The sequence below is a fragment of the Streptomyces sp. NPDC007346 genome (genome assembly GCF_040703535.1).
GTDB lineage: Bacteria > Actinomycetota > Actinomycetes > Streptomycetales > Streptomycetaceae > Streptomyces.
In genome coordinates this window covers 1-42,393 of sequence record NZ_JBEYKR010000055.1, presented here as the reverse complement: position 1 = coordinate 42,393, position 42,393 = coordinate 1, and the positions used below count along the sequence as shown (strand labels likewise).

Annotated in this window: 35 protein-coding genes; 28 read left to right on the top strand and 7 right to left on the bottom strand. The window is 72.1% G+C overall.

Translation table 11 applies throughout. The annotated features are described in order from the left end of the window. Nucleotides 1-474 precede the first annotated feature (474 nt). The 5 genes from leuS (at nt 475) to AB0917_RS16880 (ending at nt 9,388) form a co-directional block, all read left to right on the top strand. Nucleotides 475-3,348: a leucine--tRNA ligase gene (leuS, locus tag AB0917_RS16900; RefSeq protein WP_366820310.1), complete on the top strand. Its 2,874-nt coding sequence runs from the start codon at nt 475-477 to the stop codon at nt 3,346-3,348. 136 nt (nt 3,349-3,484) lie between these two features. Then, a complete protein-coding gene (locus tag AB0917_RS16895) occupies nt 3,485-4,225 on the top strand; it encodes a hypothetical protein (RefSeq protein WP_366820309.1) in 741 nt (246 codons plus the stop codon). Nucleotides 4,226-4,405: 180 nt separating this feature from the next. Further along, on the top strand, nt 4,406-5,251 hold the full coding sequence (locus tag AB0917_RS16890; protein WP_366820308.1) for a DegV family protein: 846 nt from the start codon (nt 4,406-4,408) through the stop codon (nt 5,249-5,251). Between the two features lie 703 nt (nt 5,252-5,954). Continuing rightward, nucleotides 5,955-6,818 carry a ComEA family DNA-binding protein gene (locus tag AB0917_RS16885; protein WP_366820307.1) on the top strand — a complete coding sequence of 288 codons (864 nt, stop codon included), beginning with the start codon at nt 5,955-5,957 and terminating at the stop codon, nt 6,816-6,818. A gap of 17 nt (nt 6,819-6,835) precedes the next feature. Further along, nucleotides 6,836-9,388 (top strand): ComEC/Rec2 family competence protein, encoded by a 2,553-nt coding sequence (locus tag AB0917_RS16880; RefSeq protein WP_366820306.1) that lies wholly within the window; start codon nt 6,836-6,838, stop codon nt 9,386-9,388. Nucleotides 9,389-9,527: 139 nt separating this feature from the next. On the opposite strand, the gene AB0917_RS16875 is transcribed toward AB0917_RS16880, so the two are convergent. Next, complete coding sequence (locus AB0917_RS16875; RefSeq protein WP_239475925.1) at nt 9,528-9,773, bottom strand: hypothetical protein; 246 nt, start codon at nt 9,771-9,773, stop codon at nt 9,528-9,530. Between the two features lie 126 nt (nt 9,774-9,899). On the opposite strand from AB0917_RS16875, the gene holA reads away from it, so the two are divergent. After that, the gene (holA, locus tag AB0917_RS16870) at nt 9,900-10,886 is read left to right on the top strand and encodes a DNA polymerase III subunit delta (RefSeq protein ID WP_366820305.1); all 987 of its coding nucleotides are present in this window, start codon (nt 9,900-9,902) and stop codon (nt 10,884-10,886) included. A 441-nt stretch (nt 10,887-11,327) separates the two neighbouring features. Here holA and rpsT read toward each other — a convergent pair whose 3' ends face one another. Then, the gene (gene rpsT, locus AB0917_RS16865; RefSeq protein ID WP_103533584.1) at nt 11,328-11,594 is read right to left on the bottom strand and encodes a 30S ribosomal protein S20; all 267 of its coding nucleotides are present in this window, start codon (nt 11,592-11,594) and stop codon (nt 11,328-11,330) included. Nucleotides 11,595-11,821: 227 nt separating this feature from the next. On the opposite strand from rpsT, the gene lepA reads away from it, so the two are divergent. The 4 genes from lepA to hemW all read left to right on the top strand — a co-directional run bounded on the left by lepA (nt 11,822) and on the right by hemW (nt 19,532). Then, complete coding sequence (lepA, locus tag AB0917_RS16860; protein WP_366820304.1) at nt 11,822-13,696, top strand: translation elongation factor 4; 1,875 nt, start codon at nt 11,822-11,824, stop codon at nt 13,694-13,696. 284 nt (nt 13,697-13,980) lie between these two features. Continuing rightward, nucleotides 13,981-15,870, top strand: coding sequence for a long-chain fatty acid--CoA ligase (locus AB0917_RS16855; RefSeq protein WP_366820303.1), 1,890 nt, complete (start codon nt 13,981-13,983; stop codon nt 15,868-15,870). A 321-nt stretch (nt 15,871-16,191) separates the two neighbouring features. Further along, nucleotides 16,192-18,237 carry an ATP-binding SpoIIE family protein phosphatase gene (locus AB0917_RS16850; RefSeq protein WP_366820302.1) on the top strand — a complete coding sequence of 682 codons (2,046 nt, stop codon included), beginning with the start codon at nt 16,192-16,194 and terminating at the stop codon, nt 18,235-18,237. A 53-nt stretch (nt 18,238-18,290) separates the two neighbouring features. Continuing rightward, nucleotides 18,291-19,532 carry a radical SAM family heme chaperone HemW gene (hemW, locus tag AB0917_RS16845; protein ID WP_366820301.1) on the top strand — a complete coding sequence of 414 codons (1,242 nt, stop codon included), beginning with the start codon at nt 18,291-18,293 and terminating at the stop codon, nt 19,530-19,532. Nucleotides 19,533-19,593: 61 nt separating this feature from the next. On the opposite strand, the gene AB0917_RS16840 is transcribed toward hemW, so the two are convergent. Beyond that, the gene (locus AB0917_RS16840) at nt 19,594-20,412 is read right to left on the bottom strand and encodes a DUF3097 domain-containing protein (protein WP_366820300.1); all 819 of its coding nucleotides are present in this window, start codon (nt 20,410-20,412) and stop codon (nt 19,594-19,596) included. Nucleotides 20,413-20,609: 197 nt separating this feature from the next. Then, nucleotides 20,610-21,341, bottom strand: coding sequence for an MBL fold metallo-hydrolase (locus tag AB0917_RS16835; RefSeq protein ID WP_366820299.1), 732 nt, complete (start codon nt 21,339-21,341; stop codon nt 20,610-20,612). Nucleotides 21,342-21,585: 244 nt separating this feature from the next. Between AB0917_RS16835 and hrcA the strand changes: the two genes are divergently transcribed. From hrcA to AB0917_RS16800, 7 genes are all read left to right on the top strand, one after another. Further along, entirely contained in the window at nt 21,586-22,602 is a 1,017-nt protein-coding gene (hrcA, locus tag AB0917_RS16830; protein ID WP_366820298.1) for a heat-inducible transcriptional repressor HrcA, read from the top strand. Continuing rightward, nucleotides 22,603-23,742 (top strand): molecular chaperone DnaJ, encoded by a 1,140-nt coding sequence (gene dnaJ, locus AB0917_RS16825; RefSeq protein ID WP_366820297.1) that lies wholly within the window; start codon nt 22,603-22,605, stop codon nt 23,740-23,742. It begins immediately after the preceding gene. Nucleotides 23,743-23,874: 132 nt separating this feature from the next. Beyond that, nucleotides 23,875-24,945, top strand: coding sequence for a nitronate monooxygenase (locus AB0917_RS16820; RefSeq protein WP_366820296.1), 1,071 nt, complete (start codon nt 23,875-23,877; stop codon nt 24,943-24,945). Next, complete coding sequence (locus tag AB0917_RS16815) at nt 24,942-25,688, top strand: 16S rRNA (uracil(1498)-N(3))-methyltransferase (RefSeq protein WP_366820295.1); 747 nt, start codon at nt 24,942-24,944, stop codon at nt 25,686-25,688. Before AB0917_RS16820 ends, AB0917_RS16815 begins: the two co-directional genes overlap by 4 nt. A gap of 77 nt (nt 25,689-25,765) precedes the next feature. Beyond that, nucleotides 25,766-26,125: a histidine triad nucleotide-binding protein gene (locus AB0917_RS16810; protein ID WP_366820294.1), complete on the top strand. Its 360-nt coding sequence runs from the start codon at nt 25,766-25,768 to the stop codon at nt 26,123-26,125. A 30-nt stretch (nt 26,126-26,155) separates the two neighbouring features. After that, the gene (locus AB0917_RS16805; protein ID WP_366820293.1) at nt 26,156-27,070 is read left to right on the top strand and encodes a ribonuclease Z; all 915 of its coding nucleotides are present in this window, start codon (nt 26,156-26,158) and stop codon (nt 27,068-27,070) included. A 68-nt stretch (nt 27,071-27,138) separates the two neighbouring features. After that, complete coding sequence (locus AB0917_RS16800) at nt 27,139-28,131, top strand: adenosine deaminase (protein WP_366820292.1); 993 nt, start codon at nt 27,139-27,141, stop codon at nt 28,129-28,131. On the opposite strand, the gene AB0917_RS16795 is transcribed toward AB0917_RS16800, so the two are convergent. Next, nucleotides 28,095-29,453 carry an MFS transporter gene (locus AB0917_RS16795; protein ID WP_366820291.1) on the bottom strand — a complete coding sequence of 453 codons (1,359 nt, stop codon included), beginning with the start codon at nt 29,451-29,453 and terminating at the stop codon, nt 28,095-28,097. The genes AB0917_RS16800 and AB0917_RS16795 overlap by 37 nt on opposite strands. 442 nt (nt 29,454-29,895) lie before the next feature. Between AB0917_RS16795 and AB0917_RS16790 the strand changes: the two genes are divergently transcribed. The 7 genes from AB0917_RS16790 to era all read left to right on the top strand — a co-directional run bounded on the left by AB0917_RS16790 (nt 29,896) and on the right by era (nt 36,025). Then, the gene (locus tag AB0917_RS16790; protein WP_366820290.1) at nt 29,896-31,086 is read left to right on the top strand and encodes a PfkB family carbohydrate kinase; all 1,191 of its coding nucleotides are present in this window, start codon (nt 29,896-29,898) and stop codon (nt 31,084-31,086) included. Between the two features lie 142 nt (nt 31,087-31,228). After that, nucleotides 31,229-32,293, top strand: coding sequence for a PhoH family protein (locus AB0917_RS16785; protein ID WP_366820289.1), 1,065 nt, complete (start codon nt 31,229-31,231; stop codon nt 32,291-32,293). A 12-nt stretch (nt 32,294-32,305) separates the two neighbouring features. Beyond that, the gene (gene ybeY, locus AB0917_RS16780; protein ID WP_366820288.1) at nt 32,306-32,803 is read left to right on the top strand and encodes an rRNA maturation RNase YbeY; all 498 of its coding nucleotides are present in this window, start codon (nt 32,306-32,308) and stop codon (nt 32,801-32,803) included. Continuing rightward, on the top strand, nt 32,800-34,101 hold the full coding sequence (locus tag AB0917_RS16775) for a hemolysin family protein (protein ID WP_366820287.1): 1,302 nt from the start codon (nt 32,800-32,802) through the stop codon (nt 34,099-34,101). The genes ybeY and AB0917_RS16775 overlap by 4 nt, the downstream gene beginning before the upstream one ends. Next, the gene (locus AB0917_RS16770) at nt 34,098-34,454 is read left to right on the top strand and encodes an MmcQ/YjbR family DNA-binding protein (protein WP_366820286.1); all 357 of its coding nucleotides are present in this window, start codon (nt 34,098-34,100) and stop codon (nt 34,452-34,454) included. The genes AB0917_RS16775 and AB0917_RS16770 overlap by 4 nt, the downstream gene beginning before the upstream one ends. A gap of 168 nt (nt 34,455-34,622) precedes the next feature. Then, nucleotides 34,623-34,976: a cytidine deaminase gene (locus AB0917_RS16765; RefSeq protein WP_366820285.1), complete on the top strand. Its 354-nt coding sequence runs from the start codon at nt 34,623-34,625 to the stop codon at nt 34,974-34,976. An 83-nt stretch (nt 34,977-35,059) separates the two neighbouring features. Continuing rightward, nucleotides 35,060-36,025, top strand: a complete 966-nt coding sequence (gene era / locus AB0917_RS16760; RefSeq protein ID WP_366820284.1) for a GTPase Era — start codon at nt 35,060-35,062, stop codon at nt 36,023-36,025. A 64-nt stretch (nt 36,026-36,089) separates the two neighbouring features. Here the strand turns inward: era and AB0917_RS16755 are convergent, their stop codons facing one another. Then, the gene (locus AB0917_RS16755; protein ID WP_366820283.1) at nt 36,090-36,356 is read right to left on the bottom strand and encodes a protealysin inhibitor emfourin; all 267 of its coding nucleotides are present in this window, start codon (nt 36,354-36,356) and stop codon (nt 36,090-36,092) included. 75 nt (nt 36,357-36,431) lie between these two features. Further along, on the bottom strand, nt 36,432-37,511 hold the full coding sequence (locus AB0917_RS16750; RefSeq protein ID WP_366820282.1) for a M4 family metallopeptidase: 1,080 nt from the start codon (nt 37,509-37,511) through the stop codon (nt 36,432-36,434). 292 nt (nt 37,512-37,803) lie between these two features. Here AB0917_RS16750 and leuA point away from each other — a divergent pair, with 292 nt between their 5' ends. The 4 genes from leuA to AB0917_RS16730 all read left to right on the top strand — a co-directional run bounded on the left by leuA (nt 37,804) and on the right by AB0917_RS16730 (nt 42,238). Beyond that, nucleotides 37,804-39,597: a 2-isopropylmalate synthase gene (gene leuA, locus AB0917_RS16745; RefSeq protein WP_366820281.1), complete on the top strand. Its 1,794-nt coding sequence runs from the start codon at nt 37,804-37,806 to the stop codon at nt 39,595-39,597. Between the two features lie 215 nt (nt 39,598-39,812). Continuing rightward, nucleotides 39,813-40,517, top strand: a complete 705-nt coding sequence (locus AB0917_RS16740; RefSeq protein ID WP_366820280.1) for a TerB family tellurite resistance protein — start codon at nt 39,813-39,815, stop codon at nt 40,515-40,517. Nucleotides 40,518-40,564: 47 nt separating this feature from the next. Next, nucleotides 40,565-41,311, top strand: coding sequence for a DNA repair protein RecO (gene recO, locus AB0917_RS16735; RefSeq protein WP_015608421.1), 747 nt, complete (start codon nt 40,565-40,567; stop codon nt 41,309-41,311). Nucleotides 41,312-41,410: 99 nt separating this feature from the next. After that, on the top strand, nt 41,411-42,238 hold the full coding sequence (locus AB0917_RS16730; protein ID WP_366820279.1) for an isoprenyl transferase: 828 nt from the start codon (nt 41,411-41,413) through the stop codon (nt 42,236-42,238). Nucleotides 42,239-42,393 lie beyond the last annotated feature (155 nt).

Here is a 42,393-nt window from a genome sequence, read left to right as displayed (position 1 = left end):
TTCTTCCATTTCTCCTGCTTTGCATTGCTGGTGTTTTGTACATACATCCCCTTCCCCCCCCCCGGCCCCCCGGGCCCCCCCGGTGGGGGGCCCCCCGCTTCTTTTACGTTGCCCGCCGGATCCGCCGCGTCCGCTGCCCTGGGGCTCACGGGGCTCGCGGAAAGCCCACCGGAACGGCCCCGAACGCACACCGTGTGCCCAGGAGGAGCATCACGCGTCACCTACTGAGGGCGACGCGTGAGCAGGTGGGAAGCGGCGCGCGCACGCGGTGTCCGCCCACCGGTTACTTCCCGCTCCCCTCCGGGCCCGTGCGGTACCCTGGCGCCATGCGTGCCGTACGCCTTCTGCTTAGCGAGCCGCGCTGAACAGTTCCGACCGGTGAGAACGCCTGGTCGGAGTCAGCGCGGCGTCCCCTCCTGTGCGAGGGGATTTTTCGTTTCCCGGCAGATGACGATCGATGGAGCTTTGAGGATCATGAGCGAGACGAATTCCGCAGCCGAGACGGCCGCGCCGCACCGCTACACGGCGGCCATGGCCGCCGACATCGAGGCACGCTGGCAGGACTTCTGGGACGCCGAGGGGACGTACGAGGCACCGAACCCCACCGGAGACCTGGCGGGCGACCCGGAGCTGGCCGCCAAGCCCAAGAAGTTCGTGATGGACATGTTCCCCTACCCCTCGGGTGCGGGGCTGCACGTCGGACACCCGCTGGGCTACATCGCCACCGATGTCTACGCCCGCCACCAGCGGATGACCGGCCACAACGTGCTGCACACCCTGGGCTTCGACGCGTTCGGCCTGCCCGCCGAGCAGTACGCGGTCCAGACGGGCACCCACCCGCGGATCTCCACCGAGGCCAACATGGAGAACATGAAGGCCCAGCTGCGCCGGCTGGGCCTGGGCCACGACAACCGCCGCTCGTTCGCGACGATCGAGGCCGACTACTACAAGTGGACGCAGTGGATCTTCCTGCAGATCTTCAACTCCTGGTACGACACCGAGGCCGACCGGGCCCGCCCGATCGCCGAGCTGGTCGAGCAGTTCGAGAACGGCACGCGGGCGACCCCCGACGGCCGTGAGTGGAGCGCGCTGAACGCCGCCGAGCGCGCGGACCTGCTGGGCGAGTACCGCCTGGCGTACGCCTCGGACGCTCCCGTCAACTGGTCGCCGGGGCTGGGCACCGTACTGGCCAACGAGGAGGTCACCGCCGACGGCCGCTCCGAACGCGGCAACTTCCCCGTCTTCAAGGCCAAGCTGCGCCAGTGGAACATGCGCATCACCGCCTACGCCGACCGGCTGCTGAACGACCTGGACGGGCTGGACTGGCCCGAGGCCATCAAGCTGCAGCAGCGCAACTGGATCGGCCGCTCCGAGGGCGCCCGGGTCGAGTTCCCGGTCGACACCGCGGGCGGCATCACCGTCTTCACCACCCGCCAGGACACCCTGTTCGGCGCCACCTACATGGTGCTGGCGCCCGAGCACGACATGGTCGAGCGGATCATCCCGGCCGCCTGGCCCGAGGGCACCCACCCGGTGTGGACCGGCGGCCACGCGAGCCCGGCCGAGGCCGTCACCGCGTACCGCAAGCAGGCCGCCGCCAAGTCCGACGTCGAGCGGCAGGCCGAGGCCAAGGACAAGACCGGTGTCTTCACCGGCGCGTACGCGACCAACCCGGTCAGCGGCGAGAAGGTCCCCGTCTTCATCGCGGACTACGTCCTGATGGGGTACGGCACCGGCGCGATCATGGCCGTACCGGCGCACGACGCACGTGACTTCGCCTTCGCGCGCGCCTTCGAGCTGCCGATGCGCTGTGTCGTCCAGCCGTCCGACGACCGCGGGACCGACCCCTCCACATGGGACGACGCCTTCAGCTCGTACGACGCCAAGCTGGTCAACTCCGCCAACGAGGAGATCTCGCTGGACGGCCTGGGCGTCGTCGAGGCCAAGGCGCGGATCACCGAGTGGCTGCGGGAGCACGGCGTCGGTGAGGGCACCGTCAACTTCCGGCTGCGCGACTGGCTGTTCAGCCGTCAGCGCTACTGGGGCGAGCCCTTCCCGATCGTGTACGACGAGGAGGGCATCGCCCACCCGCTGCCCGAGTCGATGCTGCCGCTGGAGCTGCCGGAGGTCGAGGACTACTCGCCGCGCACCTTCGACCCGGAGGACGCGACCGCCCAGCCCGAGACCCCACTGTCGCGCAACGCGGACTGGGTCGACGTGACGCTGGACCTGGGCGACGGCGCCGGCCCGCGGAAGTACCGCCGCGAGACCAACACCATGCCCAACTGGGCCGGTTCCTGCTGGTACGAGCTGCGCTACCTGGACCCGACCAACGACCGGCAGCTGGTCGACCCGGCGATCGAGCAGTACTGGATGGGCCCGCGCGAGGGGCAGCCCACCGGCGGTGTCGACCTGTACGTCGGCGGCGCCGAGCACGCCGTGCTGCACCTGCTGTACGCGCGCTTCTGGTCCAAGGTGCTGTTCGACCTGGGCCACATCTCGTCGGCCGAGCCGTTCCACAAGCTGTACAACCAGGGCATGATCCAGGCCTTCGTCTACCGCGACAGCCGGGGCATCGCCGTCCCCGCCGCCGAGGTGGAGGAGCGCGACGGCGCCTTCTACTACGAGGGCGAGAAGGTCAGCCGCGTCCTGGGCAAGATGGGCAAGTCCCTGAAGAACGCGGTCACGCCGGACGAGATCTGCGCCGAGTACGGGGCGGACACCCTGCGCCTGTACGAGATGGCGATGGGACCCCTGGACGTGTCCCGCCCCTGGGACACGCGTGCCGTGGTCGGCCAGTACCGGCTGCTGCAGCGGCTGTGGCGCAACGTGGTCGACGAGGAGACCGGCGAGGTCACCGTCGTCGACACGGAGCCCGGTGAGGACACCCTGCGCGCCCTGCACAAGGCCATCGACGGGGTCGGCCAGGACCTGGCGGGGATGCGGTTCAACACCGCAATCGCCAAGATCACCGAGCTGAACAACCACCTGACGAAGGCGGGCGGCCCGCTGCCGCGGTCCGTGGCCGAGCGGCTGGTCCTGCTGATCGCCCCGCTGGCCCCGCACATCGCGGAGGAGCTGTGGCGCCGGCTGGGCCACCCCGAGTCCGTCGTCCACCAGGACTTCCCGGTGGCCGACCCGGCGTACGTCGTGGACGAGACCGTCACCTGCGTCGTCCAGATCAAGGGCAAGGTCCGGGCCCGCCTGGAGATCTCGCCCTCCATCACGGACGGGGAGCTGGAGGCGCTGGCCCTGGCGGACGCGGCGGTCGTCGCGGCGCTGGGCGGGGCCGGGATCCGCAAGGTGATCGTTCGGGCACCGAAACTGGTGAACATCGTCCCCGCGTGACCGCTCCCTTACGCGGTCAGGGCCATCCCCTACGGGCAGGTTGGGGGTTCCGAAGGAACCCTCGGCCTGCCCGTTCCGTTTACCGTGGAGGGGGCGACCGGTACCGGCAGCCGTATCGAGACACCGAGGGGCATCCATGACAGCCGCGATCACGATCCTGGCGCTGCTCTTCGTCGCATTCATCGCGTTGGGCGTCTACGCGACCGTGAAGGCTGTCGGCGCGGCCAAGCGAGGGGTGGACCGCACGATCACGCAGGCCCGGCGCACCGTGGAGGACACCACGCTCCGGGCCAAGAGCCTCGGCCAGACGGGTGTCGCGGGTGAGCTGGCCCAGCTCCGGCTCGCCCTGCGCACCTCGATGCGCGCCACCCAGGACGCCTTGCACGCCGGAGTGGCGGAGGACTCCTCGCTCGCGGAGTCCGTGGGCCTCTTCCGGCGGCTGAGCGCCCACGGTCTTGAGCTGGACGACGAGCTCAAGCGCCTGGAGCGCGAGCCGGACCGGGCGACGGTCGCCGGTCTGCTGCCGCAACTGAGGGAGCGCACGCAGCGGATCACGCACTCGGCGGACTCGCTGCGCTGGGCGGCCCGGGACCGCGCGCGCCAGTTCGCCGACGACGACCTGGACGCGCTGAACGCGCAGATCGACATCGAGGCGGGGGCCCTGCGGCACTGGACGGTGGAGGAGGGCCCGGGAGCCACCTCGCCCTCACAGCCGGGCGCCGGGACCGGGGCCGGGGCCGGTCGCGGCAGCACGGCGGGCGAGCCCTGGGGCGGACCGGCCCGCGAGGAGACCCCGCAGGCGATCACCCCGCCGGACCCGCGCCTGCGGACGAGGTACCCGTGGCAGAAGTCGGCCAGGCCGGAGACGACCAACTGACGGCAGGGCCCTGCGGCTGACAGCATGGCCTGCGGGCCCTGCGGCCCGAGCAACCGGTGTATCGGTGGCCGAGGGGATCGTTGGCCGAGGGTGACGGGACGCGCTCCGAAGTGACCACGAATGATCGCAGGGCCGGGGTCGGGCTCCCGCACTCCCACCTCGGCAGGTAACCTCCCGCTCATGTCCCGCCATGTCGCTATCGTCACTGATTCCACGGCCTACCTGCCGCGCCGGGCGATGGAACGGCACGGCATCACCGCGGTGCCGCTGACCGTCGTCCTGGGCGATCAGGCGTTGGAGGAGGGCACGGAGATCTCGGCCCGCTCGCTCGCCCTGGCCTTGCAGAAACGCCACTCCGTGACCACCTCCCGCCCCAGCCCCGAGGTCTTCGCCGAGACCTACCGGGCGGCGGCCGAGGGCGGGGCCGACGCGGTGGTCTCCTTGCACCTGTCGGCGGAGTTCTCGGGCACGTACGACGCCGCGCTGGTCGCGGCGGAGGGCGCTTCGATCCCGGTGCGCGTGGTGGACACGGGCATGGTCGCCATGGCCCTGGGTTTCTGCGCGCTCGCGGCGGCGGAGACCGCGGAGGCGGGCGGCAGCCCGGACGAGATCGTGGCGGCGGCGCAGAAGCGGGCCGCCGGGACGTCCGCTTATTTCTATGTCGACACTCTGGACTACCTTCGCCGGGGCGGCCGTATCGGCACGGCTCAGGCGCTGCTGGGGTCCGCGCTCGCGGTGAAGCCGATCCTCCAGCTCGACGGCGGCCGGATCGAGATGCTGGAGAAGGTGCGGACGGCGTCCAAGGCCATCGCCCGCCTGGAGGAGATCGTCGCCGATCGGGCCGGGGAGGCGACGGTGGACATCGCCGTCCATCACCTCGCCGCGCCGGACCGCGCGGAGCGCCTGGCCGAGCGGCTGCGGGAACGTGTGCCGGGGCTGGCCGACCTCCATGTCAGCGAGGTGGGCGCGGTGATCGGGGCACACACGGGGCCGGGGCTGCTCGGCGCGGTGGTCTCGCCGCGGTGACGGGGGCCGGCGGGCGGTGATGGCGTCCGGCGGGCGGTGACGGGGTGTCTACGGCGGCATTGACGGGGCGTTTGCTGTGACGTCGCAGCCCTCGGACGAGTGAGTGAGATATCCACAACTGGCCGGTTTTCCACAGGAATCGAGGCTGCTCAGCGGGTTCGGGCTGTTGTGCCTAACGTCGTGAGGCATGGCCCTTCGAACTTCTCGGGTGTCGATCCCTGACCCCTCGTCCGCCGCGTCCGCCGCCACTCTGCCCCCGACCTCTTCGCCCGCGCCTTCTCCGCCTCCGCCTTCGCCTTTCGCGCCCCTGCCTCCCGCTTCGGCTTCCGGTGGCGCCTCCACGGGAGCGGCGGCGGCTGCCGAGCGTGCCCCGGCGGCCGAGCCTCGGATGCGGCGCGGCCCCGGCAGCCGTCCGAGTGGCCGGGCGGGGCTTCGTCCCGGTGCGCGGCCCGGCGCCCGCCACGGCAGGCAGGGGTCCGCGCGCGGCCGTGCCGCCCTCGCTGCGGCGTCCGCGCGGCGCCGGGCGGACGCGCTGATGGCGGGTGGTCCGGGCTCGGGTGCGGTCGTTGAGCCAGGCCCGGATCAGCTTGTTGGTCCGGTCCCGCATGTGGTTGTGGAGCCGAGTCTGGGTGGGGTTGCTGGCCCGGACTCGCATGTGGTTGTCGAGCCGAATCCGGCTGGGGTTGTTGGTCCGGTCCCGCATGTGGCTGTGGAGCCGAGTCCGGGCGGGGTTGTTGGGCCCAGCCCGAACACGCGCCCCCTGCCCGACGACCGCGCGGGGGAGGGCGTACAGGCCTGGAAGGAGGAGCAGGCGGGTGGGTCCCTGCGGGGCGGAGGAGTCGTGGCGGGGCTCTGGGACCGGGTCCCCTTGTGGGTGCGGCTCAGGTGGGGGCTGGCACCACGGACGCTCGCGGCGCTGGCCCTGGTGCTGGTGGTGGCCGTCGCTCTCGCCGCCGTCCACTTCTGGTCCGCGCGCCCGCAAGGGGTGCGCGCCCCCGAGACGGTGGAGGCGGGGGCCTCCGCGGTGGCCGAGGACCCGTTACGGGCCACAGGCGCGGACCCGGTGCCGCGGCCGGCTGCCGGAGCACCGCCTTCCCCACCCCCGGAAGCGGCGGCCGGGCACATCGTCGTGGATGTCAGCGGCAAGGTGCACCGGCCGGGCGTCCAGCGCCTGCCGGCCGGTTCGAGGGTGGCGGACGCACTCCGGGCGGCGGGCGGCGTGCGCGCCGGGACCGATGTCACGGGCCTCAACCGGGCGCGCGTGCTCATGGACGGTGAGCAGGTCGCGGTGGGGGTGCCCCAGGCCCAGGCCGTCCTCGGAGCGATCGGCACGACCGGCGGGGCGGCGGGCGCACCGGTGACGGCCGGCCCGGCGGCGCCGATGAGCCTGAGCACGGCGACCAAGGAGCAGCTCGAAACCCTGCCGGGGGTCGGGCCCGTGCTGGCGCAGCACATCATCGACCACCGCACGGAGAGAGGCGGATTCCGGTCCGTCGACGAGCTCCGGCAGGTGAGCGGCATCGGTGACCGCCGGTTCGCCGACCTTCGACCGCTCGTGCAGCCGTGAGCAGCCCCGGGACGGGCGTGGCTGACCGGGATACGACCACCACCGCCACGCGTGGTGTGCCGGGAGCGGCCCGCGCACGGGAGGAGGGACCGGCGGATCTGCGACTCGTCCCGCCGGCACTGGCGGTCTGGGGGGCCGCGGCTCTCGCGCTGGGGCTGCCGGGACACTGGGTGGCAGCAGGGGTGGCGGTCTGTGCCGTTGCGGCGCTGGCTTTCCTGACAGCCGCGTCCACTGAGGGAAGGCGAGCAGCCGCGTCCGCCGGGCGCCGGCGGGCAGCCGCGTCCGCCGGAACCAGGTGGGCCGCCGCAGCGGCCGGAGGCAGGCCGACCGCTGCGGCGGCCGTGCTGCTCTGCGTGGCAGCGGGCGGAGCCACGGCCGGACTGCACGGCGCCGACGTGCGGCGAGGGCCCGTCCCCGGGCTGGCGCAGGAGCAGGCTCGGGTCGACGCCGAGGTGCGGGTGACCTCCGACCCCCGGCCGACCCGCCCCGGGGTGCGGGGCAGCCACAGCACCCCGGCCACGCTCCTGATCCACGCCGACATCACCGAGGTGGCCCAGCCCGGCGGCCACCGCACCCGGGTCCGTACGCCGGTGCTCCTCATGGTCTCGCCCGGGGACGACCGGGCCGGATGGCAGGAGCTCCTGCCATCCACCCGGCTCCGCCTCGCCGGCCGCCTCTCACCCCCCGCCCACGAGGGTGAGCGCCTGGCCGCCGTCCTGCGGGTGGACACCCAGGGGCCACCCCGGATCACCGGCCCCCCGACGGCGGTCCAGCGCGTGGCCGGGAAGCTGCGCTCCGGACTCCGGGAGGCGACGGACGGCCTCGACGCGGACGCACGGGCGCTGTTGCCGGGGCTGGTGGTCGGCGACACATCCAGGGTCTCGCCGGAACTCCACGACGCCTTCAGGGCCACCGACCTGACGCACCTGCTGGCCGTCTCCGGGGCGAACCTGTCGATCCTCCTCTTCCTCCTCATCGGCCCACCCGGGTCGGCGCTCAACAGTGAACGGCGCGGACTGGCACCGAAATTGGGCATCTCCCTGCGGGGGACCGCGTTGATCGGCGGGGTGCTGACGCTCGTGTTCATCGTCGTGTGCCGCCCGGAGCCGAGCGTCCTGCGCGCGGCGGCCTGCGGTCTGATCACCCTTCTCGCCATCGGGACCGGCCGCCGCAGGTCCCTGCTTCCGGCCCTGGCGGCGGCCGTCGTGCTCCTGGTGCTGTACGACCCCTGGCTGGCGCGGAGTTACGGGTTCCTGCTGTCGGTCCTGGCGACGGGGGCCCTGCTGACGCTCGCGCCGCGGTGGAGTGCGGCGCTGCAACGGCGGCGGGTTCCGGTGCGGCTCGCCGAGGTGCTGGCTGCGGCCGCCGCCGCGCAGGCGGTGTGCGCGCCCGTGGTGGTGGTCCTGGCCTCACGGGTGAGCCTGGTGGCGGTCCCGTGCAACCTGCTGGCGGAGTTCGCGGTCGCGCCCGCGACGGTGCTGGGGTTCGCGGCGCTGGCCGTCGCGCCGGTCGCCCCGCCGGTGGCCGAACTGCTGGCCCGGGTCGCGGGCTGGCCGGCCGGGTGGATCGCCGGGGTGGCCCGCACGGGGGCGGACCTCCCCGGGGCGCAGGCTCCCTGGCCCGGGGGCTGGGCCGGTGCGGCCCTCCTCGCGGTCCTCACGGTCCTGGCCGTGCTGCTCGCACCTCGGCTGATACGGCACCCCTGGCTCTGCGCGGCGGCCGCGCTGCTCCTGGTCCTCGTGGTGCTGCGGCCGGTCCCGCTGACCCGGATCGTGACCGGGTGGCCGCCGCCGGACTGGGCGTTCGCGCTGTGCGACGTCGGGCAGGGCGACGCGATGGTGCTCGCGGCCGGGGAGGGCGCGGGCGTGGTCGTGGACGCCGGCCCCGATCCCCGCTCGGTCGACCGCTGCCTGCGCGACCTCGGCGTCACCCGGGTGCCGCTGGTGGTCCTCACCCATTTCCACGCCGACCATGTGCGGGGACTGCCCGGCGTGCTGCGGGGCAGGGACGTGGGCGCGGTCCAGACGACGAGCCTCGACGAGCCGCCCCAGCAGGCCGCCTTCGTCCGGCGTACGGCGGCCGCGGCGCGGGTCACGACGGTGCGGGCGGTACCCGGTGAGCGACGCCGGGCGGGGCCCCTGGACTGGCGAGTCCTCTGGCCGCGCGACGGGCCCGGGGGAGCCGGGGCGGTGAAGGGGGCGGGCGGGCCGAACGACTCCAGCGTGACCCTGCACGTGCGGGCCGCGGGCGGACTGACGCTGCTGCTCCTCGGCGACCTCGAACCACCGGCCCAACGGGGGTTGCTGCACAGCACCGCCGGGCTGCCCCAGGTGGACGTCCTCAAGGTGGCCCACCACGGCTCCGGCTTCCAGGACGCGGGGCTGCTGGACCGGGTACGGCCGAGGCTGGCGCTCATCTCCTGCGGCGCGGACAACCCGTACGGGCACCCGTCGCCCCGGACCGTGGAGGCGCTCAGGGCCGCCGGGGCGCGGGTCCTGCGTACCGACACCGACGGGGCCATCGCGGTGACGGGCGCGGGCAAGGAGCTACGGGCGGTGGGCCGTTCATGACGGAGACCCACGACGAAAGGGGGACTTGTGGTGCGGGGAGCATCACGGGAACGGTTCGCGGCCGGCGGGCCAGCGGGCCGGCGAGCCAGCAGGCCCACCGGCTCCTCCGCCTCCCGAGGAGCCCGGCCCGGTCCGTACGCTACGGCTTCTCCAGCCACCCCTCGTACTCCGCGGCGAACTCGTCCAGCGCGGCCGGGTCCAGGCGCCCGGCCGGGTCCTCCACGACCACCAGCCACTGGGCGTCCTCGGCGTCGTCCTCACCGGCCAGGGCGTCCCGTACGAGCTGGGGTTCCTCGGCGACGCCGAAGCGGTCGGCCAGCTCCCCGGCCACCTCCTCCGCCGCGTCGCGGTCCGGCAGCACCAGTACATGTCTCACATCGCTCACCCGCCCATTCTCCGGTACGGGACGGGCCGCCGGTACAAGTGGGGCGGGCGGCGGGGGCCTCCGTGCGGGGGCAGCCGGGCGACGGGGAATCCGGGCTGTCAGTGGGTCATGGGATGCTGGATCGCGATGGCCACCAGGAAGAATTCCACCGACGACCCGCTCGCCCCCCTCACGCTCGCCGTGGGCCAGGAGGACCTCCTCCTGGACCGTGCGGTGCAGCAGGTGGTGGCGGCGGCCCGCGCTGCCGACGCCGATACGGACGTCCGTGACCTGACGTCGGACCAGTTGCAGCCGGGCACGCTCGCCGAGCTCACCAGCCCCTCGCTTTTCGCCGAGCGCAAGGTCGTGATCGTGCGCAACGCGCAGGACCTCGCGGCCGACATGGTCAAGGACGTCAAGGCGTATCTCGGTGCGCCGGCCGAGGAGATCACGCTCGTCCTGCTGCACGCGGGCGGAGCCAAGGGCAAGGGGCTCCTGGACGCGGCGCGCAAGGCCGGGGCGCGGGAGGTCGCCTGCCCGAAGACCACCAAGCCGGCCGAGCGGCTCTCCTTCGTACGGTCGGAGTTCCGGACGCACGGGCGGTCCGCGACCCCCGAGGCGTGCCAGGCGCTGGTCGACTCCATCGGCAGCGACCTGCGGGAGCTGGCCAGTGCGGTGTCCCAGCTGATCGCGGACGTCGAGGGGACGATCGACGAGGCGGTCGTCGGGCGGTACTACACGGGACGGGCCGAGGCGTCGTCGTTCACCGTCGCCGACCGGGCGGTCGAGGGGCGGGCGGCGGAGGCGCTGGAGGCGCTGCGGTGGTCGCTGTCGACCGGGGTCGCGCCCGTACTGATCACCAGTGCGCTGGCGCAGGGGGTGCGGGCGATCGGGAAGCTGTCCTCCGCGCGGGGCGGGCGGCCCGCCGACCTTGCCCGGGAGCTGGGGATGCCGCCGTGGAAGATCGACCGGGTGCGGCAGCAGATGCGGGGATGGACGCCGGACGGAGTCGCTCTGGCCCTGCGGGCCGTGGCTGCGGCGGACGCGGGGGTGAAGGGTGGCGGGGACGACCCCGAGTACGCCTTGGAGAAGGCCGTCGTCGCTGTGGCGCGGGCCGCGCGGGCGGGACGGTAGGCGTTCCCTCAGGGGTCACCGCCGGGTGCGGGGCCGTGTCGTCGCCGGTTCCGTCCTCAAACGCCGGACGGGCTGGATGCGACCCGAACGGGCTGGACGTCTCCCGGCCGGGCTGGACGTGCCCCGGCCGCCGTGCTGGACGTGCCCCGGCCGCCGGACTGGATGCGCCCCGGCCGGGCTGGACGCGTCCCGGTCGGGCTGGACGTGCCCCGGGCGGGTCGGGAGGGTCCCCGGACCAGCTGCCACGGCCACCACGTGCGGAAGCCCCGGGCGCCGATCTGGGGAGATCGGTGCCCGGGGCTTCCGGGTCACACTCTTGGTGCGCCGCACCCGCGTGGCGAACGCAGGTTCGGTGTGCGGCGCGGGGTGCCGGTCAGGGGCGGGAGAGAGGGCCCGTCGAGTCCGTTCCGGCGGTCACATCAGTGAGCTTCGGGAAGAAGCTCAGGCCTGCAGGGCGGCAACCTTGGACGCCAGCGCCGACTTCTTGTTGGCGGCGGAGTTCTTGTGGATGACACCCTTCGAGACAGCCTTGTCGAGCTGACGGGAGGCGTCGCGGACGGCCGTGGTGGCCTTCTCGACGTCACCGGCAGCGGCGGCCTCGCGGGCCTTGCGGATCGCGGTCTTGAGCGACGACTTGACGGCCTTGTTGCGCAGGCGCGCCTTCTCGTTGGTCTTGTTCCGCTTGATCTGGGACTTGATGTTCGCCACGAAAGAGCCTTTTCAGGTTCGTTGGATCTTCTAGGTGCGCCACGCCGCTGATGAGAGCCACGAGGCACAGCTGTCCACGGTAGCAGTCACCCTCCGACCGGCCCAAACCGGTCGCTGTCCCGCAGGCGTGGGACGATGGAGCTTACGTATCGATCCGACCGACGATCCGACCGACCCGACATCGACCCGAGACACGGCGTTCGGCGTCTCAAGAATCAGGACCCTGCGTGCCCGCGACTCCTTCCAACGTGCCCGAGCCGAGCCGTACCGACCCGGCGCTGATCCGCAATTTCTGCATCATCGCGCACATCGACCACGGCAAGTCGACCCTCGCCGACCGGATGCTTCAGCTGACCGGAGTGGTCGACCAGCGGCAGATGCGCGCTCAGTACCTCGACCGGATGGACATCGAGCGCGAGCGCGGCATCACCATCAAATCCCAGGCGGTCCGGCTGCCCTGGGCGCCCGACACGGGTGAGGACACGGGGGTCACCCACGTCCTCAACATGATCGACACCCCGGGCCACGTGGACTTCACCTACGAGGTCTCCCGTTCGCTCGCGGCCTGCGAGGGCACGGTCCTGCTGGTGGACGCCGCGCAGGGCATCGAGGCCCAGACGCTGGCCAACCTCTATCTCGCGATGGAGAACGACCTCACCATCGTCCCGGTGCTGAACAAGATCGACCTCCCCGCCGCGCAGCCGGAGAAGTTCTCCGAGGAGCTGGCCAACCTCATCGGCTGCCAGCCCGAGGACGTGCTGAAGGTCTCCGCCAAGACCGGTGTCGGCGTGGACGCGCTGCTCGACCGGGTCGTCCGTGACGTACCGGCCCCGGTCGGCGTCGCGGACGCCGCCGCCCGCGCGATGATCTTCGACTCGGTCTACGACGCGTACCGCGGTGTCGTCACCTACGTCCGTGTCATCGACGGACAGCTCAACAAGCGCGAGCGCATCCGGATGATGTCGACCGGCGCCACCCACGAGCTGCTGGAGATCGGGGTGTCCTCCCCGGAGATGACCCCGGCCGACGGCATCGGCGTGGGCGAGGTCGGTTACATCATCACCGGCGTGAAGGACGTGCGGCAGTCCAAGGTCGGTGACACGATCACCTCGCTGCACAACGGGGCGACCGAGGCGCTGGGCGGCTACAAGGAGCCCAAGCCGATGGTGTTCTCGGGGCTCTACCCGCTGGACGGATCGGACTACCCGGACCTGCGTGAGGCGCTGGACAAGCTCCAGCTCAACGACGCCGCCCTGGTCTACGAGCCGGAGACCTCCGCCGCGCTCGGCTTCGGCTTCCGCGTCGGCTTCCTCGGCCTGCTCCACCTGGACGTGGTCCGTGAGCGGCTGGAGCGCGAGTTCGGCCTCGACCTGATCGCGACCGCCCCCAACGTGGTCTACCGGGTCGAGATGGAGGACGGCACCGAGCACGTCGTCACCAACCCGAGCGAGTTCCCCGAGGGCAAGATCGACAAGGTGCACGAGCCGGTCGTCCGCGCCACGGTGCTGGCCCCGAGCGAGTTCATCGGCGCGATCATGGAGCTCTGCCAGAACCGGCGCGGCACCCTGCTCGGCATGGACTACCTCTCCGAGGACCGGGTCGAGATCCGCTACACGCTGCCGCTCGCCGAGATCGTCTTCGACTTCTTCGACCAGCTGAAGTCCAAGACCCGCGGTTACGCCTCCCTCGACTACGAGCCCACCGGCGAGCAGTCGGCCCAGCTCGTCAAGGTCGACATCCTGCTCCACGGCGACAAGGTGGACGCGTTCTCCGCGGTCACCCACAAGGACAAGGCGTACGCGTACGGCGTCCGGCTCGTCGCCAAGCTCCAGAAGCTCATCCCGCGGCAGAACTTCGAGGTGCCGATCCAGGCCGCCATCGGCGCCCGGGTCATCGCCCGGGAGACGGTCCGCGCCATCCGCAAGGACGTCCTCGCCAAGTGCTACGGCGGTGACATCTCCCGTAAGCGGAAGCTGCTGGAGAAGCAGAAGGAGGGCAAGAAGCGGATGAAGATGGTCGGCAACGTGGAGGTCCCGCAGGACGCCTTCATCTCGGTGCTGTCGACCGACGAGTCCGCCGGGGAGAGCAAGGGCAAGAAGTAGCCTCTTCCCGAGCCAGGCTTCCCCGCGGAGCCTGCCGGGCCTCCCGTGGAGCGTCGAAGGGCCCCCACCACCGCGGTACCGCGCGGTGACGGGGGCCCTTTCGTTATGAAAGCGGCGGCCCGTTGCCTCTTACGTGGGGGGCGAGCGCGTTCTACTCTGATCACGACTCGTTGGTTACTCGCCAGTTAAACAAGCCGAACAAGCAGGTTGCGCAGCAGGACAGCAGCAGTAGTCGCAGTATCAAAGAAGCCGGTCGTAGCAATGCCGCAGGCCCGGAGGACGTCGTGAGCGACACACAGACCTTGATCGATAACCGGCCGCCCTCCGTGGCGTCCCTCTTCATCGACCGCGTGGCGGCGACCCCGGACGGGGAGGCGTACCGCTACCCGGTCCCGTCGGCCTCGGGCGAGGGCCCCGACGACTGGAAGTCGCTGAGCTGGGGCCAGGCCGCGAAGCGGGTCTACGCGATCGCCGCCGGGCTGATCGCGCTCGGCGTGCAGCCGGAGGAGCGGGTCGCCCTCTCCTCCGCCACCCGGGTCGAGTGGATCCTCATCGACCTCGGCGTGATGTGCGCGGGCGCCGCGACCACCACGGTCTACCCCTCCACGAACGCCGAGGAGGCCGCCTTCATCCTGGCCGACTCCGAGAGCCGGATCCTCATCGCGGAGGACGCCGAGCAGCTCGCCAAGGCCCGGGAGCGCCGCGCCGAGCTGCCCGACCTCGCCCATGTCGTCGTCATCGACCCGGCCGGCGTCGAGCCCGCCGAGGGGGACCCCGAGGGCTGGATCATCACCCTCGCCGACCTGGAGGCCCAGGGCGAGGAGCTCCTCGCCAAGTCCCCGGACGCGGTCACCGAGCGGGTCTCCGCCATCACGGCCGACCAGCTCGCCACCCTCATCTACACCTCGGGCACCACGGGCCGCCCCAAGGGCGTACGGCTGCCGCACGACAGCTGGTCGTACATGGCCAAGGCCACCGTCTCGACCGGGCTGATCAACGCCGACGACGTGCAGTACCTCTGGCTGCCGCTCGCCCACGTCTTCGGCAAGGTCCTCACCTCGGGCCAGATCGAGGTCGGCCACGTCACCGCCGTCGACGGCCGCATCGACAAGATCATCGAGAACCTGCCGGTCGTCCGGCCGACCTACATGGCCGCCGTCCCCCGGATCTTCGAGAAGGTCTACAACGGGGTCGCCTCCAAGGCCCGCGCGGGCGGCGGCGCCAAGTACAAGATCTTCCTGTGGGCGGCCGGGGTCGCCCGCGAGTACGCCAAGGTCTCCCAGGACAACTTCCGCCGCACCGGCAAGTCCTCCGTCCCCTTCGCGCTCGGCGCCAAGCACAAGGTCGCCGACGCGCTCGTCTACTCCAAGATCCGCGAGGCCTTCGGCGGCCGGCTGCGCGCCTGCGTCTCCGGCTCCGCCGCCCTCGCCCCCGACATCGGCTACTTCTTCGCGGGCGCCGGTATCCACGTTCTGGAGGGCTACGGTCTCACCGAGACCAGCGCCGCCTCCTTCGTCAACCCGGGCGAGGCCTACCGCACCGGCACCGTCGGCAAGCCGCTCCCCGGCACCGAGGTGCGCATCGCGGACGACGGCGAGATCCTGCTGCGCGGCCCCGGCGTCATGCAGGGCTACCACAAGCTGCCCGACAAGACCGAAGAGGTCCTGGAGTCGGACGGCTGGTTCCGCACCGGTGACATCGGCGAGCTGTCGGCCGACGGCTATCTCCGCATCACCGACCGCAAGAAGGACCTGATCAAGACGTCGGGCGGCAAGTACATCGCCCCGGCCGAGGTCGAGGGCCAGTTCAAGGCGGTCTGCCCGTTCGTCTCCAACATCCTGGTGCACGGCGCGGACCGTAACTTCTGCACCGCGCTCATCGCGCTCGACGGCCCCACCATCCTGGGCTGGGCCGCCGAGAACGGCCTGGAGGGCAAGGAGTACGCGGACGTGGTCGCCGCCCCGCAGACCGTCGAGCTGATCGACGGGTACGTACAGCGCCTCAACGAGGGGCTCCAGCGCTGGCAGACCATCAAGAAGTTCCGCCTCCTGCCGCGCGACCTGGACGTCGAGCACGGTGAGCTGACCCCGAGCCTCAAGCTGAAGCGGCCGGTCGTCGAGCGGGAGTACCAGGAGCTGATCGACGAGATGTACGCGGGATCGCGCGAGGCGTAGCGCGAGCCGCCGCCCTGGAAGACCCGGCGTACGCGGGCGGGGTTGCCAAACGGGCGGGTTGCCGGACACCCAACTGTCCGGCGACCCCGCCCGCTGCCCGTTCTCCCTGCCCGTTCCCCCTGCGGGTTCCCGCTGCCCGTTCCCCTCGCCTGTTTCCCCGTCCGTTTCCGCTGTCCGATTCCCCTTGTCCGTTTTCCGTTGCGCTTCCCGAAGCCTTGCGTTCGAACCTGCTCGATTTTCTGCCTACTTCGGTAACTCGGTGCTTATGTGCGCGTCCGGTCTGTCACTCTGTCGGAGTCGTCGGACCGTAGGAGCCGCACCGTGGCACCCATCCCCTCGCAGTGGGACACCGTGCAGCGTCCCGGCACCACCCGTGCCGGGTACGCGCACGGCCCGCGCCTGGCCAGTCGCACCAGCCTGCCCGGAATACCTCTCTCCCCGTCCGCGGCCCGCCGGTTCGTGCGGGCGGCGCTCGCGGAGTGGACCGGGCTCGGGGTGCCCGCCGCCGTGGGCTTCAGCGACCGGCTCGCCGACGACGCGGTGACCGTCACCAACGAGCTGGTCACCAACGCCGTCGTGCACGCCGGGACCACCGTCGACCTGGTCCTCAGGCTGGCGGAGGAGAGCGCCGAGGAACCCGCGGCCGCCCTCGTCCTGGAGGTCACCGACCACCACCCGGCCCGCCCGGTGGGCGGCGACGAACCCAGGGCGGCAGGGGAGCCGGCCCGGCCGCCCGCCGAGCCGACGGCCGGCACGGACGGTACGGCCGGCACGGACGCGGAGGCCCCCGGCCCCGCCCCCACCGAGCCCCCCGTCCCCGCCGATCTGCCCGACCCCGCCGAGTACGGCCGGGGCCTCCAGCTCGTCGCCACCCTCGCCGAGTCCTGGGGCATCACCTACCGCACCGGCCTCAAGACCGTCTGGGCCCGCCTCCCCGTCGACGACTGGAGCGGCCCGACCGCCCCGCCCGACCGCGACTCCCTCCGCCGCGGCCTGCGCGCCGCCGAGATCCTCGCCCCCGCCGCCCGGCGCACCGAGCGCGACGACGCGGTCTGGGACAGCCGGGGCGCCCCGGCCTTCCTCGCCGAGGCGTCCGACCTGCTCGCCGGGCAGCTCGACGAGGACCTGGTGGCCGCCATAGCGGGCCAGCTGCTGGTGCCCCGCCTCGCGGACTGGTGTGCGATCTGGCTGGAGCCGGAGGGCGGGGGACCGGCGGCCGAACCCCGCCTGGCCCGGGTCTGGCACAGCGACGAGGACGGTACGGAGCCTCTGCGCACGGCCCTGGAGAGGGAGCCCCTCCGCCTTCCGGCCGACGTCGGCTCCGGGCCCGTATCCGTCCCCGTACCCTGGCCGGCCCCCCGAGCGGAGGAGGGCACCCCGGCCCCGCCCTCGAACCCGGGCGGCCGCGACGGCGCCGCGCTCGCCTTCCGGATCACGGCGGGCGGCCGGGCGCTCGGGACCGTCCTCGTCGGCCGGGAGGGCGTCGCCCAGGTCCCGGAAGCCGTCGCCTCGCTCATCGAGGACTTCGTACGCCGCCTCGGCCTCGCCGTCGGCGCCGCCCGCGCCTACACCCGGCAGGCCACCATCAGCCGCATCCTCCAGCGCGGCCTGCTCCCCAGCAAGGTCGCGGACATCCCCGGCGTCACCAGCGCCCTCGTGTACGAACCGAGCGACGACGGCGTGGTCGGCGGTGACTTCTACGACATCTTCCCCTGCCCCGGCGACCGCTGGTGCTTCGTCCTCGGCGACGTCCAGGGCTCCGGCCCCGAGGCCGCCGTCGTCACCGGCCTCGCCCGCCCCTGGCTCCGCCTGCTCTCCCGCGAGGGCTTCGGCGTCGGGGAGGTGCTGGACCGGCTCAACCGGCTGCTGCTCGACGACGCCATGGAGGCCGCCGAGGCCGCCGCCCTGATGGTCGCCGCCGCCGGGGGACAGGCGCTGCACGACGGCTCGCAGCCGCGGTTCCTCTCCCTGCTGTACGGGGAGGTCGTGCCGCTCCCCGGCGGAGGCGTCCGCTGCACGGTGGCCAGCGCCGGACACCCGCTGCCGCTGCTGCTGCGCCCCGACGGCTCGGTACGCCCGGCGGCCGAGCCGCAGGTGCTGCTCGGGGTCGTGGAGGACGTGGCGTACGAGAGCCAGACCTTCGACCTGGCGCCCGGGGACAGCCTGCTCTGCGTCACGGACGGGGTGACCGAGCGGCGGTCGGGCCCGCTGATGTTCGACGACGGGGACGGGCTGGCCCGGGTGCTGGCCGGGTGCGCCGGGCTGCCCGCCGAGGCGACGGCCGAGCGGATCCGGCGGGCGGTCCACGAGTTCGCCGAGCGGCCCCCGGACGACGATGTGGCGCTGCTGGTGCTGCACGCGGACTGAAGCACGTCGGCGAAAAGCGGCCCAGGTCCGGGGAACGTCCGCGGCGAGCGACAATGGACGGTATGCCTTCCGTACTGCCCGATGGTGAGCCCGTGCCCGACGACGGGGCGCTGCCCCGCCACGCCCTGGAAGGCGCAGCCGACCGCCCGCTCGGCTTCTACCTGCACGTCCCGTACTGCGCCACCCGCTGCGGCTACTGCGACTTCAACACCTACACCGCCACCGAGCTGCGCGGCTCCGGCGGCGCCCTGGCCTCCCGCGACAACTACGCCGCCCACCTGATCGAGGAGGTCCGCCAGGCCCGCAAGGTCCTCGGCGACGACCCCCGCCCCGTCCGTACGGTCTTCGTCGGCGGCGGCACGCCCACGCTGCTGCCCGCAGCGGACCTTGTACGGATGCTGGCAGCGATCCGGGAGGAGTTCGGGCTCGCGGACGACGCGGAGATCACCACCGAGGCGAACCCCGAGTCCGTCGACCCCGCCTACCTCTCCGCCCTGCGCGAGGGCGGTTTCAACCGGGTCTCCTTCGGCATGCAGAGCGCCAAGCAGCACGTCCTGAAGATCCTGGACCGCACCCACACCCCCGGCCGCCCCGAGGCCTGCGTCGCGGAGGCACGCGCTGCGGGCTTCGACCACGTCAACCTGGACCTGATCTACGGCACCCCCGGCGAGTCCGACGACGACTGGCGGGCCACCCTGGACGCGGCCATCGGCGCGGGTCCCGACCACGTCTCCGCGTACGCGCTCATCGTCGAGGAGGGCACCCAGCTCGCCCGCCGCATCCGGCGCGGCGAGATCCCCATGACCGACGACGACGCGCACGCCGACCGCTACCTGATCGCGGACGAGGCCTTCGCCGCCGCCGGCTTCGACTGGTACGAGGTCTCCAACTGGGCCACCACCGAGGCCGGCCGCTGCCTCCACAACGAGCTGTACTGGCGTGGCGCCGACTGGTGGGGCGCGGGCCCCGGCGCCCACAGCCACGTCGGCGGGGTCCGCTGGTGGAACGTGAAGCACCCCGGCGCGTACGCCCAGGCGCTCTCCGAGGGCCGTTCACCGGGAGCGGGCCGGGAGGTCCTGGCCGAGGAGGACCGCCGGGTCGAGCGCATCCTGCTGGAGCTCCGGCTCCGCGACGGCTGCCCGCTCGACCTGCTGAAAACCGACGGCCTCGCCGCCTCCCGCCGGGCCCTGACCGACGGCCTGCTGGAGCCGGAACCGTACGAGGAGGGCCGCGCGGTCCTCACCCTGCGCGGGCGGCTCCTGGCCGACGCGGTGGTGCGGGACCTGGTGGACTGAGGGCTGGGGGGCTGGGGGCTGGAGGCCCGCCCCCTGACGTGGCGGGCCTGCCCCCGTGACGTCACTCGGGAAGGGTCACGAAGTCGATCAGCTCCTCGACCCTCCCCAGGAGCTGCGGTTCCAGATCCTTGTAGCTGCGCACCTTGGACAGGATGTGCTGCCAGGCCGCGCCGGTGTTCTCCGGCCACCCCAGCGCCCGGCACACCCCCGTCTTCCAGTCCTGGCCGCGCGGCACCACCGGCCACGCGTCGATCCCCACCGACGACGGCTTCACGGCCTCCCACACGTCGATGTACGGGTGGCCCACCACCAGCACATGCGGGTCCGAGACCTGCGCGGCGATCCGGGACTCCTTGGAACCGGCCACCAGGTGGTCCACCAGCACCCCGAGCCGGGCGTCGGGCCCCGGGGAGAACTCGCCCACGATGGCCGGGAGGTCGTCGATGCCCTCCAGGTACTCCACCACCACACCCTCGATGCGCAGGTCGTCGCCCCACACCCGCTCGACCAGCTCCGCGTCGTGCCGGCCCTCCACGTAGATCCGCCCGGCCCGCGCCACCCGGGCCCGCGCACCGGGCACCGCCACCGAACCGGAGGCCGTACGGGTGGGACGCACAGGACCGCCCGGCCCAGGACGGACCAGCGTGACCACCTTGCCCTCCAGCAGGAAAGCGCGGGGCTCCATCGGGAAGACCCGGTGCTTGCCGAAGCGGTCCTCCAGGGTCACCGTGGGCCCCTGGGCCGTCTTCTCGCAGCGGATCACCGCCCCGCAGAAGCCGGTGGCGACCTCCTCCACGACCAGGTCGGGTTCGGCGGGGACCTCGGGCACGGGGGCGGACCTCTTCCACGGCGGGGTCAGGTCCGGCTGGTAGCTGCGCATGGGACGACGATAATTCGCTCCGCCCGTACGGGGATTCGCCCCCCGCACACGACACGCGGGCCCGGCGTACGCCCCCGGCTCGCCCCCCCAGCTCATCTCACCGCTTACTTCACCGCTCGCCCCCGGCTCACCCCACCCGAACCGCTCCGCCAGCCCCCGGCTCATCTCACCGCCTACCTCACCGTTCGCCCCCCGGCTCACCCCACCCCGAACCGCTCCGCCAGCGCCCCCCGCTGCGCCCGCACGAACGCCGCGTCCACCACCGCCCCGTGCCCTGGTACGTACACCGAGCCCTCGCCGCCCAGCTCCAGCAGCCGGTCCAGGGCGGCCGGCCAGCGGGAGGTGATCGCGTCCCGGCCCGCCTGCGGCTCACCGGACTCCTCCACCAGGTCCCCGCAGAGCACCACCGCGGGCTCCTCGTCCGTGCCCGGGACCAGCACCGCCAGGTCGTGGCCGCTGTGCCCCGGGCCCACGTCGGCCAGCAGCACCTGACGGCCGCCGCCCAGGTCGAGCGTCCACTCGCCGGTCACCTCGTGGTGCGGCACCACCAGCGTGTCCACCGCCCGGTGTGCCTCCTCCTCCGCGAGGCCGTGGCGCACCGCCGACCCGGTGAGCTCGTCCGCCGAGCGGCGCAGCAGGGCGCTGATGCCCACCGCTCCGTACACCTGGGCCCCGGCGAACGCCGCCGTGCCCAGCACATGATCGAAGTGCGGGTGGCTCAGTGCGATATGCGTCACCCTCCGGCCGAGCAGCGCCTCGGCCTGGCGGCGCAGCTCGACGCCCTCGCGCAGGGTCGAGCCGGTGTCGTACAGCAGCACACCGCCGGCCCCGGCCACCAGCGCGGCCGTGGCGTCCCAGCCCGGCAGGCGCCGCCGCCCGATACCGTGGCCCAACCGCTCCCAGCCGAAGTCTTCCCAAGAGACGTCCATGGGGCGACGCTATCGGCAATGTCCCGCCCGGTTCGGCGGAGGCATGACCGGTCGTTCTGCTCGGTTCGGCGGAGGCATGACCGGTCGTCCCGTACGGCTCGGCGGAGGCATGACCGGTCGCCCTTGCCCCGGCCCCACCCCACCCCCGTACACTGACCGATGGGTAACTGGCACTCGTACGCACCGAGTGCCAGACGAAGATCCGGAGACAGAGACCGGGGAACGACAGCTGGAGGTGTGCGCCATGCTCAGCGAACGCAGACTCGAAGTGCTGCGCGCCATCGTCCAGGACTATGTCGGCACCGAGGAGCCCGTCGGCTCCAAGGCGCTCACGGAGCGGCACCAGCTGGGGGTCTCCCCGGCCACCGTCCGCAACGACATGGCGGTGCTGGAGGACGAGGGCTTCATCGCGCAGCCGCACACGAGCGCGGGGCGCATCCCCACCGACAAGGGGTACCGCCTCTTCGTCGACAAGCTCGCCGGCGTCAAGCCGCTCTCCTCGCCCGAGCGCCGGGCCATCCAGAACTTCCTCGACGGCGCGGTCGACCTCGACGACGTGGTCGGCCGGACCGTACGGCTGCTCGCGCAGCTGACCCGGCAGGTCGCGGTCGTGCAGTACCCCTCGCTGACCCGCTCGACGGTGCGGCACGTGGAGCTGCTCTCGCTCGCCCCCGCCCGGCTGATGCTGGTCCTGATCACGGACACCGGCCGGGTCGAACAGCGTATGATCGACTGCCCCGCGCCCTTCGGCGAGGCATCCCTCGCGGATCTGCGTGCCCGGCTCAACAGCCGGGTCGTCGGACGCCGCTTCTCGGATGTCCCGCGGCTGGTGCGGGAGCTGCCGGAATCCTTCGACAGCGAGGACCGGGGAACGGTTTCCACGGTTCTTTCCACCCTCCTCGAAACCCTGGTCGAGGAGACGGAGGAGCGGCTGATGATCGGCGGCACCTCCAACCTCACCCGCTTCGGGCACGACTTCCCTGTGATGATCCGGCCGGTGCTGGAAGCACTGGAGGAGCAGGTCGTCCTGCTGAAGCTGCTCGGTGAGGCAACGGATTCAGCCATGACCGTGCGGATCGGGCACGAGAACGCCCACGAGGGCCTCACGTCCACGTCCGTCGTCGCGGTCGGCTACGGTTCGGGCGACGAGGCAGTCGCCAAACTCGGCGTGGTCGGACCGACCCGCATGGACTACCCCGGAACGATGGGAGCGGTACGCGCAGTGGCACGTTACGTCGGACAGATCCTGGCGGAGTCGTAAGTGGCCACGGACTACTACGCCGTACTCGGCGTGCGCCGCGACGCATCTCAGGACGAGATCAAGAAGGCATTCCGTCGGCTCGCCCGCGAGCTGCACCCGGATGTCAACCCGGATCCGAAGACCCAGGAGCGGTTCAAGGAGATCAACGCCGCCTACGAGGTGCTCTCGGACCCGCAGAAGAAGCAGGTCTACGACCTCGGCGGCGACCCGCTCTCCGGCAACGGCGGGGGCGGCGGCGCGGGCGGTTTCGGAGCCGGTGGCTTCGGCAACTTCTCCGACATCATGGACGCGTTCTTCGGCAACGCCGCGCAGCGCGGGCCCCGCTCGCGCACCCGGCGCGGCCAGGACGCCATGATCCGGCTGGAGATCGACCTCTCCGAGGCGGCCTTCGGCACCACCAAGGACATTCAGGTCGACACGGCGGTCGTCTGCAACACCTGCAGCGGCGAGGGCGCGGCCCCCGGCACCTCCGCCCAGACCTGTGACATGTGCCGCGGCCGCGGTGAGGTCTCGCAGGTCACCCGGTCCTTCCTGGGCCAGGTCATGACCTCGCGGCCCTGCCCGCAGTGCCAGGGCTTCGGTACGGTCGTGCCGACGCCGTGCCCGGAGTGCGCCGGCGACGGCCGTATCCGTTCGCGCCGCACGCTCACCGTCAAGATCCCCGCGGGCGTCGACAACGGCACGCGCATCCAGCTCGCCGGTGAGGGCGAGGTCGGCCCCGGCGGCGGCCCGCCCGGCGACCTGTACGTCGAGATCCACGAGGTGCCGCACACCGTCTTCCAGCGGCGCGGCGACGACCTGCACTGCACGGTCACCATCCCGATGACCGCGGCCGCCCTCGGCACCAAGTGTCCGCTGGAGACCCTGGACGGCGTCGAGGAGATCGACATCCGCCCCGGCACCCAGTCCGGCCAGTCCGTCCCCCTGCACGGGCGGGGCATCACCCACCTGCGCGGCGGTGGCCGGGGCGACCTCATCGTGCACGTCGAGGTGATCACCCCCTCCAAGCTCGACGCGGAACAGGAGCGGCTGCTGCGGGAGCTCTCCAAGCTGCGCGGCGAGGAGCGGCCTCTGGGCCAGTTTCAGCCAGGTCAGCAGGGGCTCTTCTCCCGGCTGAAGGACGCCTTCAACGGCCGCTGAAGCGTTTTCCGCCTTTCACCGCACCGCCCACCGGTTCTCCGCCGGTGGGCGGTGCGGCGTTCGGCGGGAGATCCGGTCATACCGCACGCTGGCTGATTCGGCCCTGTGCGACGGACGTGGCACGATGCGGTCATGTCCTCGTTGACCGATCTCTGCCGGTATCCGATCGTGCAGGCCCCCATGGCGGGCGGCGCTTCCGGACCTCAGCTCGCCGCGGCCGTCGCCGAGGCGGGCGGGCTCGGATTCCTGGCCGCCGGGTACAAGACGGCGGACGGCATGTACAACGAGATCAAACAGCTGCGCCGGCTCACCGGCGGCCCGTTCGGCGTCAACCTCTTCATGCCGCAGCCCGCGCTCGCCGACCCCAGCGCCGTCGAGGTCTACCGCCACCAGCTGGCCGGTGAGGCCGCCTGGTACGAGACCCCGCTCGGCGACCCCGACGGCAGCGGCGACGACGGGTACGAGGCGAAGGTCGCCATCCTGCTGGAGGACCCCGTCCCGGTGGTCTCCTTCACCTTCGGCTGCCCCGCCCGCGACACGCTCGACGCCTTCGCCAAGGCGGGGACGTACACCATCGTGACGGTCACCTCCCCCGAGGAGGCCCAGGCCGCCCAGTGGGCGGGCGCCGACGCCGTCTGCGTCCAGGGCGTCGAGGCGGGCGGCCACCAGTCCACCCACCGCGACGACCCGCAGGCCGACCACACCGGCACCGGGCTGCTCACCCTCGTCACCCAGGTCCGCGAGACCGTGCAGATCCCGATCGTCGCGGCGGGCGGCCTGATGCGCGGCTCGCAGATCGCCGCCGTCCTCGCGGCCGGAGCGGACGCCGCCCAGCTCGGCACCGCCTTCCTGATCTGCCCCGAGTCCGGCGCCCACCTCCTCCACAAGCAGGCCCTGACCAACCCGCTCTTCGTCCGCACCGAGCTGACCCGCGCCTTCTCCGGGCGCCCCGCGCGCGGCCTGGTCAACCGGTTCATCCGCGAACACGGCCCGTACGCCCCCGCCGCCTACCCCCAGGTTCACTACGTGACCACCGGGCTGCGCCAGGCCGCCGCCAAGGCCGGGGACGCCCAGGGCATGGCCCTGTGGGCGGGGCAGGGCCACCGGATGGCCCGCGAACTGCCCGCCGGTGAGCTGATCGAGCTGCTCGCCGCCGAACTGGAGGCCGCCAGGGCGGCCCTGAGCATGAGGAGCCCCCGGTGACCGCACCGGTCTTCGTCGTCGAACGGATGCCCACCGGGCCGGAGTTCGTGCTGGACGGGCCCGAGGGGCGGCACGCCGTGTCGGTCAGGCGGCTGGAGCCCGGCGAGGAGGTCGTCCTCACCGACGGGCTCGGCCACTGGGCGCAGGGCACCGTCCGCGCCGCCGAGGGCAAGGACCGGCTCACGGTCACCGTCGGCGCGCCCGTCCAGGAGGAGCCGGAGCCCGCGCCCCGCATCACCGTCGTCCAGGCGCTCCCCAAGGGCGACCGGGGCGAGCTGGCCGTCGAGACGATGACCGAGACCGGCGTCGACGCGATCGTGCCGTGGCAGGCCGCCCGCTGCGTCACTCGGTGGAAGGGCGAGCGGGGCGCCAAGTCCCTGGCGAAATGGCGCAGTACGGCACGGGAGGCGGGCAAGCAGTCCCGCCGGGTGCGCTTCCCCGAGGTGACCGAGGCCATGACGACCCAGCAGGTCGCCGCGCTGCTGGCCGGTGCCGGCTTCGCCGGGGTCCTGCACGAGGACCGCGACCACGACAGCACACCTCTCGCCACCGCCGAACTCCCCGCCACCGGCTCGATCGTGCTCGTCGTCGGCCCCGAGGGCGGCGTCTCCCCGCAGGAGCTGACCGCCTTCGCCGAGGCGGGCGCCCGCCCGTACCGGCTGGGCCGCAGCGTGCTGCGCACCTCCACCGCCGGGACGGCCGCGAGCGCGCTGCTCCTCGGACGCACCGGCCGCTGGGGATGACCTCGGGCCGGGCGACCGGAGTCCGGCGATAGCATGCCCGTACAACTGATCATCAGCGAACGAGGAGGCCCGGAGCCATGGCGGGAGAGCCGCAGACCGACTGCCTGTTCTGCAAGATCGTCTCGGGAGACATCCCGGCGACCATCGTCCGGGAGAGCGAGACCACCGTCTCCTTCCGCGACATCAACCCGCAGGCCCCGACCCACGTCCTGGTCATCCCCAAGGCCCACTACCCGGACGCGGCCTCGCTGGCCGCCGCCGAACCGCAGACCGCCGCCGACATGCTGCGCGAGGCCGGAGCGGTCGCCGCCGACGAGAAGGTGGACGGCAGCGGTTACCGGATCATCCTCAACACCGGCTCCGGCGCCGGCCAGACCGTCTTCCACGTGCACGCCCACGTCCTGGGCGGCCGCGGCCTCCAGTGGCCCCCCGGATAACCCCCTCCGCACAGCAGGAGCGTTTCCCCCATGTCCGTACGCGAGCTGGTGGTGCTCGGCACCGCCAGCCAGGTCCCCACCCGGCACCGCAACCACAACGGCTATCTGCTGCGCTGGGACGGCGAGGGCATCCTCTTCGACCCCGGCGAGGGCACCCAGCGCCAGATGCTGCGGGCCGGGGTCGCCGCGCACGACATCGACCGGATCTGCGTCACCCACTTCCACGGCGACCACTCCCTCGGGCTCGCCGGAGTGATCCAGCGCATCAACCTGGACCAGGTGCCCCACCCCGTCACCGCCCACTACCCGGCGAGCGGGCAGCACTTCTTCGACCGGCTGCGGTACGCCACCGCCTACCGCGAGAGTGTCGAGCTGGCCGAGGTCCCGGTCGCCGGGACCGGCGCGGTCCTCGCCACCACGGCCTCGTACACCCTGGACAGCCACCGGCTCTCGCACCCCGTCGAGTCCTACGGCTACCGCCTCACCGAGCCCGACACCCGCCGCATGCTGCCCGCCCTCCTCCAGGAGCACGGCATCGGCGGGCCCGACATCGGCCGCCTCCGGCGTGCGGGTGTCCTCGGCGGCGTCACCCTGGAGCAGGTCTCCGAGCACCGGCGCGGGCAGCGGTTCGCGTTCGTCATGGACACCCGGCTCTGCGACGGGGTGTACGCGCTCGCCGAGGCCTGCGACATGCTCGTCATCGAGTCGACCTTCCTCGACGAGGACGAGAAGCTGGCCACCGACCACGGCCACCTGACCGCCAAACAGGCCGCCCGGGTGGCGCAGGAGTCAGGCGTACGCCACCTCGTGCTGACCCACTTCTCGCAGCGCTACAGCGACCCGGAACTCTTCGGGAGCCAGGCCCGCGCCGCCGGGTTCGACGGCGAACTCACCGTCGCCCAGGACCTGACGCGGGTCCCGCTCCCCACCCGGCACCGCCCCTGAGACAACCGCACACCACCGAACAACCGCACCACCCCCGAAACAACCGCACCATTCGTTTGTGAGACACCGTGCACCTCCCCAAGGCAGAACTCCACCTCCACATCGAAGGCACCCTCGAACCCGAGCTGGCCTTCACCCTCGCGGAACGCAACGGGGTGGCCCTGCCGTACGCCACCGCCGACGAACTGCGCACGGCCTACCGGTTCGAGGACCTCCAGTCCTTCCTGGACCTCTACTACGCGCTCATGGCCGTGCTGCGTACGGAGGAGGACTTCACCGAACTCGCCGACGCCTACCTGGCCCGCGCCGCCGCCCAGGGCGTCCGGCACGCCGAGATCTTCTTCGACCCGCAGGCCCACACCGCCCGGGGCGTCCCCATCGGCACGGTCATCGAGGGGCTCGGCCGGGCACTGGAGCGCAGCGAGGAGACCCACGGCGTCTCCACCCAGCTCATCCTGTGCTTCCTGCGCGACCTCTCCGCCGAAGCGGCCCTCGGCACCCTCGACGCGGCCCGCCCCTACCTCCACCGCATCAGCGCCGTCGGCCTGGACTCCGCCGAGGTCGGCCACCCGCCCGCCAAGTTCCGCGAGGTGTACGAGGCGGCCACCGCGCTGGGGCTGCGCAAGGTGGCCCACGCGGGGGAGGAGGGGCCGCCGTCCTACATCCGCGAGGCCCTGGACGTCCTCGGCGTCGAGCGCGTCGACCACGGGCTGCGCTGCCTGGAGGACCCGGAGCTGGTGGCGCGGCTGGTCGCGGACCGGGTGCCGCTGACGCTCTGCCCGCTCTCCAACGTACGGTTGCGCACGGTCGACACGCTGAAGGACCACCCGCTGCCGCGGATGATGGCCGCGGGGCTGCTCTGCACGGTCAACTCCGACGACCCCGCCTACTTCGGCGGGTACGCCGGGGACAACTTCGACGCCGTCCGCGACGCGCTCGCCCTGGACCGGGAGCAGCTGCGCACCCTGGCCCGCAACTCCTTCGAGGCGGCCTTCCTCGACCACGACGAGGAGCGCCGGGCGCGCTACCTGTCCGAGGTCGAGGCGTACGCGTTCGACTGACCGGGCGCGCCGTCCGGACCGGCCGTCCGGATCGCGCTGCGCACCAGCCGCCCGCGCCGCAGGGCCGGTACGCGGAGTTCGGTGACGGCCTGCTCCGGTGAGCCGAGCTTCGGCACGGCACCGGACAGGTTGCCGGTGGTGGCGGCCAGCAGCGCGGCCGGGGCGCCACCGCGGCGGCGGACCGAGCCGGGCACCAGCGGACGGCCACCGGTGTGCAGCGCCACCGCGGTCACCGGGGCGGCGACCAGGAGGGTGGCCGCCCCCAGGACCAGCCCCATCGCCGGGTATCCGGCCTCCGCGGAGAGCACGCTGCCCAGGAGCGGGCCGCACGCCACGCCCACGGAGGAGGCCGAGCCCGCCAGGACCGCCCAGCGGCCGCGTACGTCCAGGGAGGCGGCCAGGCCGATCAGGTAGGAGAGGACCACCGGGTAGACGGTGTTCCACAGGATCTCGCCGGTCGCGAACGAGCCGAGGTCCCGGGCCGAGGAGGTGAGCACGATGCTCCCCGAGATGATCACGGTCCCGAGCCCGATCGGCACCGCCCGGCCGATCCGCGCGCCGAGGACCCCGGCGCCCATGACGCCCAGCAGCCCCGCGCCGAGTGCGGCGGCGAACACCGCGCCGACGGTCACCTCGGTCAGCCCCGCCTGGACCACGCCGATGCGGCTGCTGACGCCCCACAGCGCGTTCTGCGCCATGGACCAGACGAGCATGCCGCCCGCCAGGACGAGACCGGAGCGGCGGTGCGGCAGCGGGCCGGTGACCCGCGAGGCCGACTCCTCGGTGGCCATGGGGCCCTTCAGCCGGGCGGTCGCGGGCCAGACGAGCAGGGCGACCAGGGCGACCGAGGCGAACGGAAGCCGGTGGCCGCCGCCGAGGTGCGGGATCGTCAGATAGAGGGCGCCCGCCGTCGCGGAGACGGCGAGCAGCCCGAGCGAGGACGTCCGGTGCGGGTCGCGCCGCGCGGCGATCCCGGCCGCCGCGACCGCCGTCGCCGCCCCCGAGCCGAAGCCGCCCACCACGACGGAGGCCACCACCAGCGGCACGGACCCGGCCAGTGCGGCGCAGCCGTACCCCAGGGCGGCCAGCAGCAGACCGGCGCGGGCCGGGGTACGGGCCCCGTACCGCTCGACCCGGCCCGCCAGGACGAACCCGGCACTCGCCGAGCTCAACAGCAGAGCACTGCCGACCAGGCCCGCCTGAGCGGGGGTCAGCCCGAGATGGACGCTGAGGCGGCCGACGATGGTGGGGAGCAGATAGGAGGCGAGGTAGCCGGCGGTGAAGACGGCGACCAGGGGCCACGCGGCACGGCGCGAGGACATGGGCGTTTCCTGAAGACATGCCTGAGCAGGCAGGGGGAGGGGAGGGGGGTGGGGCGACGCGCGCAGGGCAGGGCGGAGCAGGCCAGGGCGGAGCCGGGCAGAGCGGAGCGATGCCGACGCGCGGAAAGGGGAATGCGGAGGAAATACGTGAAATACAAGGAGATGCGAGAAGTGCGGCTCTCGTCGGGCAACGTCCCCGAAGGTGCTCGCGGGGCAATTTGTATCAAGTGCCCGCGCCGACCGAAAGTCGCCTCGCTGTGATCTGAGCCACTTATGCGTTTATGGGCTAAGAACCCGGGTAGCAGCTCATGTTTGTGCAGGTCAGCTACGTACGTGGGTGAGCCTCCGCATCGGCGGGGAGTCTCCTCCCCCGCGCCCGGTATCGGGCAGACTGGCCGGATCTCACACTGTCCAGATCTGCCGCACGGCTGGGGAGCGCACGGTGAGCACTGACACTCCGGGTATCGACCCGCTGCTGGCGCTGCGCGCCCCGCAGGATCCCGCCTGCGACGTCTTCCTGACGGGCACGGTCTTCCTCGACATCATCTTCACCGGCCTCGACAGCGCCCCCGTGCGCGGCACCGAGTCCTGGGCCCGCGGGATGGGCTCCAGCCCCGGCGGCGTCGCCAACATGGCCACCGCGCTCGCCCGGCTCGGCCTGCACACCTCCCTCGCCGCCGCGTTCGGCGACGACCACTACGGCGAATACTGCTGGGACGCCCTCGAACAGGGCGAGGGCATCGACCTGTCGATGTCGCACACCGTCCCCGGCTGGCACTCCCCGGTCACCGTCTCCATGGCGTACGAGGGCGAGCGCACGATGGTCTCCCACGGCCACGAAGCCCCGGCACCGCCCGCCGGCACGGCCCCGGCGGGCACCACCACGACCGAGGGGATCACCACACCCTCGGGAACCACCGCACCCTCGGGAACCACCACCACCGCCACCACCGCGCCCGGCCCTGCCCTCCCCCAGTGCCCGCCGCGCGCCCGCGCCGCCATCGCCTCGCTCGTCCCGGGCCGCAGCGAACCCTGGGTCGCCACGGCCGCCCGGCACGGCGCGCTGATCTTCGCCGACGTCGGCTGGGACGAGACCGGCCGCTGGGACCTGGACGCGCTGCCCGACCTGGCCCACTGCGAGGCGTTCCTGCCCAACGCCGAGGAGGCGATGCGCTACACCCGTACCGACTGTCCGCGCGCCGCCGCCCACGTGCTGGCGGAGCGCGTCCCGCTCGCCGTGGTCACCCTGGGCGCCGAGGGCGCGTACGCCGTCGACGGGCGCACCGGCGCCGCCGCCCAGGTACCCGCCATCGAGGTGGAGGCGCTCGACCCGACCGGCGCCGGGGACGTCTTCGTCGCCGGATTCGTCACCGGCACCCTCGCGGACTGGCCGCTCGCCGACCGGCTCGCCTTCGCCGGGCTCACCGCCGCCCTCTCGGTCCAGGAGTTCGGCGGCTCCCTCTCCGCGCCCGGCTGGGCCGAGATCGCCGCCTGGTGGCAGCGGATCCGCACCTGCGAGAGCCAGGACCCCGCCGCCCTGGAGCGGTACGCCTTCCTGGAGGAACTGCTCCCCACCACGGCCCGCGCCTGGCCGCTGCGGCGCGCGGTCCCCACGATCGGCTTCCGGCAGTGAACGGGGCGCCGGCCTCCTCGTACACACGGCCGGTAAAAGGACTCCGCGTTGTCACCGCCAAGTCGTAGGCTTGGTGATCCAGAGGTTGTCGAGCAGCGAGAACCCTGCAACGGGAGGTATGCGCAGGCCCGAGGGCCGGCCCATGACGCAGTCACCCACACAGCCGCAGGCGCGTGCCCAGATCCGGATCCCGGCCGCACACCCCATGGTGATGCTCCTCGGATCGGGCGACTCGCTGTTGCGCGTGATCGAAGAGGCCTTCCCGGCGGCCGACATCCATGTCCGGGGCAACGAGATCAGTGCCACGGGCGAGGCGGCCGACGTCGCCCTCATCCAGCGCCTGTTCGACGAGATGATGCTCGTGCTCCGCACCGGAGCGCCGATGACGGAGGACGCAGTGGAACGGTCGATCGCCATGCTCAGGGCGGCCGGCACCGGCGAGGGAGACCCCCAGGGCGAGACACCCGCCGAGGTGCTCACCCAGAACATCCTCTCCAACCGCGGCCGCACCATCCGCCCCAAGACGCTCAACCAGAAGCGGTACGTCGACGCGATCGACGAGCACACGATCGTCTTCGGGATCGGCCCGGCGGGCACCGGCAAGACCTACCTCGCCATGGCCAAGGCGGTGCAGGCGCTCCAGTCCAAGCAGGTCAGCCGCATCATCCTGACCCGCCCCGCCGTCGAGGCGGGGGAGCGGCTCGGCTTCCTGCCGGGCACGCTCTTCGACAAGATCGACCCGTATCTGCGCCCGCTCTACGACGCCCTGCACGACATGCTCGACCCCGACTCGATCCCGCGGCTGATGGCGGCGGGCACGATCGAGGTCGCGCCGCTCGCCTACATGCGGGGGCGCACCCTGAACGACGCGTTCATCATCCTCGACGAGGCGCAGAACACCAGCGCCGAGCAGATGAAGATGTTCCTCACCCGCCTCGGCTTCGACTCCAAGATCGTCATCACCGGTGACATCACCCAGGTCGACCTGCCGAGCGGCACCAAGAGCGGGCTGCGCCAGGTCCAGGAGATCCTGGAGGGCCTGGACGACGTGCACTTCTCGCGCCTCACCTCCCAGGATGTCGTCCGGCACAAGCTCGTCGGCCGTATCGTCGACGCGTACGAGAAGTACGACAGCCGCAACGGTCAACGAGACGGTCAGTCGGACGGCCGGGAAGACGGCCGACGCGACCGCCGTAAAGGGAAGTAGTCGCAGGACACCATGTCGATCGATGTCAACAACGAGTCCGGAACCGAGGTCGACGAGCAGGCGATCCTCGACATCGCCCGCTACGCACTGGCCCGGATGCGGATCCACCCGCTGTCCGAGCTCTCGGTGATCGTGGTGGACACCGACGCCATGGAGCAGCTGCACATCCAGTGGATGGACCTCCCCGGTCCGACCGATGTCATGTCCTTCCCGATGGACGAGCTCCGTCCGCCGGCCAAGGACTCCGAGGAGCCTCCGCAAGGGCTCCTCGGAGACATCGTGCTCTGCCCGGAGGTCGCCAAGAAGCAGGGCGAAGAGTCACCGACGCAGCACTCCATGGACGAGGAGCTCCAGCTCCTGACCGTCCACGGGGTGCTGCATCTTCTGGGGTACGACCACGAGGAGCCCGACGAGAAGGCCGAGATGTTCGGCCTCCAGGCCGCCATCGTGGACGGCTGGCGCGGTGAGCGCGGGCTCACCGGCGCGTCCCCCGCCCCCACCGTCTCGTGATCGCTCCTCTGATCACCGGAGCCGTCCTGCTGGTCGTCATCGGCTGGCTGGCCGCCTGCGCCGAGGCGGGGCTCGCCCGTACGTCGAGTTTCCGGGCGGACGAGGCGGTCCGGGCCGGCCGGCGCGGCAGCGCGAAGCTGGCCCAGGTGGCCGCCGACCCGGTGCGCTATCTCAACGTGGCGCTGCTGGTGCGGGTCGCCTGCGAGGTGTCGGCCGGGGTGCTCGTCACCTACGTCTGCCTGCAGAAGTTCCCGGAGACCTGGGAGGCGCTCGCCTTCGCGATGGGCGTGATGGTCCTGGTCAGCTATGTCGCCGTCGGGGTCTCCCCGCGCACCATCGGCCGCCAGCACCCGCTGAACACGGCGACGGCCTCGGCGTACGTGCTGCTGCCGCTGGCCCGGATCATGGGCCCGATCCCGCAGCTGCTGATCCTCATCGGCAACGCGTTCACCCCCGGCAAGGGGTTCCGCAAGGGCCCGTTCGCCAGCGAGGCCGAGCTGCGCGCCATGGTCGACCTCGCGGAGGCGGAGTCGCTGATCGAGGACGACGAGCGCCGCATGGTGCACTCGGTCTTCGAGCTGGGCGACACCCTGGTCCGCGAGGTGATGGTGCCCCGCACCGACCTGGTCTCCATCGAGCGCTACAAGACGATCCGCCAGGCCCTCACCCTCGCCCTGCGCTCCGGCTTCTCCCGGATCCCGGTCACCGGGGAGAACGAGGACGACATCGTGGGGATCGTCTACCTCAAGGACCTGGTCCGCAAGACCCACATCAACCGCGAGTCCGAGGCCGACCCGGTCTCCACCGCGATGCGCCCCGCCGCCTTCGTCCCCGACACCAAGAACGCCGGGGACCTGCTGCGCGAGATGCAGCGGGACCGCAGCCACGTCGCCGTCGTCATCGACGAGTACGGCGGCACGGCGGGCATCGTCACGATCGAGGACATCCTGGAGGAGATCGTCGGCGAGATCACCGACGAGTACGACCGCGAGCTGCCGCCCGTCCAGAAGCTGGAGAACGGCTGCTACCGGGTGACCGCGCGGCTCGACATCGGGGACCTCGGCGACCTCTTCGGGCTCGACGAGTACGACGACGAGGATGTGGAGACCGTCGGCGGGCTGCTCGCCAAGGCGCTCGGCCGGGTGCCGATCGCCGGTGCGTCGGCCGTCGTCGAGCTGCCGGACAGCCGCAGGCTGCGGCTCACCGCGGAGTCCCCGGCCGGCCGCCGGAACAAGATCGTCACGGTGCTGGTGGAGCCCCAGGAGAAGGAAGCGGAGACGGAGACGGAGACGGTATGACGCCTGAGCGGCTGCGGGCCTTCTGCCTGGAGTTCAACGCGAGCGTGGAGGAGTTCCCGTTCGGCCCGGAGACCTCGGTCTTCAAGGTGCTCGGCAAGATGTTCGCCCTCACCGCGCTGGACGCGCGGCCCCTGACGGTGAACCTCAAGTGCGACCCGGACGAGGCGGTCCGGCTCCGCGAGGAGCACCCGGGGGCCGTCGTGCCCGGCTGGCACATGAGTAAGCGCCACTGGAACACGGTCACCGTCTCCGGCGTCCCGGACAGGCTGCTGCGCGAGCTGATCGAGGACTCCTACGACCTGGTGGTCGCCGGCCTCCCGAAGGCGGAGCGGCTCCGGCTGGACCGCCCCTAGCGTGCGCCCGGCGGATCTCGGCCGGGGCCGTCGAACACCGGCGTACGGTCCGGGCGTGGCCGGTTTCCGCCCCCTGCCACCCCGCCCACCCGGGGGGCGGCGCGGCCCGATGTGCCCGGTGCCGGGGTGAGTGGACCCTCACGGCCGGCCGCTTCGTATGCTCGTGCCATGACCGACACCACCGACCTCGACGCCGAGGACCGCAAGATCGTCACCCTGGCGCGCAGCGCCCGCGCCCGCAACGGTGTGGCCGAGGGCGCCGCCGTACGGGACGAGACGGGACGTACGTATGTGGCGGGCACCGTGGCGCTGGAGTCGCTGAAGCTGAGCGCCCTGCGGACCGCCGTCGCCATGGCGGTGGCCAGTGGCGCCACCTCGCTGGAGGCCGCCGCCGTCGTCTCCGCCGCCGAGACCCCCGCCGACGAGGACCGCGCCGCCGTACGGGACCTGGGCGGACCGGAGACGCCGGTGCTGCTCGCGGGCCCCGACGGCACCCTGCGGCTGCGGGTCACGGCGGGCTGACGGGCCGGGTCCGGAGGCGGTTCCGGCGCGTCCTGGCGGACCGCTGTACGGGAGCGCCGCCGCGATCGGGGAGAATGGTCGCCATGAGCGCTCGCCCGAACCAAGAATCCGCTGCCCCGCAAGCGGAGACCACCTCCCCCCACCGGGCCGGCTTCGCCTGCTTCGTGGGCCGCCCCAACGCGGGCAAGTCCACCCTCACGAACGCTCTGGTCGGCCAGAAGGTGGCGATCACCTCCAACCGCCCCCAGACCACCCGGCACACCGTGCGCGGCATCGTGCACCGCGACGACGCGCAGCTGATCCTGGTCGACACCCCCGGCCTCCACAAGCCGCGCACGCTCCTCGGCGAGCGGCTGAACGACGTGGTGCGCACCACCTGGGCCGAGGTCGACGTCATCGGCTTCTGCCTGCCCGCCGACCAGAAGCTCGGTCCGGGCGACAAGTACATCGTCAAGGAGCTCGCGGGGATCAAGAAGACCCCCAAGATCGCCATCATCACCAAGACCGACCTGGTCGAGTCCAAGGCGCTGGCCGAGCAGCTGCTCGCCGTCTCCGCCCTCGCCGACGAGCTGGGCTTCGAGTGGGCCGAGATCGTGCCGGTGTCGGCGGTCAAGGACCAGCAGGTGAGCCTGCTGGCCGACCTGATCGCCCCGCTGCTCCCCGAGAGCCCGCCGCTCTACCCGGAGGGCGACCTCACCGACGAGCCGGAGATGGTGATGGTCGCGGAGCTGATCCGCGAGGCCGCGCTGGAGGGCGTACGCGACGAGCTGCCGCACTCCATCGCCGTCGTGGTCGAGGAGATGCTGCCGCGCACGGACCGTCCGGCGGACAAGCCGCTGCTGGACATCCACGCCAACGTCTACATCGAGCGCCCCAGCCAGAAGGGCATCATCATCGGCCCGAAGGGCAAGCGGCTGAAGGAAGTCGGCACCAAGTCGCGCAAGCACATCGAGGCGCTGCTCGGCACCCCCGTCTTCCTCGATCTGCACGTGAAGGTCGCCAAGGACTGGCAGCGCGACCCGAAGCAGCTGCGCAAGCTGGGCTTCTAGGGGCCTGTCGGCGGACGGCAGTTCGACGACAGGCCTTGGGGGCCTTCTGGAGCGGGAGCCGGTCTCACGCGCCCTCCTTGAGGATGCGTGAGACCAGCGTGCGCTGGGCCCCGGTCAGATCGGGGTCAGCGCAGTACACGGTGCGGTCCCCGACCGTGATCCGGTAACGGAATCCGTCCGGCACCCCGGACGGCGACGCGTCCGGGGTGGAGGCGAGGACCTCCTCGGCGAGCGACTCCCACTCCGCCGCGTCCTCCCGCCCCTCGGTGTCGAGCTCGTGGTGGCGGGAGATGCCGGCGAAGCCGCCGGTCCGGGTGACCTGAATACGCATGGGGTCCTGTCTAGCCGGGGCCGGTCGCAGGCTCAAGCCCGCCCCACTCGGTTTCCGCGGCCGGCCGAACCCGCCTCACTCCGCGGTCGGGACGCCCACCTCGGACCAGGCCTTCAGGACCGCCTCCTTCTCACCGCGCTCCCCGAAGCGGTCGCCCGCCGCCGCGACCGTCAGCCGGGCGAACTCCGCGAAGTCCGCGGTGGCCGTCAGCTCGCCGCCGGTCAGCACGTCGAACCAGATCTGCCCGGCCCGCTCCCAGGCGTTGCCGCCCAGGGCGGTGGCCAGCAGGTAGAAGGCGCGGTTGGGGATGCCGGAGTTGATGTGGACCCCGCCGTTGTCCTCCTCCGTCTCGACGTACTCCTCCATCGACGCGGGCTGCGGGTCCTTGCCGAGCACATCGTCGTCGTACGCCGTGCCGGGGGCCTTCATCGAGCGCAGGGCGTCCCCGCTGACCCGGGGCGCCAGCAGCCCCGCGCCGATCAGCCAGTCGGCCTGCTCCGCGCTCTGGCCCAGTGAGTGCTGCTTGACCAGGGCGCCGAAGACGTCGGAGACGGACTCGTTGAGCGCGCCCGACTGGCCCTCGTAGCGCAGGTTGGCGGTGTACTGGGTCAGGCCGTGGGCCAGTTCGTGGGCGATGACGTCGATGGCGACGGTGAAGTCGAGGAAGATCTCCCCGTCACCGTCCCCGAAGACCATCTGCTCGCCGTCGAAGAACGCGTTGTTGTACTCGTTGCCGTAGTGGACGGAGCCGCTGAGCGGCAGCCCCTTGCCGTCGATCGAACTGCGCCCGTAGGCGGAGAGCAGCAGTTCGAAGGTGGCGCCGAGTCCGGCGTACGCGCGGTTGACGCTGGCGTCAGCGGTGGGCTTGTCGCCCTCGTCGCGGACCTTGGTGCCCGGCAGGGAGGTCCCGTTCTCACAGTCGTACAGGGTGCGGTGGGGCTTGGTGGGGACCGCGCCCGCCGTGGGGGTGACGGGCGCGGCGGCGAGGGCCGTCAGTCGACGGCGGTTACGGCGGAGGCCGTCGGCCTCCAGGGTGCGGCGGGCCGGATCGGCCAGCCGGGCGTCGCCGGAGTGCGACAGCTTGTCGAGGACGTGGGGCGGCACGATGGTGCAGAAGACGGGATGGAGCCTGTCGGTGTTGGTTCGAGGGTGCATGGAACGACTGTGGCACTCCGTCATCACTCTGTCACTGGTTGCGACGATGATTGACGAAATGGAGTGATGGGTCACCGTTTACCCCTCATCGATGCCCGGTCCCGCATACTGATACGGACCGACACCCCGGGTCACCCTCGGCTAGGCTCGTCGCATCATGCGTTTCGGGCTGCTTCTCCTTAGCTGCCGCGGCGAGGGCCTGTAGTCGTAGGCCGACCCCCTCCCCGCGGAGTCTGGTGCTGCAGCGACACCGTCGGCCGACCCCATGTCGGACCCCGAGGAGCCCTACGCCATGACCACCGTGAACCCCGCCGGTGCTGTGAACCCCGCCGAGAATTCCGTCGGCCGCCCCACGCCCGTCACCAACGCGACGCAGCTCCAGAAGCCGTCCGGGATGCCGGTCCACAAGTACCGCGGTTACGAGGCCGTGGACATCGCGGACCGCACCTGGCCGGACAACCGGATCACCGCCGCCCCCCGCTGGCTGTCCACCGATCTGCGCGACGGCAACCAGGCGCTGATCGACCCGATGTCCCCGGCCCGCAAGCGCGAGATGTTCGACCTGCTCGTACGCATGGGCTACAAGGAGATCGAGGTCGGCTTCCCGTCCTCCGGCGAGACCGACTTCGCCTTCGTCCGCTCCATCATCGAAGAGGGCGCGATCCCCGAGGACGTGACGATCTCCGTCCTGACGCAGGCCCGCGAGGAGCTGATCGAGCGGACCGTGGAGTCGCTGGTCGGCGCGCGCCGGGCCACCGTCCACCTGTACAACGCCACCGCCCCCACCTTCCGCCGCGTGGTCTTCCGGGGCTCGCGCGAGCAGGTCAAGCAGATCGCGGTGGACGGCACCCGGCTGGTCATGGAGTACGCCGAGAAGATCCTGGGCCCCGAGACGGTCTTCGGCTACCAGTACAGCCCGGAGATCTTCACCGACACCGAGCTGGACTTCGCCCTGGAGGTCTGCGAGGCGGTCTGTGACGTCTGGCAGCCCGAGGAGGGCCGCGAGATCATCCTCAACCTGCCCGCCACCGTGGAGCGTTCGACGCCCTCCACCCACGCGGACCGCTTCGAGTGGATGTCGCGCAACCTGACCCGCCGCGAGCACGTGTGCCTGTCGGTCCACCCGCACAACGACCGGGGCACCGCCGTGGCCGCCGCCGAGCTGGCCATCATGGCCGGCGCCGACCGCATCGAGGGCTGCCTGTTCGGCCAGGGCGAGCGCACCGGCAACGTCGACCTGGTCACCCTGGGCATGAACCTGTTCTCGCAGGGCGTGGACCCGCAGATCGACTTCTCGCAGATCGACGAGATCCGCCGCACCAGCGAGTACTGCAACCAGATGGAGATCCACCCGCGCCACCCGTACGCGGGCGACCTGGTCTACACCGCCTTCTCCGGCTCCCACCAGGACGCCATCAAGAAGGGCTTCGACGCGATGGAGCGGGAGGCGGCGGCCCAGGGGAAGACGGTCGACGACATCGAGTGGGCCGTGCCCTACCTGCCGATCGACCCGAAGGACGTCGGCCGCTCCTACGAGGCGGTCATCCGGGTCAACTCGCAGTCCGGAAAGGGCGGCATCGCGTACGTCCTGAAGAACGACCACAAGCTGGACCTGCCGCGCCGGATGCAGATCGAGTTCTCCCGGATCATTCAGGCCAAGACCGACGCCGAGGGCGGCGAGGTCACCCCGACCCAGATCTGGTCCACCTTCCAGGACGAGTACCTGCCCAACCCGGAGAACGCCTGGGGACGCATCCAGCTGCGTTCCGGCCAGACCACCACCGACACCGACGGCAGGGACACCCTGACCGTCGAGGCCACCGTGGACGGCACGGACACCGTGCTGACCGGAACGGGCAACGGCCCGATCTCCGCGTTCTTCGAAGCGCTGCAGGCCATCGGCATCGACGCCCGGCTGCTGGACTACACCGAGCACACGATGAGCGAGGGGGCCAGCGCCCAGGCCGCCTCGTACATCGAGTGCGCGATCGACGGCAAGGTCCTGTGGGGCATCGGCATCGACGCCAACACCACCCGCGCCTCGCTCAAGGCGGTCGTCTCCGCCGTCAACCGCGCCTCCCGCTGAGCGGGCCGGGCGCCCTCCGGCCCGTCGTCGAACAGACGTCCGCTTTGACCCCGTAAGGCAGCAGTCCCCGAACCCCGACCACCCGCTCCGGGCGGTCGGGGTTCGGCCATATCCGAGGGTTGTGACCTCCGGGATACTGACGCCACCTCGCGCATGTGGCTAACATCACGTCCAACACACGGCAATGTTGCCGGAGCGTTACGGAGGTGTGCGACGTGCGGTCAGCCAAAGGACAACGCGCTCTGAGGCCGGTCTTCTGCGGCATCCGCACGGTGTGGGACGCCGTCGGCGACGGCGCCTTCTTCTGCTCCGGCTGCGGGGGCGACCGCAACTACCGCCGCCTCACCGGCCGCCGCCGCCTCACCGTCCTCGGCATCCCGCTGGCCCGCCGGGGCGAGGCCGGGCCCGTCGTGGAGTGCGGCGCCTGCCGCGCCCGCTTCGCCCCCGACGCCCTGGACCACCCCACCACCACCCGGTTCTCCTCGATGCTCCGGGAGGCCGTCCACACCGTCACCCTGGCCGTCCTCGCGGCCGGCGGGACCACCTCCCGTACGGTGCTGGACGCCGCGGTCGAGGTCGTACGCGACGCGGGGCTCGACGACTGCACCCAGGAGCAGCTGTACACCGTGGTGGAGGTGCTGGCCGCCGACACCGGGTACGGCGGCCGCTCGGACCCGGCGGCCGAGGCGTGCGGCCCCGCCCTCGCCATCGAGCTGCACGAGGTCCTGGCCCCGCTCGCCCCGCACCTGGCCACCGCGGGCCGCGAGTCGGTCCTGCTCCAGGGCGCCCGGATCGCGCTCGCCGACGGGCCCTACAGCCCGGCCGAGCGCGAGGTGCTGACGACGGTGGGCGGCGCCCTGAAGCTCCCGGCCGACGACACGGCCCGCCTGCTCGCCGCGGCGGCGCGCACGCCTTCCTAGGCCTCCTGGGGGCCTACGGCCGTCCGGGTGTGCGCGACAATGGCCCCATGAGCTTGTTCCGGGACGACGGCGTCGTGCTGCGTACGCAGAAACTGGGCGAGGCCGACCGGATCATCACGATCCTGACCCGCGGCCACGGCCGGGTCCGCGCTGTCGCCCGGGGGGTGCGCCGCACCAAGTCCAAGTTCGGCGCCCGCCTGGAGCCCTTCTCCCATGTCGACGTGCAGTTCTTCGCCCGGGGCAGCGAGCTGATCGGCCGCGGCCTGCCGCTCTGCACCCAGAGCGAGACCATCGCCCCGTACGGCGGCGGGATCGTCGCCGACTACGCCCGCTACACGGCCGGCACCGCGATGCTGGAGACCGCCGAGCGGTTCACCGACCACGAGGGCGAGCCGGCCGTCCAGCAGTACCTGCTGCTCGTCGGCGGCCTGCGCACCCTCGCCCGGGGCGAGCACGCGCCCCACCTGATCCTGGACGCGTTCCTGCTGCGCTCGCTCGCGGTGAACGGGTACGCGCCCAGCTTCGAGGACTGCGCCAAGTGCGGTATGCCGGGGCCGAACCGGTTCTTCTCCGTCGCGGCGGGGGGCGTCATATGCGGTGACTGCCGGGTCCCCGGCAGCGTCGTACCCTCGGCACAGGCCCTGGGGCTGCTGAGCGCGCTGCTCAGCGGCGACTGGGCGACGGCGGACGCGTGCGAGGCGCGTCATGTCAGGGAGGGGAGCGGGCTGGTGTCCGCCTATCTGCACTGGCATCTGGAGCGCGGTCTGCGCTCGCTGCGGTACGTGGAGAAGTGACGCGGGCCCTGAGAGCGGCGCGTTGCGTGAAGAAGTGACGCGGGCCCTGAGAGAGCGACGCGTTGCGTGAAGAAGTGACACAGGGAGACTGAGAACCTCATGGCAGTACGCGGGATCCTCGGCGGCCGTAACCGGCGCACGTACAAGACCCCCGAGCCGCACCCCTCGGGCGCGACGCCTCCGAAGATCCCCGGCGAGCTGGTGCCCCAGCATGTCGCCGTCGTGATGGACGGTAACGGCCGCTGGGCCAAGGAGCGGGGTCTGCCCCGCACCGAGGGCCACAAGGTCGGTGAGGGCGTCGTCATGGACGTTCTCAAGGGGTGCATCGAGATGGGCGTCAAGAACCTCTCGCTCTACGCCTTCTCCACGGAGAACTGGAAGCGCTCGCCGGACGAGGTGAAGTTCCTGATGAACTTCAACCGCGACGTGATCCGCCGCCGCCGCGACGAGATGGACGAGCTCGGCATCCGTATCCGCTGGGTGGGCCGCATGCCCAAGCTGTGGAAGTCCGTCGTCCAGGAGCTCCAGGTCGCCCAGGAGCAGACCAAGGACAACGACAGGATGACGCTGTACTTCTGCGTCAACTACGGCGGCCGCGCCGAGATCGCGGACGCCGCGCAGCGCATCGCCCAGGACGTGGCGGCCGGGAGGCTCGATCCGTCGAAGGTCAACGAGAAGACGTTCCAGAAGTACATCTACTACCCGGACATGCCGGACGTGGACCTCTTCGTGCGCCCCAGCGGCGAGCAGCGCACCTCGAACTACCTGATCTGGCAGAGCGCGTACGCCGAGATGGTGTTCCAGGACGTTCTGTGGCCGGATTTCGACCGCCGGGACCTGTGGCGGGCCTGCCTGGAGTACGCCCAGCGCGACCGCCGCTTCGGCGGGGCGGAGGCCGTGGAGGCGGCGGAGGCCGCCGAGAAGTGATGTGAGGAGTGCGGGAAGTGGCGTGAGGAGTCACGCGGAAGGGGCGGGTCCGGGACGTGCAGACGTCCCGGCTGGAGGGCTGAGGGTCCCATCGCGGAACAAGCCCGCGCCTGCAAGGAAGGCAGTGATCCCTGTGGGAGCGGGCTTGACCCGCG

What these genes read in the sequence shown, in the direction of transcription:
- leuS (WP_366820310.1), top strand. Translation starts at nt 475, where the DNA reads ATGAGCGAGACGAATTCCGCAGCCGAGACGGCCGCGCCGCACCGCTAC.
- AB0917_RS16895 (WP_366820309.1), top strand. Translation starts at nt 3,485, where the DNA reads ATGACAGCCGCGATCACGATCCTGGCGCTGCTCTTCGTCGCATTCATC.
- AB0917_RS16890 (WP_366820308.1), top strand. Translation starts at nt 4,406, where the DNA reads ATGTCCCGCCATGTCGCTATCGTCACTGATTCCACGGCCTACCTGCCG.
- holA (WP_366820305.1), top strand. Translation starts at nt 9,900, where the DNA reads ATGGCCACCAGGAAGAATTCCACCGACGACCCGCTCGCCCCCCTCACG.
- hemW (WP_366820301.1), top strand. Translation starts at nt 18,291, where the DNA reads ATGGACGGTATGCCTTCCGTACTGCCCGATGGTGAGCCCGTGCCCGAC.
- AB0917_RS16840 (WP_366820300.1), bottom strand. Translation starts at nt 20,412, where the DNA reads ATGCGCAGCTACCAGCCGGACCTGACCCCGCCGTGGAAGAGGTCCGCC.
- AB0917_RS16835 (WP_366820299.1), bottom strand. Translation starts at nt 21,341, where the DNA reads ATGGACGTCTCTTGGGAAGACTTCGGCTGGGAGCGGTTGGGCCACGGT.
- hrcA (WP_366820298.1), top strand. Translation starts at nt 21,586, where the DNA reads ATGCTCAGCGAACGCAGACTCGAAGTGCTGCGCGCCATCGTCCAGGAC.
- AB0917_RS16820 (WP_366820296.1), top strand. Translation starts at nt 23,875, where the DNA reads ATGTCCTCGTTGACCGATCTCTGCCGGTATCCGATCGTGCAGGCCCCC.
- AB0917_RS16810 (WP_366820294.1), top strand. Translation starts at nt 25,766, where the DNA reads ATGGCGGGAGAGCCGCAGACCGACTGCCTGTTCTGCAAGATCGTCTCG.
- AB0917_RS16805 (WP_366820293.1), top strand. Translation starts at nt 26,156, where the DNA reads ATGTCCGTACGCGAGCTGGTGGTGCTCGGCACCGCCAGCCAGGTCCCC.
- AB0917_RS16795 (WP_366820291.1), bottom strand. Translation starts at nt 29,453, where the DNA reads ATGTCCTCGCGCCGTGCCGCGTGGCCCCTGGTCGCCGTCTTCACCGCC.
- AB0917_RS16785 (WP_366820289.1), top strand. Translation starts at nt 31,229, where the DNA reads ATGACGCAGTCACCCACACAGCCGCAGGCGCGTGCCCAGATCCGGATC.
- ybeY (WP_366820288.1), top strand. Translation starts at nt 32,306, where the DNA reads ATGTCGATCGATGTCAACAACGAGTCCGGAACCGAGGTCGACGAGCAG.
- AB0917_RS16770 (WP_366820286.1), top strand. Translation starts at nt 34,098, where the DNA reads ATGACGCCTGAGCGGCTGCGGGCCTTCTGCCTGGAGTTCAACGCGAGC.
- AB0917_RS16765 (WP_366820285.1), top strand. Translation starts at nt 34,623, where the DNA reads ATGACCGACACCACCGACCTCGACGCCGAGGACCGCAAGATCGTCACC.
- era (WP_366820284.1), top strand. Translation starts at nt 35,060, where the DNA reads ATGAGCGCTCGCCCGAACCAAGAATCCGCTGCCCCGCAAGCGGAGACC.
- AB0917_RS16755 (WP_366820283.1), bottom strand. Translation starts at nt 36,356, where the DNA reads ATGCGTATTCAGGTCACCCGGACCGGCGGCTTCGCCGGCATCTCCCGC.
- AB0917_RS16750 (WP_366820282.1), bottom strand. Translation starts at nt 37,511, where the DNA reads ATGCACCCTCGAACCAACACCGACAGGCTCCATCCCGTCTTCTGCACC.
- leuA (WP_366820281.1), top strand. Translation starts at nt 37,804, where the DNA reads ATGACCACCGTGAACCCCGCCGGTGCTGTGAACCCCGCCGAGAATTCC.
- recO (WP_015608421.1), top strand. Translation starts at nt 40,565, where the DNA reads ATGAGCTTGTTCCGGGACGACGGCGTCGTGCTGCGTACGCAGAAACTG.
- AB0917_RS16730 (WP_366820279.1), top strand. Translation starts at nt 41,411, where the DNA reads ATGGCAGTACGCGGGATCCTCGGCGGCCGTAACCGGCGCACGTACAAG.